Origin of the sequence: Microcoleus sp. B7-D4 (assembly GCF_036705125.1) — a bacterium.
Classification (GTDB): domain Bacteria; phylum Cyanobacteriota; class Cyanobacteriia; order Cyanobacteriales; family Microcoleaceae; genus Microcoleus.
The window spans coordinates 1-50,752 of record NZ_JAUBTT010000066.1 but is presented as its reverse complement, the minus strand read 5'-3'; the positions used below and the strand labels follow the sequence as shown (position 1 = coordinate 50,752).

Here is a 50,752-nt window from a genome sequence, read left to right as displayed (position 1 = left end):
CGAGTCGTTGAATAGCGATTCTTGGTGGTACATATTTGGACATATCTGGGTTTGGTTAGGTGAATTATTCCAGCCTACACCAATTGTCTAATTTATAACGGAAATGTCTAAGAAAAGCCCGTCCTAGGGATTACTCTTTTTCGCGAACTTGGCGAATCTCTTGGCGCGAGGCGAGGGTTCGCTGCATTCTCGACGACAGACTGAACAGCCACGCTAGTGTTGCCCCTAATCCGGTCGCTACAATTAGTTATACGCACAGCGGAGCTTTAACTTGGACGCCTTCGATAACTTGAATCGCGACTGGCTGTGTATTTTCGATGCTGAATAATACTAGAGCCAAGCAAATCAGAAAGATGAAGAAGAAATTTAGCGATCGCATTTTCTCTGTTCCTAATTCTCAATTCAGCTTAAGCAAATCATTTACTATTTGTCAACTGTTTTTTGACAGATATTCTCAGTTTTTTTGATAAAATCAAATCGGGTCAATTAACCATAATATCCGGGGAGGGGCGGGTTTATTGCAGCTCTGAGAGTTCATTTAAGAGATTGATTAAGCCGCCCCTCTAGGACATATCCTGGGAGCATCTCACCTTTGCAGCCCTCCGCTAGAAATTGGAGTTTTGAGGCAGGAGGCAGGAGGCAGGAGGAAGAAGGAAAGAGGAAGAAGGAAAGAGGAAGAAGGAAAGAGGAAGAAGGAAGGAGCCAGAAGAAGGAAGGAGCCAGAAGAAGTATTTTTACAAATATGAGATGCTCCCCATATCCTCTTTAGGTTTGACCGATGTTTTGGGGTTTCTTGCCGATTCCAAGTGCTGGCAATATTTGATATTTCAAAGCAATGCCCGCCGCCACAAATAAGGCAATAATCAGCGCCCCAATTCCTACGGGACTGGGAATCCAGAATATCGCCTCCAAATAGTTAACTTCTCCGGGTTTGAGCTTCCAAACTAACTGTTTTCCTTGCTGAGAGCTTTCGGGAACCAGGGCACCGGCGACAGTTTCAATACTTTCGGCGCCCCAAGGCGTGTTCAAGCTAAAGTCTAGCTCCAAAAGTCCCCCCGGACTCAGCAGCAGACTGCCATTAGAAGAAAGCAGTGAAAGAGAGCGCAAATCCAATTCCAAACTCAACCGATTTCGCAGCACCAATAATAAATTATTCTGCTTGACACTAAGGTGAGATTCAAACTTCGGCAAATCTGTTTCTAGCGGACTTGAAACCCGATATTGTGTGGTTGGTGCGACGGGATTGTAAAATTGGTTGAACTTGTCTTGCAACTCTGATCCATTATTGAAAGGAATCCTCACTAAAACTTCTGTGGGCGAAAGCCGTTTAGTTTTTCCGTCCAGCAACCTCACCCGGCGTTCTACGCTTTTCAACCATTCTGCAACAGTTTCGCTACTGAAGCTCGTCAACCTTTCCCCCAGTTTAATGTGCTGCACGATTTCGCCACGAGTTTGACTCTCAAAGTTAACCCCGACATCGTACTGAACGCATCCAGTCACTAGAGTTAAAAGGCAAAAAACCAAAGGTAAAAGAAAGAAAAAGTGCTTTTTCTTCTTCCCAGTTCCATCCTTGACATTTGGCTCTTTCATTATAAATTTTTCCCTGTTTTTACCTATTTGCATGAATTAGCAAAGCGTTGAATTGCCGACACTGTTTCTATGTTTGTTTAACTGGTTTTAACTGGTTAACTGGTTCCTAGGCTCTGCCTGGGAACCCATGTCCAGAGGCTTTGCCTCGCAAGCTTTCATCCAAATTCGAGGCAGAGCCTCATGATATGTATTACCAGGCAGAGCCTGGTAACGAGTAAAACCGCACTGAACTTATTGCCTCGAAGCTACACCCAACTGTTGAAACAGCATACTCGGCAAATAGGCTGCACCGCCTACCCATTCGGCTTCGCTACTCAAATCTGCCAAATTTTTAAAGGCTTCAAAAATGCTGCCTGCCACCATTGTATTCTTGACGCGACCCACAATTTTGCCTTTTTCTACTTTATAGCCTAAGTCCAAATTGACCGAAAATTCGCCAGCTAACTGATTGGACTGACCGGCACCTAAAACCTGCTCTACTATGAGACCTTCGTCCATGCTAGCAATCAAGTCTTGAGTGGCGGTATTTCCTGGGGAAATGCAAAAGTTAGTCAAATCAGGGCCTGGGCGAGACAATCCGCCACGAAAACCGTTGCCGGTTGATTGTACACCGGCGCGAGCGGCCCACCTGCGATCCCAATAAAATCCGGTGACAGTACCTTTGTCTATCAAGACTTTGCGGGTGGTGGGTGTACCTTCGTCGTCAAAGGGACAAGCAGAAGGGCCTAAAGTGGGGTCTTCAAAAAAGGTAAAGCGTTCGTCAAATAAGGTTTCGCCGATTTTGTCGGCTAGGGGAGAGGCTTTTTGAACTACTGCTTGACCTGAAAGGATGGTATCAAAGAGGCCACCGAGGGTGCTAGCGGCTGCTCTGGGGGTAAATAATACTGGGTAGGAACCGCTGGTGATGGTGGCTGAATGTTCTGCGAGGCGGTATTTTTCGAGGAGTGATTCGAGGATGCTGTTGGTGTCTAGGGGACGATCGCGCGCTACGTCGTAACTGTATGCTTGCATAAAATCTTCTCCCTTTACCAAATTTCCGGCAATAGTGCCGCTGACTATTTGGCTGCTTCTTTCGGCATACAAATCTTGCGTGGTGGCAATTTTCACTCTACCGCTGCGGACGTGAAAGCCAACATCTACCATAATATCGGGATTGTAGGCGTGAACTTGCTCGATGAGGTTTTTGCCGTTTTCGACTAATTCTTGAGTTGTGGGCGGAGTGTAGGTGGTTTCCGGGCCTTTTAGGTGGAAGTTGGAGGCGAGTTCAAATTCTGCGGGGTCGCCGATTTCGGCTGTTTGAATCGCTGCATCTACTAAATCGTCTATCCGCGTTAAGTCTGTGGAACTGGCAAAACCGATTTTGCCGTTGTAAATCAGCCGGAGTGCGACGCCTTGCAGTGCTTTGGTTTGCAGGGATTTGAGGCGATTGTTTTCAAATTCGATCGGCGTGTCTTGGCTGGATAGATAATATACTTCAGCGGCATCAGCACGCTGGCGGGCTAATTGCAAAATCCGGTCTACGGTGGAATCGCTCACAATAATCGCCTTTTTGGTTTGGTCTTTTTTTTATTTTAGCGATTTAGGGTGTGGCCAGAAACCGGGTTTTTTCCCAGAATATCGATACACCACCGAAAAGCTGCGAAAAACCCGGTTTCTTTAGTCGAAGTGCATCCATCAATCCCCAGCCATCTGCTGAACCATAGCAATAATTTCTCTCACTGTCTGCGCGTCGGGCGATCGCAAATGCTGTAAAATCTCCAAAGATTGCTGTAAATAATTCAAAGCTTTCTCAAAATCTCCCTGCGATGCTAACAATTGTCCTAAGATTGCGAAACTAGCAGCTTTCCCTCGAACATTGCCAATCTTTTCCTCAAGTTCCAGAGATGCTTCATAAAGTGCGATCGCCTTTGCTACTTCCCCTTGATGGGCATAAATTCCTGCTAGTTCGTGCAAAGTAGCAGCCTTCCCTTGAAGATTGCCAATCTTTTCCTCAAGTTCCAGAGATTGTTCATAAAATGCGATCGCCTTTGCTACTTCGCCTTGATGGGCATAAATTCCTGCTAGTTGGTGCAAAGTAGCAGGTTTCCCTTGAAGATTGCCAATCTTTTCCTTAAGTTCGAGAGATTCTTCATAAAATGCGATCGCCTTGGCTACTTCCCCTTGAGCCGCATAAATTCCTGCTAGATTGTGCAAAGTAGCAGCTTTCCCTTGAACATTACCAATCTTTTCCTGAAGTTCGAGAGATTGTTCAGAAAATGCGATCGCCTGTTCTACTTCCCCAAGATTTGCATAGATTATTGCTAGACAGTGCAAAGTAGCAGCTTTCCCTTGAACATCGCCAATCTTTTCCTCAAGTTCCAGAGATGCTTCATAAAGTGCGATCGCCTTTGCTACTTCCCCTTGAGTCGCATAAATTATTGCTAGATTGTGCAAAGTAGCAGCTTTCCCTTGAACATCGCCAATCTTTCCCGTAAGTTCGAGAGATTCTTCATAAAATGCGATCGCCTTTGCTACTTCCCCAAGATTTGCATAAATTATTGCTAGATTGTGCAAAGTAGCAGCTTTCCCTCGAATATCGCCAATCTTTTCCTCAAGTTCCAGAGATTGTTCATAAAATGCGATGGCCTTTGCTACTTCCCCTTGATTGGCATAAATTCCTGCTAGACAGTCCAAAGTAGCAGCTTTCCCTTGAACATCGCCAATCTTTTCCTTAAGTTCGAGAGATTGTTCAGAAAATGCTATCGCCTTTGCTACTTCCCCTTGATTGGCATAAATTCCTGCTAGTTGGTGTAAAGTATTTGCTTTTAAAGATATGAACTCTTCATCATCTTTCGCCAAATCTAACGCTTGTTCCAGATAGTATTTTGCAGTTTTATATTCACTACGACTGCGATAGGCAACTCCCAACTCATTCAAAACCCTGATGCGAGTTTTCAAATCCCCTGGAGTTTCCTCGCGCCCATTCGAGGGAGTATATTCAATCAATAACCGTTTTAATAAATCGATCCGTTCCTGCTTTTCGGGCAACTCACAATTGCTAATCCTTTTGCTAGCATCCAGAGTTTGAGAAATAGCATCATCTCTAGTATTTACAGGAGTTTTGAACACAAAAGTTCCCGAATTCCAGGCCCAGAAATCCGGCGCATAATTAGCGACTCGCGTAATCGCATAATCCGGCAAACAAAAAATCATTGGATGCGGCACTTTAACCGGATAAGCATCTCGCACCCAATTAAAATCTACCAGCATCGGCGGATATTCCCCCGTCATCCCGATCGCATTTTCCAATCCCCGCACAATGAAAATCAACTTTTTGTCTGGTTGAACTTTGACTGTTGGCAAAACCTTCAGAATTTCATCCATCAAAAAGCGCATCTCAGGATCGGGAAAATCCCAAACCTCAAACTGCATCTCTTGACAATCGGGATGACTAATTAAAGCCTGAATAATCGCATCTCTATCCCTGGCAAAATTACAGTCGATAAATCCCAAATCAAAGGCATCGTCGGGAACAATATCGACAAACGTCAGCAATTGATCGAAAGACTCTTGATTGAGTTCAACAATCCTTTGCTGGTATATTTCAGGGATTTCCTTGAATTGATGCCAGGGCTTGTTGGAAAGCATAACTTTGTTTTACGAGTGGGTTGACATAATTCCACCGACTATTGCCGTTGTATTCCAAAACGGAAATATTGAATAATAAAGTTTGTCCGATTTCATCTTTATCAATATCTTTTTTGAGGCAAACTTGCGCTAATATGGTGTAATATTCTGCTGTAGGAGTAGACCTTTCAAAATCAAATTGCTGTTGCTTCAAAGCGTAAGTGACATCTTCTGCCAAAACTTTACTGTGTTTGCGAGTAATGGCTGTGCGAAAAGCCGATCTAGTCGTCTGCATCAATTGTCGCACATGACCGCCACTAGCTTTTGCCAAATCTAGCAACTGTTGTCGATCGTCAAATACGGCACTAACATCAACCCGTTTTTCGATCAAACTGGCAACTCCCTCTAATCTTTGCTGATTGTAATTTAAATCGCACTCACTGCGATTAAATTCATAAATATTCACCATTGGCACGATGTTGGGATTACCAAACAAATTGCTGACATTTTTATAGGAATAAATTACCGAAATCGGCACTGTATAAATAATTGTACAGTCTAGTTCTTGGAGTTGAGGAGCGTAATCAAAAAACAAATGATTGGCAACATTGGGAGGAATCCGGTCTAAGTTGTCAACAATCACCAAAAATCCTTTTTGATAGCGGTCGGGATATTTTCGTCTCAGCTTCTCAAAAGCATCTTTCAACAACAAATTAATATCTGTTTGCAAGCGGGACAAATTACGCTGAAGAGTTTCCCGAATCACCTGTTTTTGTTGACTAGAACCTTTGATTTGACCTAGCAATTTGGCTGTCAACTTATAAATAAAGGGAATTTCTGCTCCTACACTTGCTTCAGTTTCGACGCTAACGGAAGATTGAACAGTTTCTTCTGTTTCTTTAGTGACTTCTTTAAACCACGATTCAAAACGCTCTAAAAGTTTGGGGTCAAACTTCAATCGTAATTTAGTTAAATCATCAGCTACTTTGTTGATAAACAGCAAATATAAATCGGTATATTCTGCATCAAGAACATCTAGTTCCTGATCGAATTCTATGTAAATCACCCGATAGTCATTTTCCCACCGCGACTGAATGCGTTTTAACTCTGTACTTTTGCCGCATCCCCGATGCCCGGTAAACAAAATTGTGTTAAATTCTCCCGGTTCTTGAAGATCCAAATCCGTGCTAACATCCTCGATCGCCACTGTGTTGCGTACTGCGGACAAATCCACATAATATCGGGCAATATCATCGCCCGTTAGAGGCTTGACATCGCAAGCGCGGTAAGCTTCTTTGAGTGTTTTGGCGCGGTTGGGTGGGAGTGAAGTCATCGGATTGTATATTGTAGATTGTAGATGGAACCCACAGCTTATCTCGATCGCGGACGATCGGGATGTGGAGCTTTTTAACTCCTATGTTAACTCACATCTCGCACTATACTCAAGAACTAGCGATCGCTACCAACCGACCACAGAAACCGGGTTTTTTCGCGAATCCACTTCCAAAAATGATTAATAACTAAGAAATAAGCCGCCTAAAATTAGCCCGATCGCAATTAACGCCACCCAGATAAACCTATTATCTTTCGTATTAACCTGACTCAAATCTACAGGCTCTGGTACGACTGGCTTGGGTTTAGCGTACTTGATATCAGCGTTCGGATTGGATTGAAAACTGATTGATTGATTTTCATCTAAAGCTGCCAAATCAGGGATTTTCACCATCCATTCAGGAGGGATAGTGAGTTTGGGAGCTTCGAGAATGAACAGCAAGCGCTTTGCTTGCTGGCGGGTTTCTTGGCGGGGATGGCGGGTGAGCTTGCGGCAAAGCTCGATCGCCTTTTCTGTATTGCCAGAGGCTTCGTAGGCTGTCACTAGCCACATCTGCACCTCACCGCCCAACCGGGAATTTCGATCGACTAAACCGGTAGCTGTTTCTAAACTCTGCACAGCTTGAGCATACCGGCCACTCTCAAAAGCTACTTGCCCAGCTTGGTACTCAGTTTGAACAATTTCTAACTTTTCTGAAGTCACGAGCACCCACCCAATTCACAAATATTACTTCCCAAATTCCCCAAACGCTAGAATTCGCTGTTGTGTTGCGACCTATTCGATTCTGCATCCCGTTTAGAATCCAATAGCTCAAATCGGTCTACTTTAATGACAGGGGACGATCGGTTGGTTCCAGTGTTGCGATCTTGCCAGCGGTCGAACTTCAACGAACCCTTGACACCAATCAACCGACCCTTGCGAATATAGTCAGCAGCTATTTGTGCCTCCTTGCCCCAGAGTTCCAGATTGAACCAGTCTGGCTGATCGCTGCTCTTGGATGTGCGGTTGACTGCCAGCGTCAATCTGCACTTAACTGTACCCGACTCAAAATACTTTACGTCCGGGTCGCCGCCGACGCGGCCTACTAAATGCACAACATTAAGACTCATAAACTTTTTTTGGAATGTGGTCGATCGGTGATGTAGTTAAACAGTCCACACGGGCATTAGCCTCCAAACTGAACTTGGAACAGCGCTTGTGAGGCTTCATCCTGATTGTACACCCAGTTAGCAGAACATATTGATAGTGGATGATTGGCGAGTCTGCGCTCAACCTGAGCTCGACAATGTACATTTCTGACTAGACTCAGGATGAAAAACGTAATAGAATCCACCTCGGTTACACTTTTGTAACAACATTATTGCACACAATAGTATTTTAGTTTTTGGGGGGGGTACGAATCAGTGGGTCTTCTCAATCGATTTTCGTTATCTAGAGATATGGGTATCGACCTCGGTACTGCTAACACGCTCGTTTATGTATCGGGCAAAGGTATTGTTCTGCAGGAACCTTCTGTAGTGGCGATCGACCAAGATTTAAAAATACCGCTGGCTGTTGGAGAAGAAGCAAAAAAAATGCTCGGCCGCACGCCAGGGAACGTCATAGCACTGCGCCCGCTTCGCGACGGGGTAATTGCAGACTTCGATACGGCGGAACTGATGCTCAAGACTTTTATCCGCAGGGTTCACGAAGGCCGAAGCTTAGTTTCGCCGCGGATCATTATTGGCATCCCCAGCGGTGTCACCGGAGTCGAGAGGCGTGCTGTCATTGAGGCGGCGACTCAGGCCGGTGCTAGAGAAGTACGGTTAATTGATGAACCCATCGCTGCGGCGATCGGGGCTGGACTGCCTGTTGCTGAGGCGACTGGCAATATGATTATAGATATAGGCGGAGGTACGACGGAAGTTGCGGTTTTGAGTTTGCAAGGTACGGTGATCAGTGAGTCTGTGCGGGTAGCCGGCGACGAACTCAATGAGGCGATCGTCCAATACATGAAAAAAGTTCACAATTTGGTCATCGGCGAACGCACTGCTGAAGAAATTAAGATTCAGGTTGGTTCTGCATATCCAACTCCAGAGGATGACGATGTAATGATGGAAGTGCGGGGCTTGCACTTACTGTCGGGTTTGCCGCGAACTGTTACTATCAAAGGCCCAGAAATTCGCGAAAGTATGTCGGAACCGCTTTCAGTAATTGTGGAAGCTGTCAAGCGTACTTTGGAACGCACCCCGCCGGAATTAGCAGCAGATATTATTGACAGGGGAATTATGCTGGCTGGTGGTGGCGCGCTGATGAAAGGTTTAGATACTCTGATCAGTCACGAAACAGGAATTGTCACTCACGTGGCAGCCGATCCGCTCTGCTGCGTGGTTTTGGGAACTGGTAGGGTATTGGAAAACAAACAGTTGGAACGGGTTTTCAGCGGGCAGTCGTCGCGTAATATGTAGTTAACAAATTTGGGATTGTGGATTTAGAAATACGGCTGCAATCTCAAATCTAAAATCCTGACTTAACAATTTTAGATTAGTGAAATTATGCTAAAAAATACATTCCGAAAGTGGTGGGATCTGCGGCTGCCAATAGCTCTTTTAGGTTTAGCTGTAACTGCCGCTTGGGGAGTTCGGCAAACACAAGGTGGGGCAGTATTTGAAGTTTACAATTGGGTGACTCGTCCGTTTCACGCCAACGGCTCTGGGCAAGAGGAACTAATCTCCGCGCGCACTCAAGAATTGCAAGCGCAACTATTAGAATTAGAAACTCAAAATCAGAAGCTAAAAGAGCTTTTAGGTTACGTTTCGGCTAAGAAACCAGCAGGGATTGTGGCTCCTATTGTCGGCCGCAGTGCGGGCCACTGGTGGCAGCAAGTAACCTTGGGGCGCGGCAGTAACGATGGCATCAAAACAGATTTTACTGTGATGGGCCCCGGCGGTTTGGTAGGCAGAGTTGTCAGCGTTACTCCTAATACTAGCTTGGTGCTGTTAGTCAGCGACGCTACGAGTCAATTGGGTGTGGGAATTACCCGCAGTCGCCAGATGGGTTTTATGCGCGGGAAAGGCGGTAATCAGGCTGTGATGGAGTTTTTTGATAATGTTCCCAATGTCAAGCCTGGGGATGTGGTTTCAACTTCTTCTTACAGTCAGTTGTTCCCTCCTGGTTTGCCTGTGGGAAAAGTGGTTTCGGTGGATATGAATAAAACTCCGGCTCCAGAAGCTGTGGTTGAGTTCTCTGCACCGATGAATGCTCTGGAGTGGGCGGTGGTTTACCCGCACTCTAAGCAAGCCGAACCAAACGATTCGCCTAGTCAATCTTCAGCAGCATCTGAGGGAGCACAGCAACAATGAAAGCTTTATCTCGGATGTCTTCGCGATCGCGCCAATTTCTCAACTTCGCAGTTACATTTCTATCTGTGATGCTGTGCATACTGATATTGCCTACTCGGCTGCCGGGAATGGAATTGCTGGGAATTGGGCCTAACTGGCTGTTAATTTGGTTGGTAGCTTGGAGTATTAAGCGGAAACGTACAGTTTGGGGAGCTGCTAGCATGGGCTTGGTTTTGGGGTTTCTTCAAGATGCGATGACGGCTCCTCATCCCAGCCACGCTGTGAGTCTAGTTGTTGTAGGAGTCCTAACAGTTGTTTTGCAGAAAACCTGGTCGATTCCGGTAGATATTGTTGAGAGAGATCCGATCCCGATCGCGTTAATTGTGTTTGGGATGGCGGTGGTAGCGGAAACGGTGATGGGGCTGCAATTTTTTTCTATGGGCGATCGGGCTTTACTGGAAATTTGGAGCTATCACCAGCGAGTGGCTTTGTGTTCTGCTATTCTTAGCAGTCTTTGGGCTCCGGTGATTTATTTTCCGCTCAATCGCTTGTGGGAAATGACCAGGAATTTAGAAAAATCTTAGTCATTAGTCATTAGTCATTAGTCATTAGTCATTAGACCTCTCCAACAAATAAACTATCATGCGATCGCTTGTGCTGTGATTTCTCCACTCTTGCCATCGGGATGGAAGCGATATATCAGTACACGGTCGGCTTCCAGAGTATTTAGAATCTCTTCTACGGAGGTGCTAAAGATGTCTTTTGAGTTGAGAGATTGACGAATGCGAGAAGTAAAGTTGGCGTTGCTGAATAGCGGTATGAATTATTGAGGAACCGGAACATCCCAGAATTTCAGATAATGTAGTAACAATCTAATTGAGTGTCTCAGTAGTTATTCTGATTTGGAATAGCACAGTGTCTGGCGATGCAGTCGAGCAAGGTAGTGTCTAAGCCCTGGGGGGGTGACAACCCGCCTGAAACCAAGAGTGGATAAAGGGTGGGCTGATTTGTGGTAAAAAAAGATAGGCAGCCTGTGTTGTTACACGCTAGCCTATCTCAAAAAATATGTTACCAACATTTTATCAGACCCACTTACAAAAACAACTGACCCAGACCCAATTTATTCTACTCACAATCTTGCTCTCTTTGATACAATCCGAGAAACAAGTGAGATTAGAACGGCTCGCACTCCTTATTTCCCTATCCAATTACAACTGAAAGTCGGCGTCGCAAATTGCAGAGATTTTTGGAAATACCTCAATTAACGATCGTACGCTCTTTGGTTTCCCTTAATCACTTATTGGTTAACAACTTATTGCTCTGTGGGACAAACCCTATCAGTTTCGATAGAGCGGACTCAATGGGGCTGTATCAATCTTTTGACGATCGCCCTCATCTGGCAGAAAAGAGCCATCTCCTTATACTGGTGTTTGTTACCCAAATAGTACCAGGAACTTCGTTATATTTTCAAGGAGTGAGGGTCAGAAAACTAGGCTAGTAGCAGGATTTGAGATTGCTTGTAAATGGAAACGAAAATATAGCAATCCCAAACCAAATGTGAGAAACTAGAGAGGTAATAAATCTTAGTCAGATGCTGTATGAAACCACCCTGCATATCATAGGGAGTTAGGATGGGTAACTTTCTGGCTTAGGCATTCATCGATATCTTGTGAAAAGTCAAGTTGATCCGAGAAAGGATTTATATCCGGTAACTCATCTTCCAGCAGACGCAGACGGGGATAAAAGTAGGCAATGAAGGTGACAAAGATGCTAAATATACCCATGATGACATACATCAAACCAATACCGCGACCATGCCCAACACCAATAATTTGCCCAATGCTAGCTGCTCCCAACCCATCAGCAGCCATCAACGGTTCAAAAACTTGGTCGGCTAGTGGCCCTGATATCAGATAAGAAAGCGGCAGAAAACCCTGAGTCATCGTGGTACGGAATGCAAAGACCCTTCCCTGTACCTCTGGAGCAACTTTCTTTTGGAAGATGACTTGGATTGCACCATTAACGATTGGGAGTATAAAAAATATAAAGAAATTAGAGATAGTAAACAGAATCGGACTAGGACGCAAGCCAGCTAACACATAGAATAAACCAAAAAAAAGCATCGAGATAAATATGATATTTATCTGGCGCTGTAGTCCTCCCCACAAACTCATAATAAAACTACCGACTAACATCCCAGAGCTAGCAATAGAAGAGATTGTCCCCAGACTTTGAACGGAAGTGAACGAAAGTACCAGAGGTGTAGTTAGAGCTTCATCGAAACCGATGAGGAAGTTACTGATAGCAATAAATATGACTAACCCAATCAGTCCAGGTCGCTCAATTAAATAATTCCATCCAAAAGACACTTCTTTCCAGAATGAAGAGAATAACCCTACTTCTTCATTAGCTTCTTTGGTCTGAACTTCAGGGAACTTAACCAGTAGCAAACAAACCAGGGCAAAGCACAAAGTTGTCAGATCAATGATAATAACTCCCGGAATTTGGACAGTTGCCAGCAGTGCAGTTGCCAGCACTGGCGAGAGAATTTCCGCAATAGCCAACCTAATCTGCGTCATCGAACTAGCACGACCAAGTTGTTCTTTAGACACCAGTAATGTAGTGGCTGAAGAATAGGCGAGGGACTGAAAGGCACTGAAGCCGGAGCTAATAGCACTAATTAGGCACAGACTCCAGGCTTCTAGGTTGCCATTCATAAATAACCAGGCAATGGTTAAGGTACACAGACCAGCGCAGAAGTCACTAATAATCATGATCCAGCGACGACTCCAGCGATCGACAAACACTCCAGCAATGGGGGAGATAATAATCGCAGGTAAGGTCGTTGATAGAATCAGGAGAGTGAACTGGGTGTTTGAGTTAGTATGCTGATAAATCCAAATACTCAGAGCAAAACTGGTCATGCGAGAGCCAACCAGAGATAGCACCTGACCAATCCAGATCAAGATAAAAACACTCATGCTTTGAATCATAGATACCGGAGGATAAAAGAAAGGTTTGCCCTCAAATTATGCAAATTCAGAAACCGGGCTGGTTGGATGTTGGACAAGCTTCTCTAGAATTTCCTGGTAATTGCTAAACAGAAACTCAATGGTTTCATTTGTAAATAGCTCTGTGCTGTACAAGACTTTAATTTCAATGGTTGGGTTATTTACAGAAGGTGAAGAAACATAAATTTCTAGAGCATTTTCCTGAGACCACAAGCGGTGATCGCGCTTAATTGATACAAAGTCTACATCTAACATCCAGTCATGCCAATTTTGTGCGGGTAGCATGGTCACGGCTGCTGAGAGGTTAAGTGGTTGTTTGCTAGTGATAGCATTAATGACTTTTCGATCAGAAATTTCTCTATTGTTGATTGCTTCTGTGAAAGTTTCTTTCACCTGCTCAAAAAGAGCAAGTCCCGTTTGCTCAGATGAGATATGCGATCGCAAAATTACGTCGTTGATAAAGCAACCGAGCATTTTTTCGGTTTCTACTGTGCTACGATTACCAACTGTTGCCATGACTAAAATGTCATTTTTACCAGTGTACTTGAACAAAAGTATCTTCAGAGCAGTCAGAATGATGACAAAGATGGTGACTCCTTGAGAACGGCTGAGGGTTTCGATTGATGCCACAAGACTGGCTGGCAGAACTACAGAATAAATAGATGCGCTTCTACTGTTACAAAGCTGTGGTTGATTGCTTGACACCACATCAGATGCTAGTGAAGGATTAGTCAGTTTTTGCAGCCAATAAACAAGTTGCTGTTCTATTACCTTTTCATTAAAGTATTTCCTGTGCCAGAGGGTAAAATCTGCGTACTGAACAGGTAATTCGGGTAGGGGTGAAGGTAAACCGTTGGCAAAAGCTTTATAGAGTATTCCTAACTCCTCCAACAAGAGTCCAAATGACCACCCATCAGTGATGATATGGTGCATATTTAGTGTCAACCAATGCTCCTGTTGAGCTAATCGCAGCAAGGTTGTTTTGATCAGAGGACCCGCAGCTAGATTAAAATGGTGCTGATATTCCAGAGCAGCAAGTTTTTCGGCTTCAGATGTTCGCTCTCTGTGAGGTAGGTTTTGTAAGTCTACGATCTTCAACGGTATGGTTAGGGACGGGGTAATGATTTGTACGGGTTGACCTTCTACCACAGTAAAGGTAGTACGTAATATTTCATGACGGCGAATAATCTCATTGAAGCTAGACTCCAACACGCTTGCAGAGAGGGAGCCAGTGAAACGTAAAACAAAAAAGCTGTTGTAGGCGAAACTTTCAGGAGCTAATTGTTGTAAATACAATATAGGCTCTTGTGCAAAAGATAGTGGTATATATGTATCTCGTACTTGAGGGAGAAGAGGTGGTAAGGTGTTCGATGTCATACCACTTGCACTCTGCTCCTGTACCTCAAGCTGATGAGCAGTTATCACTTGACTAAGTGCAGCTATAGTAGGTGCTTCAAATAGAGAGCGCAGAGGAAGTTCGATCGCAAAACTTTCTCGAATGCGAGATATTACAGATGTTATCAGGAGAGAGTGTCCCCCCAATTCAAAGAAGTTATCATGGATGCCTACCTGCTGACGATGTAACACTGTACACCAGATTTCGGCTAATTGTTCTTCAAGCCAATTACGAGGTGCGACAAAAGCGGCTTCTAGTTCTGAATTTGTTGTCTCTGGCTTTGGCAGAGTTTGCCGATCCACTTTACCATTAGGAGTCAGGGGTAAGGCTTTGAGCGTCACAAAAGCCGCTGGTATCATATATTCAGGCAGGTGTTCTTTCAGAAACTGACGCAATTTACTACTGGTCAATGTTTCTGTTTCACTCACAATATAAGCCATTAAATATTTATTTCCTGGATCGTCTTCCCGGACAATTACCACCGCTTGCTGAACTTGGGGATGTTGGCTCAGTGCCGTTTCAATTTCTCCTGGTTCAATGCGAAACCCGCGAATTTTAACTTGGTGATCAATGCGTCCCAGAAATTCAACATTTCCATCTGGTAAAAAGCGTGCCAAGTCTCCAGTTTTATAAAGTCGCTCATCTTCCACAAAAGGGTTAGCAATAAATCGCTCAGATGTTAAGTCTGGACGATTGAAATACCCTCTGGCTAAACCTGCACCACCAAGGTAAAGTTCTCCTGATACACCAATAGGTACAGGTTGCAAATAGCGATCGAGAATATAGCTTTGGGTATTGGCGATCGCTCGACCAATAGGAACTGTTTCTGCTTTTGGTTCTATGTGCTGGATATGATACCAGGTGGAAAAAGTTGTATTCTCGGTAGGACCGTAAACGTGTAACAACTTTTGGGGCGCACCTGCTGCTAACAACTGTCGCACCCGCCGGGTGTCAACAGCTTCACCACCAAATAATAAGTAGCGTAGGGATGCAAATGCTAACGGCACTTCTTGAATCATTTGGTTAAACAGTGCCGTAGTGATAAATAGGGTTGTAACTCCCTGAGTTTGTAAGCTGCTGGCAAAATCTCGCGGTGAGAGGACTGTTTCTCTTTCCAACATCGCTACTTTTGCACCATTGAGTAATGCTCCCCAAATTTCAAAGGTAGCAGCGTCAAAGGAGGTATTAGAAGCTTGGGCGATGACATCTTTTGGTTGTAAATCTATATAGTCCGTATTTCGTATTAATCGCACCACCCCGCGATGAGGAACCATCACACCTTTAGGTTGACCTGTTGACCCTGATGTGTATATGACATAAGCCAAATTATCGGCGGTGGTATTACACTTTAAGTTCTGCTGGCTCTCTTGGCAAATTACAGACCAGTCGCTATCTATACAAATCTGCTCAACAGTGGTCAGTTGTCCCCATAGCTGCTGTTCTGTCAACAGTAAAAAGGCTTGTGCATCTTGGAGCATAAACGCCAAGCGCTCGCTGGGATAGGTGGGATCTAGAGGTAAATAAGCACCACCAGCTTTGAGAATCCCTAGCATGGCTACGATTGTATTAGGCGATCGCTCTAAACAAATTCCCACCAAAGTTTCTTCACCCACACCCAGCTTTTGCAAATAATGTGCCAGTTGATTGGCTCGATGATTTAACTCCCGATAGGTGAGTTGTTGATTTTTGAATCCTACCGCTACCGCATTAGGCGTTTTTTCTACTTGCTCCTCAAATAATTGATGGATACATTGATGAGGATAATTAGTTTGGGTCTGATTCCATTCAATTAGTAATTCATGCTGTTCTGCTGCTGTTAGTAATGGTAATTGCCCCACGCACTCGTCTGGATTGGTAGCGATCGCCTCTACCAAGGTTTGAAAATGCTCTGCCATCCGTGCAATGGTGCCAGCATCAAACAAGTTGGCATTATATTCAAATGCCCCCCTGAGTTCTGAGTCTATTTCCTGCATCGACAGGGTTAAATCAAAAGTCGCACCTGCGGTCGGTCTGTCTAATTCGATCTGCGTTACACTCAAACCGGGCAATTCCAGTTTTTCCACTGGGGAGTTTTGCAATACGAACATCACCTGGAATAGCGGACTGTGGCTGAGGAGACGTTGTGGTTGCAGAAATTCAACCAGTCGATCGAAAGGTACATCTTGGTGAGAGTAAGCATTGAGCGCAACCTGTCGCACCTGAGCTAGAAGTTCTCTAAATGTGGGGTTGTTCTCTAAGCCGGTGCGTAAAACCAGAGTGTTGACAAAAAAACCAATTAATGACTCAAGGGCTGGACGGTTGCGGTTAGTAATAGGAGAGCCGATGACAATATCTTCCTGACCAGTGTAGCGATAAAGCAACGTCGCAAAAGCCGCTTGGAGAGTCATAAATAGCGAAGCACCTGACTTCTGACTTAGGGTTTTCAGCTTGCTAGTCAGGTCATAACCCAACTTAAACCTCTCGATGCTGCTACGAAATGTCTGGATAGCAGAACGCGGTCGGTCTGTTGGTAGTTTTATTACAGGTGGAGCATCTGCTAATTGTTGTTTCCAGTAGTTTAGCTGGGTGGTGATAATATCATTTTGCTGCCACTGACGTTGCCAGTAAGCGTAATCTGCATATTGAATCGGCAAATCTGGTAAGGGAGAAGCGGTATAAAAATTAGACAATTCTTTAAAGAAAATTCCCACTGACCAAGCATCAGAGATAATATGGTGCATTGTCACCAGCAACACATGGGACTCTGACTCTATGCAAATGAGTTTGACTCTTAATAAAGGTGCAGTGCTTAAATCAAAAGGTTTTGTATATTCTGCGGTAATTAATCTTTGTAATTCAGTCAGTCGCTCAACTTCTGGTAATTCTTGTAAGTCCACTAATGGTAAAGTAAATGGTAGAGTTGCAGCAATAAATTGCACTGGTTTTTCATCTACCATGCCAAAGGAAGTACGCAGGGTTTCATGGCGTTGAATAATTGACTCTATACCTTGTTGGAGTGCTGTTAAATTCAGCCGACCAACTAAACGCAACGCTCTGGCAATATTATAGGCAGCATTTGCCCCTTCCATTTGGTCGAGAAACCAAAATCGCTGCTGAATCAAAGATAAAGGTAATTCAACAGAACGGTCAAGTGACTCTAATATTGGTAAGGTTTGATTTTGCTGGTTGTGATAATAGGAAGCTTCAATATGTTCGCTTAAACTGGCTACAGTAAGCGATTCAAATAAAACGCTGACCGATAATTCCACAGATAAGGCTTCGCGCAATCTAGATATAACTAAACTGGCAAGCAGGGAATGTCCTCCCAATTCCAAAAAATTATCATAAATACCTACTTTTTGCAGTCGTAAAACTTCCGCCCAAATGTTAGCTATAACTTGTTCTTTTGGGGTACGGGGTGCAACAAAGTTACGAATCTCAGCAGATATATTTGGTGCAGGTAAACTGTTGCGGTCTAATTTGCCGTTGGGTAATACTGACAGTTTCTCCATCAGCACAAAGGCATTAGGAACCATATAATCTGGTAGTTTTTGCTCTAAAAAACTGCGGATTTCTCCCCAATTAAAGGCTTGATTGTTAGCTACAATATAGGCTACTAGGCGCTGGTCTCCTGGGATATCTTCTCTTACAGTGACTATACCTTCCCGGATATTAGGATGAAATTTCAATACTGATTCGATTTCTTCCAGTTCAACTCGCATCCCCCGGATATTTACCTGCAGGTCGATACGACCAAGAATTTCTAAAGTACCGTCGCTTGAGTAGCGAGCTACATCACCAGTTTTAAAAAGTCGCTGTTGTGGATTAAAGGGATTAGAGATAAAATTTTCTGCATTGGCTTGAGTCCGGTGAAGATAGCCACGAGCTAAGGTAGAACCTGCAACATATACTTCACCAGATTCATTAGTTTTTACTGGTTCAAGATGGGAATTGAGTACATAAACCTGCTGAATGTTTTCCAGAGGATGACCGACTGGGACATATCCCTCTTCCAGGTTGCAGTCCTCTGGAATGGGATAAAAACCATGTCCAATAGTTTCTGTTTGACCTAAAACATTAAAAAAGCGGGGTGGTGTTTTAAAGAGGTTGCGTAACTTTTTAATTAATTGATAGGGTAGTAATTCGCCACCAAATACTATTAATCTTAATTTTGATTCGCTTAATGCTTCAGTATATTTTATATCTAAGCTTTCTAAAGCCATCAGTCCATAACGCCACACGGAAGGTACACCATCAGAGATAGTGACACCCTGTGTTTGGATTAATTCAAATAGGCTCAGGGGAGTTCTAGTTTGTTCACGGGTGGCAATGATACTTGTAGCACCTTGGGATAAAGGCAAGAATAATTGTCTGACTGAGGCAGTAAAAGAGAAAGAAGCTGTGTGGAGATAAACATCATTGCTATTAACTGGTAATATTTTAGCGATCGCTTGCAAATAATATCCAACACTGGCGTGGGGCATTTGTACTCCTTTTGGCTTGCCAGTAGAGCCAGAAGTATATATTAAGTAAGCGAGATTTTCTGGTGTCACATCACACACTGGATTCTCTTGGCTTTGTTGCTCAATTTTCTGCCAGTCTGCATCAAGACAAATCACTGAAGCGGTAATAACAGGTAGTATCTCTATCCACTCTGTCTTAGTTAAAACCACTTTTAAGTTAGTATCCTCTAACATAAATGCCAGACGTTCTTGGGGATAAGCAGGGTCTAAAGGAACGTAAGCTCCACCCGCTTTAAGGATACCGAGAATTCCTATAATTACTTCAATAGAGCGCTCTACGCATAGACCCACCAATACCTCTGATCTTACCCCCATCACTTGCAAGTGATGTGCCAATTGATTAGCTTTTGCATTCAATTCTCTGTAGGTCAATTGCTGGTTTTTAAATACGACTGCTACTGCATTAGGTGTTTTTTCTACCTGGTCTGCAAATACCTGATGAATACACTTGTTTTGAGAATATTTCATTTCTGTTGTTAGATGTGAATCTTGATTAAAGACAGTGGTCTGATGGCGTGAATCTAAGGGTTCTTTGTTCATATTAACTGCTATAAAATGACGGCAATAACTATTTTTTAGTAGCGCGAATCCATTACTATTATACTTAACCACCTATAGCTGTTCTCAATTAAGTAAATGCCAGATGGGAAAATATCAACAGTGAGTTAAAAGGCATTTACATCAGACTGACTTTTTGCTGATTCCCTGCCTAATTGCTCTCAAAGGCTGTAAAAATATATTGGTGACACTATTAAACAAATTTGATTCTCCATTGGCTAAACCAAAGCTCAATTTTTCATAGTTGCTTGGCACGTATAAACTGCAAAACATCAAGTCCCAAAATGCGAAAATATAACTAAAGTTTTTATCATAATGTTTGGGGTCTACACTATGATGAATTTGGTGTTGTGCTGGACTGATGAAAATATGACTGAGCCACTGAGGATAAGCTAACCAGATATGAGAATGACGCAAGTTATATCCTGCTAAATAAAAGATAAAAATCTCAAAGCTGACTCCATAAACTAATAGCTCTTTCATCGCGTTCCCAAATAAGTACATCCAGATGCCCGCTCCGAAATTAGTGATTGTAACAATCGTTATTGTACCTAAAAACAGCTCGAATGGATGAATGCGATATACCGTCAATGGTGTGATGACTTCGGCTGAATGATGTACTTTATGGAATTCCCACAAAATAGGAATTTTATGAGCCAGATAATGGTAGAAAAAATTAGCAAAGTCACCTAATAATGCTAAAAAAATGCTGAATATGATATGCTGCCATAATTGGGGAATCGTGACGACAAAAGGTGTGGTGATGCCCGTAATTTGGATCAAAATTTGGCAAGTTATATCGGCAACATTTGCTACAAATAGTGTTGTTGGCACTACGAAAAATATCTCGAACAAGGAAATACAAAAAAAATATTTGTATTGAGTAATAGATGAGGGATGTAAATAAACTTCTTTAGGTAAAAGGTATTCTAGTAAATTTTTCTGTTTGTCCCGATTTGCTGAACCAAATATATATAGTATTGTCGCCAGTAAAACACTTGAAAGCACATACAACCAATAAATTCGAGATGATGCCAGAAATGGTATTTGAAATGGATACAAAAGACTGTTGAATATTTCCTTCATTTTTGCTGTGTTGCCAAAATTTGACTTAGAGACAATGTATGTACTTACTTAAAAAGTGGGCGTTGCTTAATACAGGTATGAATTGAAGAGTTCGGAATTGCCACAAGCCAAGTAGGGTGGGTTTTGTAACTTTAAGCAAAAAGTTGGTTCATACCGTTAATCAGCAACGCCGGACGGTCTTATTGGTCTATGACGTTCCGCTACGCCCTCGTCCCAAGGGGACACAGGCAAGGGACGCTATCGAGGTTTCTCGTCTCAAAAATATCAATTTTGCACCCTGAAAAGCTTACTACATATTGCATCTACACACCTCAACGGAATTATGGGGTTTTCAAGGTTTGGGCTAGGTGTGTAGATGAGCATCAACACATTTGAGAGAATCATATATTACTTTACCTGTAACTGTCAAGATTTTGTCAAAACCTTTAATTGTTGTGAGCGGGAATATTGTCATTCTACTATTACTTGTTGGCCCGAACCTAATAAGTGATGAACGGCAATAATCAAGTCGCTGAGAATGAAATTAGGCTGGTGCTTTTGCAGTTGATAGCGGCTGCGAATTCCGCAGGTAACGGCAATTGTAGGTATTCCCAATGCTTTGCCCGCGAGGATGTCTGCTTCTGTATCTCCGATCATCCAAGCCGAACCCAGCGATGACTCAAATTCTTCTGCAACTTCAGCCAACAATTCAGTTTTTAAGGCTGTATAGTTGTGATAGGCGGCATCCGCCATCTGACTGCCGCGAATGCTGGTAAACAGTCTGGCTAAACCGTAATTTTGTAACAGTTGAACGGCTTGATTTCTCGGCCGCAGGGTGACTAAAATCAGCCGCACGCCGCGGGAGTGCAGAAGTCCGATCGCCCATTGCACTCCCGGCTGGATGCGATCTAAGTGCAACAAGTCTGGCTGATTGACAATCCGACTCACGCATCCTAGAAAAGCGTTAATTTCTTCTCCCGACAAGCCGGAACTTTTGGCTATTTCAGCATCGGGCACGCGGTTTTGCTTCATCTGCCAAAACTGCTGTTTGCTGAGGATTTGAAGGTTGAGGTTGATTCCCCGATCGAGATAAGCTGCTTGAGTATCGGCCAATCCCTGTTGATATGTGGCATAGTAGCGATCGGACACATCGACTATGGGCCCGTCTAAATCGCAAAATACCGTCATCCGGGGGGACGACTCAGCCTCTGATGGTAGCTTGTACTGAAGGTTTTCGGAGTCTTGCGCGACAGCAGTTAACATAAAACGTTAAGTAAATCTAGGGAGTTATACATTTCTTGACTCTAGCAAAAAATGTATAAGTTATAATACATAAATTATAATGCTTTTATTAAAAAAACCTATGATTTTTTTGAGGATGGGGTTCGATAAAGGCGATCGAGCCTGCGCGTGGATAAATTCAAGGGAAAAAGTGATTTTTGTGGCTGTTGATATATGCTTTAGCCATTAAAGTTTAGAATTAAGTTTTTAGTCTTCTGTAATTTACCCATGCTCAAACAAAGCGATTTTGTTAGGAATTCGGACACTAATCGAGTAGAGGTGCTGTCCGAAGCACTGCCTTACATTCAACACTTTGCCGGTCGCACCATTGTGGTCAAATATGGCGGTGCGGCGATGAAAGATAGCAATCTCAAAGACAAGGTGGTTCGGGATATTGTGCTGCTAGCTTGCGTGGGGATGCGTCCGGTTGTGGTTCACGGTGGCGGCCCGGAAATTAATATTTGGCTCGAAAAATTGGGAATTGAGCCGCAATTTAAGGATGGTTTGCGGGTGACTGATGCGGCGACAATGGAAGTTGTAGAAATGGTTTTGGTGGGTAAAGTAAATAAGGAAATTGTTTCGTTAATCAACCAAGCTGGCGGCAAAGCAGTGGGATTGTGCGGCAAGGATGCCAATCTGATTCAAGCTCGTCCAGATGGCCGGGAAGGAATTGGATTTGTTGGTGAAGTCAGCGGCGTGAAAATCCAGATTTTGGAGTCTTTGGTGAACAGCGGCTATATTCCGGTGGTGTCGAGCGTGGCAGCGGATGAAAAAGGTCAATCTTACAACATTAATGCTGACACAGTGGCTGGGGAAATTGCGGCTGGTTTGGGAGCAGAAAAGTTGATTTTGATGACTGATACGGCGGGAATTTTGGAGGATTATCACAAGCCGGATAGTCTGATTGCTAAGTTAGATATTCAGGAAGCTAGACAGTTGGTTGAGTCGGGAGTCGTGTCTGGGGGGATGATTCCGAAAGTTAATTGTTGTGTGCGGAGTTTGGCTCAGGGTGTGAAGGGTGCTCACATTATTGACGGTCGAATTCCTCACGCTTTGCTGCAAGAAATATTTACGGATGCGGGGATTGGGTCGATGATTGTGGCTTCTGAGTTTAGCAGCGCGAACTTAAGGCCTAAGTAAGGCCTATATCCTAGCGTGGGGCGGGTGCGTGAAATGGGTAAACTCGCTGCGATTGCGTATATCCTAACTAAACCTGCCCCTAAAAACCTTGAGAAGGTACTTCTGGGGAATTACTTCAACTAATTCTAACCGTTGTTGGATTTCAGCTTTTGTTAAACTATGATCAAACACTTTAGAGTTTTGGATTCTGTTGCGATTCTCAAGCCGATTTCAAATACGCGATTAGCGCTAGTGGAACCCGAATACGCATCTATTTCTAGTTTGCCAGTTGGACTTGTGGGAACTATTATTGAAGTGTATGATACGGAAAAGGAATGTCAGTATTTAGTGGAGTTTGCTGATAGTCAAGGAAGTGAATATGCTATGGCTATGTTGAAAGCTGATGAAATTTTAGTTCTGCAATATGAACTTGCAGTTGCTTAGTAATGTGAGGAGAAGAGAAGTTAGATAAGGGCGATTCCCTACGGGATAGCTTCGCACGCGCGTACTTTAGGAAAATAAGGGCGATCGCCTTTTAGTTTGGTACTTAAATCGCGCCCTCATTTAACGCAATACGGTTCAGTTAAGCTCGATCCCCCCTAGCCTAGGGCGGGCACGGGGAGTAGGGGTAGCACCGCCCCTACGAAGGGGAGTAGGGGGTGGGACAAGAACTTATTCAAAGTCAACCCCTACTCCCCAACAATCAGGGGGATTTAGGGGGATCTCCGAGGAATAAATAGTTTTAACTGAACCTTATTGTCATTTAACGTGCAGTTTCAGCTTGAATTTCTCGAATAATAGTTGATATTTCTTCGGCTGACTCAAGGTGTCTAGCCAAAACCTGAGCAGTTTTGTCCAGCAAGCGTTCTGAAAAGACTTTAGCTAAGTCTTCCCGTAAACCTTGCCCTATATAAAACTTAAGCAATGCTTCTACAGACATATCTCGATTTGCCGCTATTTTCTCAAGTGATGCTAAAGTATCTATTGGAATGTTTAGCGAGACTCTTTCCGCTGTACGAGGTCGCAATTGCAATTTTATTTCTTCTTCAGAATTGTTCATATAATTTCCTTTCAGTGCGGGTAGCAGGACGGGAAGAAATGATGCGTATTCGCAAGCTGCGTTCTACATAAACAACCAGTAATAGGCGTTGAGTGCGGGAGTAACCCAGGATAAAGTTACGCTGTTCGTCATTAGCCGTTGCATCTCCCTCCTGATAGAATGGATCGAAGAAAACTTCTGCGGCTTCTTCAAAGCTAACGCCATGCTTTTCTAGGTTAATCTGGAATTTGTTTGTGTCCCATTCAAACTCAACGCCTTACAGTCTGTACACACTATCCATGCTTTGATATTAACATTATTTAAATAAGAGCGATCGCACTTTTTCAAAATCTGACAAATCGCGAGCATAATCAAGACAAGCATCTATCTGTTCTTTGAGTAGATCGGGAAACTCGTCGATAATTTGTTCGACAGTATTATTTGATGCTAAATAACCTAAAATCAGAGTAACGGGAATTCTAGTGGCTTTGATTCTTGGTTTACCTCGCAGTACGTCGGGGGTACTAACGATATGTTCTCTCCAGTTTACGGGCATAACTTGTCCTTTCTGAATCTGATAAGTTATATTTTAACTTAGGGATGGCGATCGCCATTGGAGATTGGGGATAAGAGAGGGGCGATCGCAGAACCGATCGATGAGAAAGAGGAAAAGGCGAGCGCGCTGAATTTGTTGGTGTTAATATGAAAGAGGTTAAACATTACTGATTAAGAGCCTTTAACTAAGATGTCTAAGGAATCAGTCATCACAGAACATATCGAAATTACACCTGGCGTACTTGGTGGTAAGCCACGCATTGCGGGCCATCGAATTGCTGTAGCACACATCGCCGAAATGTATCTGAAAATGGGAATTTCTGTAGAAGAAATCGCCGGCAAGTATGACTTACCACTTGCCTCAGTTCATGCTGCAATGACCTACTATTACGATCATCGAGAAGAAATTGATCGTCGCACGGCTGAAAGTCGAGCTATTGTCGAAGAATTAAAGCGCAATAGTCCACCATCTCCGTTACAAGAAAAATTGAGGGCAATTAGAGGTGAGTGAGCAAATTCGTTTTCATTTAGACGAACATATTGACTCTAACATTGCGCGCGGTTTGCGTCGTTACGGGATAGATGTTACAACAACAGTTGATGCAGGATTGCGTACTAAAAGCGATGAGTCACACCTGGCATTTATTCGGGAACAGCAGCGCGTGATAGTAACTCACGATGACGATTTTTTAATTATGGCAAGCGATACCACAGATTATCCGGGGATTGTCTATTGTCCTCCTAATTCTCGTTCTGTGGGCGAGATTATCCGTAGTTTGATTTTAATTTATGAAGTGTAGGCGCATGAAGAAATGATCGGGAGGATTGAATATATTTGACATCATTGTAAGCCGATCGCACTTTCGGGCAAAAAGGACGATCGTACTTTAAAAAAGCAACAATTGCGCTACGCCCAAGACATTATTAGACTGCTTTGAGGTATTGCGTTACAGGCTTCAAATCGATGTCATCGTTGTCAGTCAGTATTTTAAATAAATGACGTAGGATGCCGGCTGCAATCAAAACTTCCAAATCGCGATCGAGCTTTGACGAGTCCTCATAAAGACTTGCCTGACTTACGCAAGCTAAACAGGCTTTTCATTCTCCCGCGAACTCAATGCAGAAAGCGATCGCTCATTGATAGAGTTTCAGTGCTACACTAAAATTACAGCATTGTTCGGTGGCAATTACGTGATACCCTACTTGCACGAGGAAAATACATGGTAACTACGCTCGAAATTGACAAAACTCTTCTTCAAGAAGCCCTTGATTTGAGTAACCATCAAACACCTACTACATTAATCGAAGCAGCTTTACGCGAGTACATCCAACGTCGCAAACAATTAAAAATATTAGAATTGTTTGGTACTATTGAATACGAGGAAGATTATAACTACAAGCAACAGCGACAAACAACATGAATGTTCTTGTTGATAGTTCGGTTTGGTCGCTGGCTTTGCGGCGTAACACAACAAATGATGCGATCGCGATCGTTAAAGTCCTACGCGATTTGATTGCAGATGGACGAGTTGTTTTACTGGGGGCTATTCGTCAGGAGGTGCTTTCTGGGGTGCGCTACAAGGAACAATTTATTCGATTACAAGAGTATCTTCGTACTTTTCCTGATTTAGAGCTAACAACTGAAGATTATGAGTTAGCCGCAGAGTTTTTCAATACCTGTCGCAGTAATGGCATTCAGGGTTCAAATACTGATTTTCTGTTATGTGCCGTTGCTCATCGTCGTGGTTACAGCATTTTCACTACTGATAAAGATTTTGAGAATTTCCGATCGCACATTCCTGTTGTATTGCTATGAGGGTAATTTCTCAGTTTATATCTTAACTTAGAGATGCCGATCGCACTTTGGGATTTGAGATGTCCGAGGGGCGATCGCACTTTCGGAAAAAGAAACAATTGCGCTACGCCCAAAACATTATCAGACAGGACTGATGCACTCCGACTAAAGAAACCGGGTTTTTTACCGAATCTGCAGCCTACAACGAAGTATTTTGATAAAAAACCCGGTTTCTGGGCCTCATGGGTAAGTCCTATTAAATAGATGACAAGGGATGCCGGCCACAATCAAAGCTTCGAGAGGCCGATCGAGCTTTGAGAAGTCTTCATAGATACCCACAAACTGACTTACGCAAGCTAAAGATGAATCTTTCGGGTCATTGACTCCCGTGTATTTGTACTGAATATCAAAACCTGCTTTTTCGCCAATTTCTTCGATATCCCAGTCTACAAGATTAATATCTATCGCTTCAACGGCTAGGGCAATATGACCAGGCGGTATGGGGGGCTGTTTCATTCTCACCAAAAACGAGGTTTTTGTAGGGGTAGTGCCCCCGTGCCTACCCCCGCCACCAATCATCGAATGGGGGTTTCAGGCCAAAAGGGCCGGCACGGGGGCACGGCCCCTACCAAGAATGAAACAGCCCTGGGGCGGTATGGGGTCAAGAGGCTCGCAGCACCAACCCTCAGAATGGTTCCAGACACTCTTACCTTGAGATTCTCGAATTTTCATGTATTTTCCCTCACTGAAAGTAGCAGCGAAACCAGGGTTTGCGGCCGGGGCGAAGGCATTTTTTACAGGTCACTGAAGAGTCTGTACATCAGGATATGCCAGAATTTTTGCATCAGCAGTTAGTAAGGGACACCCGCAAATCCTCGCAGTTGCCACAATGATTTGATCTGCTGGATCGCGGTGAAAACCTGTGAGTTTAGTTGACTCGACAATGATGGGAATGGTGAGTTCGAGTAGCTGCACTCCGGGATAAGCCAAAGCTTGTTTTAACCACTCATCAACTGTAACGGACAAAGTAAGTCTTCCCATTTCTACTAATTTAGCAACCTCCCAACAAGAAATGATGCTGATTCCTAAACCTTGAGATTGATATTGTTGTATCCAGTCCCGATGTTTCTGAGTCAGTCGTGTGTTATCGTCAACCCACCAAATTCATATATGAGTATCTAGTACAATCATTGTAGCACTTCCCAATCTTCCAAGGAAACCGCAGGTTCAAACGGCTCATCATAGCCAATGACAGTGCCTCGCAAAGGATATAGAAAAGTATTTTTCATTGTTTCATTTACCAAATTTAGATAGCTAATGAATTCTCGATATCCATCCAATTCTGTTTGTTCTTCGGGAGTGAGATTTGATGCTTGTTGTTGAGCTGTTAAAGTTTGAATTCGTTCCTGGGTTTGAATAGAAGCGCTAAATATTAAGAGTCCGTTGACAAACTCAATGCGGACAGAACCTTCGCTGGGCAAGCTGTTGGGTAAGTGAGGCAGCTTGATGGGAAAATTAGCAATCATGGCATTAATTGACTGTATTTGATGTTGATTTTTTAATTATACCGATCGCTCTGTTGAATTTTACAGTGGTTGCCATGCTGAAATTATAGGCCGATCGCACTTTAGGAAAAAAGGGCGATCGAGCTTTGAGTAGTCTTCATAAATGCCGACAAACTGACTTACGCAAGTTAAAGTAAAATAAGATTAATTAAGCTTGACAATTTGCAAGTGAAACTTAGGTTATGTTAAAATGTTCTCAACAAGACCGCTTCTCCACCATACCGCACAGGAATCAGTGCCATGTCCATTTCTCAACCTGAAAAGCCACAGTATTTAAAACCGATTAATCCCCCGGATCTTCAAATGCGGGCGATCGCCTACAGTTTAGATACTTTAATTCCAGGGCTTTACATTTGGCTGGGTGCGCTCAAAATTCGGATTGGGGGTAGCGAGCCCGAAGAAAGCTATCCGGGGACTATTCACAGTCCCATTGGCATTGCTTTAGTATTCCCTGGCTACCGTATCTATAGCACTTACCAAGGTAGCTATGACCCTTGATAAGCATAAGCTTGACGGCATCATTCAAATTACTGCCAAAACTTTGCCTTCTACAGAATTTGAGTTACTTCTATTGACAGCAGGCTACGGTAAAATTGGTACAGCTCCGGCTCAAGGAAATCGCCTGAAAGTGTGGTGGACTCATTCTACTTTTAGACGCATCGAAGCCATTTACAGTGCTGATGGAATAGTTGCTATTACTGCTTATCACGTTTAGAGTTGTAGTTCCAACTCAGAAGTTTTTATTGATTGATGAAAGAGCGATCGCACTTGGGGAAGGAAAGGGCGATCGAGCTTTGACGAGTCCTCATAGATGCCGACTTGCCTGACTTACGCAAGCTAAAGTAGCAGCCAAGGATGGATTTGGGACAAGAGACGGACGATCACACTTTGGGAAGGAAAGGGCGATCGCCCTTTTGGTTATTTGGGGAAAAGGGCGATCACTTGAGAAAAAAGGGGCTAGTGGAATGAAAATATTCCAGGTAGCTATCAATAATCTAGATCATAATTCATAGTAAAATTGATTTGGCTTTCTCCAGTTCCTAAAGGAGTACGCACAGAATAGGGAAATAGGAACTCGAAACTAGACACTCCATTGCCAAAATCGATGTAATTACCACCTGTTCGACCCATCATAAGCACAGCCTCTTGCCAATCGCCACCGTTTACCCTGTACCGAAGCGGCATAGGGCCCGTGTAGCTAGCCGTCTGCTCTGCATTGACATAAAAACCACCAATCTGTTTAGCGCCTGATACTGTTTTATAGGGGCCAAACTTGCATTCAAAGCTACGTTCTGCTCTGGGAATGAAACAAGACCCTCTTCTTTCTGGACCAGCCCAGTTGTTGGCTAAAGCTACAAGGGGAAATGACATTAGAGCTGCTAGTATGGAAAATGTAGCTCCTAAAATCGTAATTTTCGCAGTGTTTTGGGGCATTTTCAGACTCTCATTAGATGTAGGTTTACGTGGATTGGGATGGATTTGTACGGGAGAGCAAGGGGAGCGATCGCAGATGAATAGGGCGATCGCCCCTCTAAGTCAGACATCAATAAAAGTGTCTAAGCATAGTAAGCGAAGTAGCTGACATTTTTTCCTGGTCCAAACCCAACGCTAACTGTGGTTTTAACCCAGTTTCTAGCACCTGCTTGAGCAATTTGAGGGTTATCAGGAGTAGGTCCTGCTTCCGGGCGTACTACAGCAATATGTCCAATTCCCCCAACATTTTTCCAGCTTGCTACAGTAGGAATGCCTTGAGATGCTGCTTTTGTTGCATCTTGTGGAGTAAGTTTTTTCCATCCATTGGCGGAATTATTTAACCAGTCATTCATTCCGTTAGCATCTAGCTCTCGCCCAGTATTTGTCCAGTGAGGTAGAGGGGCCCGTAAAGCCCGCATGACATCTGTAGCAAAGATGTTACAAAAAGTCTTCCATCCATTAGGCTTGTAACGCAAGTTTTGTTGATCTTCAACATTAAAATAGTCAATAACTTGACGAATTTGGTCTGCTGAACGATATCGAGTATTAGCTACAACAGGCATCTCTAGATCCTGAATGTAACGTGCTTGTTGTCCAGCATCTCCTGACCAGCGCTCTGGAGCTGTGTTTGATATGTTAGCGAAGGGGTTAGAATAGGGAAAGACAGTTCCTGGCAAATTGCGATCGTTTCCTGATAAATTACCAAATTTTACAAGGCTCGCACTACCTCCATTTAGCTGCACTTGAGCCCTACCATTATTCAGCCATTCGAGGGTTCCCTTCTCAAAACTTTGTCGCCAATTACCGTTGCCAATATGCGATTCTTCACTGGTAGGCAAGCCTAGCTGACTATTTTGACCTCCTAAATTATTCAAGTAATAATTTCCCAGGCTGCCACGAGCCATATAGCTACCGGCACCTGAGTGGAAAATTGCCCCACCTTGAAAGTTTTGTCGCCATCCATTAGGAACTTGAAATTCATTGCTGGTAGGTAAACCTAGCTGACTTTTTTCACCTCCCAAATTATTCAAGTAATAATTTCCCAGGCTGCCACGAGCCATATAGCTACCGGCACCTGAGTGGAAAATTGCCCCACCTTGAAAGTTTTGTCGCCATCCATTAGGAACTTGAAATTCTTCACTGGTAGGCAAGCCTAACTGACTATTTTGACCTCCTAAACTCAGGTAATAACTGCCCAGACTACCGCGAACAGAGCGAGTACCCTGGGCTGAGTGAAATATTGCACCGTTTTGGAAGTTTTGTCGCCATTTACCAGGTGAAAATTGAAATTCAGCACCCGTATCTCTACCCAAAGCCTGAGCTATAGCTGGATTTCTGTTGTAAAAAGAACCAATGCTACCTGCTGGGTTTAACTGTTTCTCCACTAGATATTTGTGTCCGTCGATCGCAACAGTTGCAGTATCGTCCTCACTTTTCAACCCCTGAAGCTCACCCTCACTCAACTCCTTCCCCTGAACGATCGCCCCAAAAATCGCCCCCTCATCTCCCGGTGAATCCGTAACATTCAACCGCGCATCAACAGAGTGCCCGATTTCTTCCAGCAACACATCCGCCACCGCCGCCGGATTCGCCACATTCTGAGTCAAAAATTCCTTCGATAAATAAATCGTATCCGTCGCTGCTGCAAAAGCCCCATTCGCCCCGCCAATCTCAGCAGACGAGACAACCTTCACCGACGGGATATCGCTAAAATCTCCCTGAAACCATCCTTCAGCTAAGGCTTTCGCAGCCGCAGCATCCCAGTTTTCCCCAAAAGCCACATTCAGCTTAGCTGCGAAATCTGGATCGGCTGCAAACTTACTCAAATCCCCATAGACTTCTGACATCGCCTGACCTGTTAGCAAATCGACAGAGCTATCCGGTAAACTGCTGTTGGAGTCCGTGCTCACTGCACTAGCCATCCGGGTTAGCAAATCCTCAGGCAAGATGATATTTTCATAGGCTTCTGGCGTTAAAGTCGGGAGATTAACTTCCTCACCAACACCCCCGGTTAGGACGCGGTTAGCATCTAGCTGCGGGATAATTGCCTTAGTCGGTTCTAGGCTGGCATTCCAAGGTGCGATCGCACTTTCGTTATTAAATTCAGGCGTGAAAAAATTAGACACGTTATTCCCTCGTGTTGATTAGAGACAAGTACATAGACTTGCCCTGTGTTTGCTTGGATTAAATAAACTGTTTGTTGTAAAAGCCGATCGGCCGATCGCCCTCATGAACCCTTAGCCCCGATGAACCGCAACAGTAGCGGTACTTCTAAAGCTCTATTTATCTATCAGGCTGAGTCCGCAAGTTTTATGCAAAATACTGCTTTTTTGTTACAAAACTTTACTTAGCGCCCTCTGACTTTTGCAAATACTAGCTTTGACGTTAGTTGAAGCGATCGCGCCTCCCGTTGATCTAAGTATTTACACTTATATCTTTAGTCTTAGTATAATACTACACTAGCTACCGATACCAAGCAACTAACAAACGCTAGCAATTTCCGTTATGCTATCGTTAGCCACATCTCAACACACCCGACAATGGTACCAAAGGAAGACTTATTTGCCGAAGCCGCCAAACACTGGGATTTAGAAAGGCTGTACCAAGCTTTTGCAGAAGCTAAACGGCAAATCTCACCCCGATCGCGCAGGGGACTAACAGAAACAGAAAAACTTTACCTCCGAGGATTGCTTTCCGGTTGCAGTCCCGCCGAAATCGCCCGCCAACTGTTTCAGAGTTCCAAAAGTGCAGAGGTTTATTTATGTAAAACTTTATACCAATATGTTAAAAAACTCGCAGATGTACCTAACGAACCTGTAGGAAATTGGCGCAATATTTGCGATCGGCTACAGGAAGCCGGATATAAAACTCTGTCTTCTCCTGAATTTAAAATAAATAATTCTGTACCTACAGAAGCATTAGTAAAAATAGTTGGTATAGGTGTGATTGAGAAAAATACAATATCAATTGATATTAACATTCGACTAGAATTCCCCTCAACTTCAGAAACTGCAAAAACAGAAGACTTGGATAAAAAAGATTAGATGTGCGATCGCCCCTATAGTAACTAATCTAACTGAAGGGATCTCGCCCCTCAACCACCAATCTTACTGAAAAGCTTTGCGATCTAATCATACCCTCAACCAAAGAGCATAAATGCTATAATCCAATACGCTTGGGCCCGTGGAAAATTGTAGGGAAAATGTTGGGTTTCGTTCCTCAACCCAACCTACCCACGATCGGTTTTTTTAGCACTAACTGAACCGTATTGTGCTATAATGTTAATCGAGAACGATTCCTTCACAGGCGACGTTTCACAAATGAGATTTATCAATCCCAAAACAGATTTTGCCTTTAAAAAAATCTTCGGCGACGAACAAAACAAAGAAATCCTCATCAGTTTTCTCAACGCCATCCTCTACCAAGGTAATTCTGCGATCGAATCTTTAGAAATCCTCAATCCCTATCAACCCCCCAAAATTAGAGGAGTTAAAGATACTTACTTAGATATCCGAGCCAAGCTGAATAACGAGCAAACAGTCATTATCGAAATGCAGGTATTGAATGTAGAAGGCTTTGAAAAGCGGATATTGTACAATGCTGCTAAAGCTTATTCGATTCAACTAGACACAGGAGTAGATTACACGCTACTAAATCCGGTAATTGCCTTAACTATTACTGACTTTGAAATGTTTCCCAATCTCGACAAAGTAATTTCCCGCTTTGTCCTCAAAGAAAGAGATTATCTGGTTGACTATCTAATTTACGATATCGAGTTAGTGTTTGTTGAATTACCCAAATTCGGCAAAAAATTAGAAGAATTAGAAACTCTAACCGATAAGTGGATATATTTTCTGAAAAATGCCAAAAGTTTAGAAGTTGTACCGGAACAAATGGGAGAAGTCCAGGCAATTCAGAAAGCTTTTGAAGTTGCGAATCGCGCCGATTTAACGCGCGAAGAGTTGGAAGATTTAGAACATCAGGAAATTTACATACAAGACCAGCGGAATGCTACTATTAAAGCTGTGAAGCAGGCTGTGAAAGCAAAAGCGATCGAAATTGCCAAAGGACTTCTGGATGTATTAGATGAAGCAACGATCGCTCAAACAACAGGATTGAGTATGGAGGAAATTCAAAAGTTGAAACAAGCAAGGTAAAAAGCGATCGACTATCAAGAATCCTTCGACACTTCCTCAAACTCTTCAGCATCCCCCGGCAAACCAGAACCCTCGCTACTCCTCAACCTGGGCGATTCCCCATTACTCGCACCGTAAACCCCAGAATACCTGTCCTCCAAACCCGAATCCCTCACCGAAAGCGCACTTCTTTGACTCGGCGACAATCTATCTGTCGATCGGCGATTTGTCCCAGAAATCGGTGGCTTGCGAGTTAAAGTTTTCCAAGCAGCCTTAACCCCAGTCACCAGGCTGCGAGTAGTTACCTGCACATTTTGCGCCTGCTTTTTGGCGCTACCAATACTTCGATCGACCTGTTTGACAACCTCGCCCGCACTTTGTACTCCCTCGCTGACATCATCCGTCAACTCACTAATTTCCAGCCCCGTCAAGCGAATCGCCTCCAAAGTGGGCGGAAATTCGCGAGAAAGCGTATCAGCGAGCTTTTCCACGCTGCGGGCCGCCCGGGCCAGCGCTTGCACTGCAGGTATTAAAGTCACTAAAACAGCAGTCAGGCTAACTGCCACTAGCAAAATCGAAAGTCCTAGCCAAAATATGGGATCACTCACTTGAATCTGGGATTGAGGGTGGAGAATTTCATGCCATTTAGCGGATGGGAGGGCGCGACGGGGGACTCACTTCAGCTTCAGTTTCCGACAGGGTTTGGCGTTCCCGCTGAGTCGCTTCCAAACCTGCCGCGATCGCCTCTTTGAGTCTAATCAAAGTTTCGTCCCAATTTCGGATTGCAGTTTCAGAAAGTCGATCGGCCTGCAACTGCACGCTAGTCGATAAATCCTCCGCCAACTCCGGCAAAGCATCGGCCGATTTTTTCAATATCTGCCGCGTCTCCTTGCCCGGTCGCGGTGCCATCAGCAAGCCAGTCACGGCCCCGATCGCAGAACCCACAAGCAAACCGCCAATAAATAATCCTGAACGTTTAGTTGACATTTTTATAACTTCTCTCCATACACCAATTTTAGGGGCGTTTGCCCGATCGCAGCCCTTTACAAAGGTAGAAATATTGTTGAAAACCCTAGGGAGTCAGCACGGGCGGCAGTTTTAGGATAGCTTACCTCAAACGTCGATCGCGCCTGGACCAAAGCATCCGTCCCAAACCCAGCAATCCCAAAAGTTGCTGAACCTGTTGCAGTTGCAATTCCAGTTGTTGATAACGCCGTCGTAGTTGGCGGGTACCTTGCTGCCTTTTACCAAGGAAATCCGGCGACATACTGAGGACATTGCTGCTACAGCGTTCGATTGCTGCGATCCGAAGTTCCAAACGTGCGATCGTCCGCCTGATTTTCCACACTTTCGCAGCTATATAAAAACAGACCAGAGATATCATTAAATTGATAATTACCACACCAGCCAGCATTATTTTACCTGCTTTCAACTAATCCCTTTTACCATCTCAATAACCTTTCAGTCGTCTTCAGACGACTTAAGCTTTGAGGCAGGGGTTTAAACCCCTGCCGGACTGCCGGACTATTGCAACAGCCCCAAAAAACTACCCCTTGTAAAAGTTTTAAGCCTGAGACATAGCAGGCAAACAAACCTTAGTACCGCCCAAACCGCAATAACCGTTCGGGTTTTTAGCAAGATACTGCTGGTGATAGCTTTCTGCGTAATAAAACTCAGGAGCCTCAATAATTTCAGTAGTAATCTTGCCGTAACCGGCCGGAGTCAAAGCCTGCTGGTAGGCATCGCGCGAAGCTTCAGCTAGCTGCTTTTGGCTGGCTGAATATGTGTAAATGCCCGATCGATACTGAGTACCAGAATCATTGCCCTGACGCATTCCTTGAGTAGGATTGTGACTTTCCCAAAAAACTTTGAGCAGCGTTTCGTAACTAATTACTTTCGGATCGAACACAACCAGAACTACTTCATTATGTCCCGTCATCCCGCTGCAAACTTCGTTGTAAGTAGGATTCGGAGTAATCCCCGCCGCGTAGCCAACAGCCGTCGAAAAAACTCCATTTTGCTGCCAAAATTTGCGTTCCGCTCCCCAAAAACAGCCCAGGCCAAACAACGCAGTCTCCATGCCGTTTGGAAAGGGAGGTTTGAGCGGATTGCCGTTAACAAAGTGAGTTGTCGGTACCGACATCGACTCTGCCCGCCCCGGCAAGGCTTCTTGGGGAGAGGGCAGGCTCGACTTTTTGCCAAATCCAAATAGCACCATAAGTTTGTGAGGGGATCTCTGATAAACGTCTTTACCTTACTTAATAATATCAGATGTATACTGAAAATAGTGGTCTTCTTAAAGGTAGAAGGTAAAAACCAGAAGGCAGATTTTTTTTACAGAAGGTTTTTGGTGATACAGCTCACTGCCAACGCAGTTTTAAATCACATTAGGCAGTGTTCTAGGTCACCAAAACATACCTAAAATATCACCTATTGTTCAGGTATAAATCACGCGGATTTTAGGCAAAATATCCGATTATTAAAGGTATGGTGTTGTAGTAGTTATTCAATACCATTTATTGGGAGTGTGTAGAAATGGGCGCTAAACCTTGCAGTCAACCTTTAAAATCTAATCCGTTTATTACTTACCGCGACCCACTTACAGGCAAGTGGATTGTCGTAAGTCAAAATTTGCCCCAAGCCGCAGAACAAGCACAGCTAGCAGCAGCTTGACTTTTCCTATTAATTTTATACCTGAAAAATCAACTATAATTTCAGATTGCGTAGGGGCGGGTTTTACCAACCATCTATGTCGGAAACGAATAATCTGACAAACCCGCCCTCCCAAGACGAACAATCCAAATGTACATTTTTTCGATGCGAACACAGACAGGGTTGATGTAGATTATTCGTTGTGTGGGGGCGGGTTTATCTAGATTGTTTGCGCTTCTTAAATATTATTTGTAAAACCCGCCCCTACGGGTATTTAGGGTTATTTAATCGGAGTTGAGTTCATCTCTTTTTGGAGTTCCAAATACCGATAGAGATATTCCGAAACTATCCCGTGCAAAAACAAGTCGCGTGCCGCATTAAACGGACTGTTTGGTGCTAGCGGATGGCGATTGACAATTACATGATTCCAGTCGCAATTTCCGGTAATCTCGCTGACGTACAGTCCGAAGTTTTCATCTAACTGAAGCGACATCACTGCTCGCGCAAATTCGTCGCTAGTCAAACACAGAGAATAAAAGACTTTAAACAATTCGATCGCCGATTCTAAATCCAGAATATTTAGCCATCTGCGTTTTTCAAAATCTATGACCACTTCTACTGGTTGAATACTATCATAATTTATTCCCCGTTTTTTGACGACTTGCAACCAGTTAGGATTTGTCAGCATTGCTTGGTTGTAATCCCAGACAAAGTTATAGAGAATTAAGTCGTGTTCGAGAAACGCATTCTCAGCTAAATCGCTAACAGTACGCGGATAAAGCTTTGACTTTTCTATCTGGGTGTCGGGGCCGTTGTCAATCAAGAAGTTGATAATGTTGGAGCCGATGCAGATGTGTCGGACAATTAAATAACAAGCTTCGGGCGAGACAAAGTTATTTAGGAAAAATGCAGCCGATTTGTGCATTAAAGTGTAAGCGCGGAATTGAAATGGCAACAGGCGCTTTGTTGTCATAATTACCGCCAGCAACAAGTTAGCAATTACTTTGATCGGAATCAGCAAATAACTGCGAGTCCAGTTTTGCAAATCCCGGATCATGTAGGCTTTTGCCACTAAATCGACGGGAATAGATCGATCGCAAAATAGCACATCCCAAACATTCGGATCTCGGCGGTTGTAGGGTTTGGTAGCGTAAGGGATTTTTCGCTCATCTGGGAGATTTTCGGTATCTTGTTTTTGCAGCTTTTGCATTAGCGAATTTCCTCCAATTGCAGCAAATATAAACGAGCAGTTACGCGAGCGGTTTTGACAATGCGGCGGGCAATATCATCTGTCATCCATTCGGCATTAATCAAATTTTCCAGTTTGGCTAAATGCGACTCGTCATTCGATCCGTGATAAGCTAAAAACGATACTTGTTCGGATTGCAAACCGAGAGTTTCTTGAATTTGTTTTGCCCACTTTCCCGCCAACCGATTGCCCAAACCTTCGATAATAAACATACTGCCAATTAAATCAACCGGATTGTCCCGCGATGCTTGGTGAAAGATAAAAGCTGATAGTGCTTCGCTGCCAATATTCTTATCATATTCCACAATTTTTGCCAATTCACCGCCCACAGAAACATAATTTTGTTCTAGCATTTGATAGTCGCGGTGTTCGTCTTGAGCATGGCCGATAAAAGTCGATCGCAGGCGAAAGTCACTCATGTTAGAAGCAGCGCGAGCAATCCAGCGAGCTCCCTCTACAACTTGCGGCCGGAGATTGCACAGCAAAGCTTGATAATCTTCTATTGTAAACTCTCCTCGGTACAATTTGCGGACAATGGGAACAGAACGAATTTCGCGATCGAACTTCAGCCAAATCCATGCTAACTCCCGCAACAAATAAGCTTGCGGAGAGTTGGGGTGTGCAGGTTTAACGCTTTCGAGAGGCGAAGTTTCCGGAACCTCGTGAAAGTTAGAAAATTGAGAACTCATAGGCTTATGGGTATTTTCCACAGCAGTTAACATCATATATGCCGTGGTAAAGCGCCCGCTTTCCGGGACAAAACAAAAGATTTTCTGTCCAGGCTGCAACTTGCCAGAATTGAACAATTCCTCTAACATTAAATAAATCGAGGCGCAGCCTGTATTTCCCCTTGTGTATAAGTTGGTAAACCATTTTTCTTCAGGAATCATGCAGCCTGCTTGTTCCAGAAGTTCCACAATTTGCCCCCGGAAAAAGTGAGACGAATAGTGGCACAGCAGCCAGTCGATTTCCTGCGGACAAACTCTCCCGGCTTTAATCAACCGCAGCCAACCTTCAACGCCTAATTTCATTACATTTTCCAGCAAGCGAATATTCTGCCGCAAGTCAAAAGCTCCTGCTGTGGCTGCATCGAGGTAGGAAGAATAATCCAGCCAGCTTTTAGTGGATGTTTCGTTGGCTAATCCTGAATACATACAAACAGGATAAGCATTGGCGTGAGAAACGAGTTCAATCCATTCTATTTTTAAACTAATTCCTGTTGCGCTGGGATGGTTTTGGAGCAACAATGCTCCGGCACCGTCGGAGAGCATCCAGCGGAGAAATTCTGTATCGAAAGGCAGGGTTTTTCCCGCTTGCAGAGAAGTCTCTGTTTCAAATTTGGTGTTTTTGAAGAGGCGCGAGGGAAATTCGGAAGCGACGGCTATGGCGGTTTGTTTTTTGCCGAGTTCGATTTGAGAGGCGGCGTAATTTAAAGCACTAACTCCGGCACAGCAAACTCCTTGAGTTGACACTATTTCTAGGGGAGATAATTCGGAAAGTTCCCCATGTACTGTGCTGGCAAATCCCGGTACTAATAAATCTGGTAAAGTAGTAGCGCAGGCCAATAAGTCGATCGCCCCTGGTTCCAAATTTGCCTGGGCGATCGCGTCACGGACGGCAAACGCGGCCATTTGGCTGTTAGAATATAGTGTTTGCTGCTGTTTGTCGATCGCGTAGTAGCGCTGTTGAATCCCGTTGCTGTTGAGAATTCGCTGCCTGACTCTCGAAGGGCGCGAGGCAATTTTGCCAAGATATTCTTCCATCTCATCATTATTAATCGGTTCTCCCGGCAAAAATTTTCCAATCCGATTGATATAAGCACTGTACATGGCGTAAACCTCCAAAGTTGCTAATTTAGTCGGGTGCGTTGGTTTCTTAAATCAAGCCAGAAAACATCTAAAATTGATTGTGCTGTGTGAAGCAGTGAACTTGCAAGGAGCAAGCAGCTATCTTGTAGAGTCGCCGGAAATCAGGCAAGTTGAGCAACAGAGGCAACAAGTAACCTGAAGCGGGGTGAAGTTTATGGTAATTGAGCCAATATGTAACTAGAGTTCCTTCGCAGCTTCCCGACTGAAATGGATATTGCAAAACTAGATACTTGGTATTCTCCTTCTCAACGCCGCACGGCTGTTTCGCTGTTGATGAAACGACTAGGCGTAACTCGCACTAGGGCTGAATGCTTTATCAGGCTTTGGGTTTACTTATCGGTGAAACAGCTTCAGGAAAGCCAGCCCCGTATCAAACCACCGCTGGCGAAACTGGAAGTGCCAGCAACAGAAGTGCAGTGCACTCACCGGGAAGCCGCCGAACTATTTTACTCCGATTCCGATCGCGGGAGCGATCGCGCCGCCGGAATGATGTTAGATAAATTAGCAGCACTCGGATTAATCGCAAAACACTTTGACGGTAACACTACGGCAATTCAAATTCAACCAGTTTCAGAAATTTTCGAGGGCGCCGAACCTCAAAATCCTGTACAACTCCAATTAGATGATTTCAACCCTCGGTGCGACGCAATTATCGTTGCCAATTTATTAGCTACCAATTACAACTGGATGAACCGCAACACTAACGCCGTTCCCCACAAAATTGCTAAAATACTCCGGCTTTTTGCCAGTCAATACTCAAAGGGAATGCGAGTTTTGCGGCGCTCAGATAACCTCAATCCAGTCGGGTTTTACTTACTTTATCCCACAGTTAGCGAATCTGAAGTCAATTTTTTTAACGCTCCTAGCAAAAGCCTTCATTTAAGTTCTATTTCCGATATCGATCCTTTCAATATGGCGCTACCAGGAGATATAAATTGCCAGTCAGTATTTATCCGCAGTTGGATGATCGATCCGCAGTATTTGTCAGAATACCGCATTGCTTTTCTCGAAGACGCCCAAAAAGTTTTAGGCGAAATGCAAACAGATTTTCCAAATCTTTGCGACTTGTACACCCTGATGATTCACCCCATGTACGAAAAACAGTCCCTGGCTTTGGGATTTCAGAAGACTAGCAGCGATAGTCAGTTATCTCTTTATTGGATGTATCTAGCATTGGATAGATTTTTGGCGATCGATATCAAGGAAGCATTAGTTAAACTATAAATTACCACGTCGATGATTCAGCGGTTGAAACCGCTACTACACAAACAAAGATGATTCGGCGGACTAAGAAATAAGGAGGATATTTATGCCTGATTTGGTATAATTAGAGCCACTTCAAAAAACAGAAGATCCAGAACCCCGACTTCTTGAAGAAGTCGGGGTTCTAACAGTGTTACTTCTTAGTCTCGCGTTGCGCGGACTTCGTTTGTATAGTCGCGATTTCAATCGCCGAGTGACTTATAAAACTTCCCGTCCCAAATAGGGTTGTAAGGCTTCCGGCACTTTTATAGTTCCGTCGGGCTGCTGGTAATTCTCCAAAATTGCCGCCATTGTCCGGCCCACAGCTAAACCGGAACCGTTGAGGGCGTGAACGAATTGAGTGCCTTTTTTACCCGCTTCTTTAAAGCGAATATTTGCCCGCCGCGCCTGAAAATCTGCGACGTTGGAACAACTGGAAATCTCGCGGTATTTGCCCGCAGATGGCAGCCACACCTCTAAATCGTAGGTTTTGGCAGCAGCGAAACCCAAGTCGCCGGTACACAGTACGATCGCCCGATAAGGCAATTTCAGCGCCTGCAAAACTCCCTCCGCATCCTGCACTAACTTTTCGTGTTCTGCCTCGGAGGTACTCGGATGCACGAGTTTCACCAATTCAACTTTATTAAATTGATGCAACCGAATTAATCCCCGCGTATCTTTGCCGTAACTGCCAGCTTCGCGGCGAAAACAAGGAGTATAAGAACAGTGATAAATTGGCAACTGTTCTGCTGTCAAAATTTCACCTCTGTACAAATTGACAACCGGAACTTCGGAAGTAGGAATTAGCCACAAATCATCTTGGTCGCACTTGAAACTTTCTTCAGCAAATTTGGGTAATTGACCCGTAGCGGTGAGGGATTCAGTGTTAACTAAAAATGGGGGAATGACTTCTACATAACCTGCTTTTGTGTGGCGATCCAGCATGAATTGAATAATCGCTCTTTCCAGGGCTGCACCAGCCCCCATTAAGCTTACAAAGCGGGGCTGAGCGATTTTAACTGCCCGTTCAAAGTTGATAATTCCTAATTTTTCGCCGATTTCCCAGTGCGGTAAAATACCGGAATTTTGGGGAATGTATTCGTCTCCCCAGCGCCGGATTTCGACGTTTTCCTCTTCATTTTTGCCGATCGGCGTTGACGAACCCGGCAAGTTTGGCAGCGGTAGCAATAAAGCTTCTATTTGAGCTTTTAGCTCTTTTTCCTGTGCTTGCAATTCGTTCGACTCGGTGCCGACTGCGTTGCCTTCTGCCTGCAGTTCCTGAATTTCGGGAGATTCGAGGGGTAAACCCGATTTTCTTTTTTGACCGATGAGTTTGGCAATTTCGTTGCTGCGGGCTTGTAGTTGCGATCGCTTGCCTTCCAACTCCCGCTGCTGTTTGTCTAATTGCAAAATCGGCTCGATTTCATAGTTACCTCCCCGCAGGTTGAGGCTTTCTTGCACGGCTTGCGGGTTTTCTCGGATTAATTTGAGGTCTAGCACAGATTTATTCTAAATCTTAAATTTTAGATCGGCTGGGACAGAACGAGATGATATAGAAGCTTTGTTAATCATTGGCATATTAAATCATAATTTATTCTGACCTAAATTCCTCGTTGGGTGTCACCCCTGAAGGGTGACACCCCACAAATGTATGTTATAGTTGCAAATATTAGTAGATGCACCCTGATAATTTTCTACCCCAGCCAGCGATGGTAGGGGTTTTTTGTTGTGTGGCATCGAATTGAGATCAATTCCGGTTGCACCGTCAGGTGATTGTTGACTGTTGACTGTTGACTGTTGACGGGCGGGTCGAAAAACTGAATGGTTGAGTGTTAACTGTTGACTCGATTTTATTATTCCGATGCCACCGCAAACGATATGAAGCCCTGGATGCACTATCAGTCTAAAAAACCCGGTTTCTCGCGATTATCGTCTCAAATGAGGCAATTACGTTAAGAAACTGGGTTTTTGCGTCCTGGACTAGGTTAGTAAAATATCTTTCCGGTTAAAAGTTAAAGCCAGTGCGAAGCAACCAAACCCATTGAGTTTCGTTGCGGCTGTCATTCTCAGGATTAACAACGACCCAAGCAGCAGGGGTGATGGAAATGTTGTCGTTGACCTGAAAGCGATAGAACGCTTCAATGTGATAGGAAGTATCTCGCTCGCGGCGGACATTACTGCTCGTCACGCGACCTGGTAAACCCACTAAAATCCCCGGTAGGTTGCCTTCACCTCCGACATCTGGGAAACTTATCCCGATCGCTGCATAGACAATATCGGCGCGATCGTCACCGTCAACATTTAGCAAAACCACGCCACCTCTACCATCAGAAACGCTGCTAACACCAGAATTTTCTGCATTGGCGCGAGTATAAACGCCCCAACCGTGAACTTGCAACCGGGGAGCAAGGCGGTAGAATCCTTGTACGCCTACAGAATCGCTGGATGTAGCAATATTGTCCCCAAACGGTCGCGCAGCCAGAAAACTGCCCGTACCGCCTGTGAGATCGGCTTTACCGCTTGGTGCAAAGGTACGAGAATAGGCTACGCCAATCTTACTTTTCCCGTTAAGTATGATTTTTAGCCTTGAGCCAACCTTGGCAAAGATCATGTAAATTGGACCAGCCTCGCCAGAGGACTTGAATCCCAATCGGAGATTTACGACGATGCTCAAGATAGCCCCCAAGATAAGCAACCGATTCAATTGCCCAAGCAACTGTTAAAATAGCCGTTCGCTTTGGGAATCTAGCTGATAAGACCTGAATTTGAACAGGGCTAAGTATTTAAATCGCAGGAGTATCAGGTTGATAAAGATGATTGTTGAGGCGATCGCATTGACCTTGTAATAAAAGCTGCGGTTATGTTACATTAAAATAGGAATTAAACCTCAGTTGCGTGATAATACATAGCTATACTGCTTGTTCTGTCGGTGGAGGTGCAGCCGAAAGCTTATCTGTCATTATCCAGAGTTTACCTACTTTGGAGTTATCGATAGAGCAGCAGTCGGACAAGCCACCAATTTAAAGTTATCTTCAGTTTTCCATTACTATGCAAACTATTCAAGTTGAAAAATCAGGTCAAATTCAAGTTAATAAAGGCAAAAATCCTAGAGAACTTTACGCCCATCAAAAGGAGGCAATTAAGGCACTGGCTCAGAAAAACAAGTCTCCTTTTGAGGGTTTGTTGGTTTTGCCTACGGGTGGTGGAAAAACGTTAACAGCCGTTCATTGGTTACTACGCAATTTTATCGATAAGCGAAAAAAAGTTTTGTGGATTGCTCATCGACATGAGCTACTTAATCAAGCGTTTGAAACTTTAAAGTTTAGTGCCTACCCATCATTACTGAGTGATACTGAAAGATTCAGATATCGCGTGATTTCTGGTGATACCAACAATCACGATCGCCCTGTTAACATCCAACCGACTGATGATATTATCATTGCCAGCAAAGATAGTTTAAACAGTGGGCTGAATTACCTCACAGATAATTGGGTTAATCATTCTAATGAGATACTTTTAGTAGTGGATGAAGCCCATCATGCAACAGCAAAGACTTATCGAAAATTAATTGACAGCATTAAGCAAAACTTTAAAGATAGAGGAAAAGCAGATGGTTTCAGAATGTTAGGGTTGACAGCAACTCCATTCAGAACAGATAAAAGTGAGCAAGGTTTGGTTAAAAAAGTTTTTCCCGATGACATTATATTTTCAGAACACTTGAGGACGCTCATTACAAGAGGAATTCTTGCAGAACCAGTTTTCGAGAACTTAGAGACAGAGCTAGATTTCTATAAAGAATTAACAGACAGAGATATTAGATCAATTGAGGACTTCGACAAATTACCTAAGAAGGTTGCCGAAAAAATTGCGATGTCGAGTATCCGCAATAAACGGATTGTCGATCACTATGTTGAGAACCGAGAAAAGTATAAGCCCCTTCTGGTTTTCGCAGTTGACATCCAACACGCGATCGCATTAAACGGATTATTTAAAAAACGAGGAATAAAATCTGACTTCGTGGCATCAAAAATCATAGACGAAGGCACTGGATCTACAATTTGTGTAAAAGAAAATTCAGAAAAAATCAAGCGCTTCAGGGCAGGAAAACTCGAAGTTCTCATAAACGTAGAAATGTTGACCGAAGGAACTGATTTGCCTAATGTTCAAACAGTTTTTCTGACACGCCCAACTACTTCTACACTTTTAATGACCCAAATGATTGGTAGGGCTTTGCGCGGACAGAAAGCAGGAGGTACAGAAAAAGCCTATGTTGTAAGCTTCATCGATAATTGGGAAGATAAGATTAACTGGGTTAATCCTGAAAAATTGACTGATATTGATGGCGCTGAGTTTGTTGATAGAGATATCGAGACAATGAAGAGAATTGCTCGACTTATCTCAATTGAAAAGATAGAAGAGTTTGCCCGTATGATGGATGATTCCATCGACACTACTGCTTTAGAAAAACTAGATTTTCTGAGGCGGGTTCCTGTTGGAATTTATCGCTTTTCTATTCTTGAATCTTCTGAGTCTGCTGAACCAGTGTCTAGAAACGCTGAACCAGTGTCTAGAAACTATGATGTACTTTTATATAACGGCACTGAGGAAGCCTATGATAGTTTTGTTAATGACCTAGATGCTGTATTTAAGAGTGTAAATATCCAAAATAGAGAAGTCTTGACTGACGAGGAGCTGGAATATTTACTGCAACTAACGAAGAACCTCTACTTCCCAGACTATCCTTTCCTGCTTGGATACAGAGATGATGATGTTAAAAATATTTTACGCTTCTATGCTCAAAAGGAGATGGAGCCAGAGTTCATCGCTTTTAGTGAGCGTAGAAAGTGTGATTTGTCAATTGTGGCAAGACATATCTACGAGAATGATTTAACACTTAGGCAGGTGACTGAATATCTTACATCGCTATGGAATGACAGTAAATCCTTTTGGCAGGTTTTATTTGGATATAATTACCTTTATTTCAAGAAACAGGTAGATATCGAAATCAATAAGCTACTTGGAGTTTACCCCGATCTAACAGTTACCCCGACCATTGTAATTCCTGATACAGTTCCATTAGAAAGCCTTTCACTTGTGGAAATCCGAGAGCGTGATCCAGCAGAGTATCGGGATATTAAGGATGCTGTCTTTGCCAAGTATACTGACGGGAAAGGATTCATCGTCTGTGCCTCTAGTGGGTTTAAGAGCCAGATGCGAAGAGATTTTCAAATTGACCACATTATACCAATGTCAGAAGGTGGCTTAACTAGATTGGAAAATCTCCAAGTGTTGTCGCCCAAAGCACACGCAGAAAAAACTCGGTTGGAGAATCTAAAAAGGTAGTGAGTCGCAAAGCTTGAACGAATCCGCAGTATAACAATTCGCTTGGAGCAGACTGCTGAAAGATATTGGTACTGAGTTCAAGGTTACTTGCAGGCGCTCAAACGAACCGTTATGGCGAATCGATAAGTCCATTAAGATTATCTATTTCAGTTCGAGATTAGGCAAGCGAATATAGTAGACTTCGTTGTTGAGTTCGGAGAGATTATTGGCGATCGCCCTCTAAAACACATCAAATCATTTGAGAATATTTGCTGATGAGTGAAATAGCGATCGTCTATAGCAAACTTTAACGGTCAAGTCATCGACATTTCCTGCTTGCCAAAGTTGTTCGTAGATCGCATTTTCACGATCTATGATGGCTTGCTGATAGTTGCGCTTCTAGGCGTTGCTTAATCAGGGTATGAAAAAAAATCTCTTTAAAATCCAAAAGCTTTGTGGATACTGGTTTATAGGAGGGTTCTATTTAGCTTTTCATACCGTAAATCAGCAACGCCAAAAGACTGAGTGCGATCGTTACTCGTTTCACCTCAAACTCCAATGAAGGATCGTTTGGAGAGAGTTGCTCGTAAATATGACGTTGCCAACCTAACATTAGCTTTGGTCAGGTTTAAGCTCGAATACCTAATTTTTTAGGTGACAGGCTTTTCCTCGTACATGATTGTACAAAACCTTGTTTGTTTTCTTCTCGTAAAACTTTCTGGCTCGGCTCGTTAGACTGCTTGTGCGAACAGACAATATACGAATATCCAGGCTCTGTGTTCCCTGCGAAAAAATCAACGAGGCTTGATTTTTTTAAAGGCTTTATGAGCATTAATTTGAGCAGTATCTGAGAAAATTTTAGGAGAATATTTTCGACAAAATTTTTCAGAAATTGTGTTTAAAACCTGGCAGAGTCATATTAAATTTAACTCTCTATATTTGCTGATGATAACAGTTCAATACTGGCTCGATATCTATCTTTGGATAGACAAAACTTTTAGCACAAACTAAAGATGCGAGAGCCTATATCGCCACCGATCTGCTAATCTGCAGTCGGGTCGGACGCGCTGCGCCAACTTAATAAATCTTAAATTTTGCTTGGGTAGGATATTGTAAAAAATCATTAAGTTTACAGTCAATTACGGTAGATTATAGTAAACTGCAAACAAAGTCTCGCACTCACCGATGCAGCCCGTTAAAAAGCCCTAGTAAAAAAGCAGATAGTCGCTCAAAACCAACGGTGAGAGTAGGCGAGTCAAATATTTGCCTGTAAAACCTACAACTACAGTCATATTGACATGGTTTAAAAGCTCTGGATCATGGCGATCGCCCGGATTGGCAAAATCACTACTATACTGCAATAATTGTCTGCGCTGTCAATGCCTAAATCTGAGATGCGATCGACAAATCACCTATTCTGTTTCCTAGAAATATTTGCCAGCGAAGGCGGCATACAATCCTACGTTAAAGACATTTTCAAAGCTTACCTGTCCATAACCGCAAACACGACCTCGCCGCCACAAGCTGAAGTTTTGCTGTTGCGAGATTCCGAAGAATGCAACAATCCTTACGAGTCAAGAAATCTGAAATTTTATTATCTCAAAACCGAGAATCTCTGGTTTGGTCGTCTTAATTTTGCTACAGTATTACTAACTCGCTTGCTGCAAAAACGACCGCAGCGGGTTTTTTGCGGTCACATCAAACTCGCACCGCTAATTCAAATTCTGTGCCAACCCTTGGGAATTCCCTACACAATTTTAACTTACGGCAAGGAAGTGTGGGAACCGCTTGGGCCCAAATATCAAACAGCAATGAGTAAAGCTGACAGTATTTGGACTATTAGCAGGTACACGCGCGACCGCACTTGCAAAATTAACCAATTAAATCCTGAAAAGTTCCAAATAGTGCCTTGTACGGTAGATGTAAATATATTTACGACTCGGCACAAGCCACAGGATTTATTAGAGCAGTACAATTTGGTTGGTGCTAAAATATTGATGACTGTAGCCAGATTGCGATCGAGCGATATTTACAAAGGCGTCGATGTCACAATTCAAGCTTTGCCGCAAATAGCCGAAACTTTTCCGAATGTGAAATACTTAGTTATTGGCAGAGGAGACGATCGATCTAGATTAGCCAAACTCGCTGATGACTTGGGAGTTACCGAAAGAGTAATATTTGCGGGTTTTGTACCGACAGAAAATTTAGCAGCACATTACCAGTTGGCCGATGCTTATGTAATGCCCTCCCAGGAAGGGTTCGGTATAGTTTATTTGGAAGCGCTGGCTTGCGGAGTACCCGTACTCGCGGGGGACGCAGACGGGTCAGCCGATCCGCTGCAAGATGGTAAACTGGGATGGCGAGTTCCCCACCGAGATTCAGCAGCAGTAGCGGTTGCTTGTGTGGAAATGCTGCGAGGGGAGGATAAAAGGTGCGATCGCCACTGGTTGAGGGAACAAACCCTCGCAAGATTTAGTGTTGAATCCCTTTGTCAATCATTACTAGGAATTTTTCAACCCTCTGACTCAGATAAGCTTATGCCGTAGAGAGCGGTTTCTGGGTGTACAATGGGAAAATTAACTCGATCGACAGCCTGAATTTGTGAGTAGGATAGAGGTGATACTAAACGGCAGTTTCGTATACTTTTGGTGACATTAAAGACATATTGGACAAAAAAACACCGTTTTCTTGTCTTTTGTGGGCTGCGACTGGTAAAATTAGTATCCGAAGAAGGCAGTCCTGACTCTCTCCCCAGCCTATGTACGCCCTAAAGCTAGAACTCAAACTCAACAATTCAGAACGTACAAGGATGGCGCGACACGCCGGTTACGCTCGGTTTTGCTATAACTTGGCTCGTACCCTTTACTTGGGCGTGATGGATATCAAAGTTAGCCGTACTCGAAAAATTGCCCTCATCAAAAAAACCTTCACAAACTTCATCAAAAAACAACCAGAATATCAATGGACTAACACTTTATCATCTCGCGTTTATCAAAATGCTTTCCGGGCCTTCAATAGCGCCCTAGAACGCTTTTTTAACGGGGTCAGTGGCTTTCCTAATTTCAAACGCAAGAAAGGCGGGGACTCCTTTACCGTAGACAGCAGCAATGGGCCAATATTTCTGAGAGCTGGAAATCGGATAAAAATTCCCACATTGGGAACGTTTCGCCTGAAAGAATCTATCGGGTACAACTGTTGCTCTCAAACATTTACCATCAGCCGTAGGGCCGAAAAATGGTATGTCAGTTTTACAATAAAAGCTGACAGAATCCCCCCTTTGTATCATGAAGTATGCGAACCGACAGGCATAGATTTAGGAGTTTCCACCTTTGCCACCTTGAGTGACGGTACGGTATACCAACTGCCAAATTCCCTAAAAAAAGCGAAAATCAAGCTAGGGAAACTACAGTACCGCAATCGAAACAAGCAATTAGGCAATAGAAAACTTGGGATTGAAGCCTCGAAAAACGCTCAGAAATTTTATCGCAATCAGGCTAAACAACACGCCGATATTGCTCAGGGGCGACGAGATTTCTTGCAGAAAACAACGACAGAAATCAGTCAGAAGTATGCTCACATCCGCATCGAAGATTTAAATGTTTCTGGGATGGTGGCCAATCACAAACTGGCTTCTTCAGTAGTAGACTCAGGATTTTATGAATTTCGACGCTTTCTCACTTATAAATCTCCCATTTACGGCACTGTTGTCGAACTGGTAGATAGATGGTATCCCTCATCTAAAACTTGCTCAAGCTGCAGCCACGTTCAACCGATGCCACTTCAAGCGCGAATGTTTGTTTGTGAGTCTTGCGGTAACAATTGTCATCGAGACTTGAATGCTGCGATTAATTTAGCATCAGTCCCAAAAGATCGAGTAAGGATGGCTAGTCCTGAATTAACGCCTGTTGAGTAGAAGGAGCCGACTCCCTACGCAGACACAGGAAATAAGTTTTAAGTGTCCGAGATGTCAGTCTTGTCCGCTTTATGTCAATCTTATGTAGCAGTTATGCCTACCTGCAAAGACACCCAAGGAGACCACCGTGAACCAAGGCAGCCCCAAAATATCTTTCAAGCTACCCCGTATTAGTAATTGGCTGATACTGCTGGGCATCGCGTGTTTGTTGGTGTCAATTGGTTTGGGTTGGGTAGTTAAATCAGTGTTGATTGTAGTAGCTTTTTTGTTGCTGACACCTGTGGTCGCATTTTTCGCGCTTCAGTGGTGGCTGAAACGCAATTTAATTGAAGATAAGTGTCCAGTTTGTCAATACGAATTTACAGCTTTAAATCAAACTCAGTTTCAGTGTGCCAACTGCGGCGAACCTCTGCAAATAGAGGAAGGTCATTTTAGTCGCTTGACACCGCCCGGTACGATCGATGTTACCGCAGTAGAAGTATCATCGGTTCAACAGTTAGAAGATTAACCATTGGGAATTGGGAATTGGGAATTGGGCATGGGGCATGGGGCATAGGGCATAGGGCATAAGTTATTTGTTGGTTGTTATTTGCTATTTGCTATTTGCTATTTGTTACCTGTTATTTGGTATTTGTTACTTGTTGGTTCTAATAACCAATTCTCCATGCCCGATGCCCGATTCCCGATGCCCGATTCCCGATGCCCGATTCCCGATGCCCGATTCCCGATGCCCGATGCCCGATGCCAGATGCCCAATGCGCGATGCCCAAAATTACTTTTCCAAGCGCACTGCATACCACTGCAAAAATTTTCCATACCCGACATCTAATTCACAATAAGTATCAATTAAATACTTGGCTTGAGCTTCCACGCCAGATATTTTATCCACCTCCTGCGGCAAATCTTCGTGTTCCTCGGCTAACACGGCTTTCAGCTTTTCTAACAGTTCCGCCGCAGTCAAAAACTGCTCTGGCTGGTTTGTTTCTAACACCACAAAGGTGTCTTCGTCATACAGTGACATAGTTTCAAAGGTTGAGGTTAATTATTTCTAAAGTTTCGTACACTTAAGCGAACCAAAGTATAAACTGCTACACAAATACTAGACAAGTCTCGACATTTGCTTCTTACTTCATCGGGAGCATGGGAGCGGTTATCCCTCAGT

The 50,752-nt window shown here is 43.7% G+C and carries 47 protein-coding genes and 2 pseudogenes; 20 read left to right on the top strand and 29 right to left on the bottom strand.

The features are described 5' to 3' along the window. Positions 1-620: 620 nt before the first annotated feature. The gene (locus tag QUB12_RS24705) at positions 621-746 is read left to right on the top strand and encodes a hypothetical protein (protein ID WP_333308822.1); all 126 of its coding nucleotides are present in this window, start codon (positions 621-623) and stop codon (positions 744-746) included. 19 nt (positions 747-765) lie between these two features. Here the strand turns inward: QUB12_RS24705 and QUB12_RS24700 are convergent, their stop codons facing one another. From QUB12_RS24700 to QUB12_RS24675, 6 genes are all read right to left on the bottom strand, one after another. After that, the gene (locus tag QUB12_RS24700) at positions 766-1,590 is read right to left on the bottom strand and encodes a DUF3153 domain-containing protein (RefSeq protein ID WP_333147014.1); all 825 of its coding nucleotides are present in this window, start codon (positions 1,588-1,590) and stop codon (positions 766-768) included. A 231-nt stretch (positions 1,591-1,821) separates the two neighbouring features. Further along, positions 1,822-3,126 (bottom strand): metallopeptidase TldD-related protein, encoded by a 1,305-nt coding sequence (locus tag QUB12_RS24695; protein ID WP_333147016.1) that lies wholly within the window; start codon positions 3,124-3,126, stop codon positions 1,822-1,824. A gap of 138 nt (positions 3,127-3,264) precedes the next feature. After that, on the bottom strand, positions 3,265-5,217 hold the full coding sequence (locus QUB12_RS24690) for a tetratricopeptide repeat protein (protein WP_333308820.1): 1,953 nt from the start codon (positions 5,215-5,217) through the stop codon (positions 3,265-3,267). Further along, positions 5,174-6,529, bottom strand: coding sequence for a P-loop NTPase fold protein (locus QUB12_RS24685; RefSeq protein WP_333144393.1), 1,356 nt, complete (start codon positions 6,527-6,529; stop codon positions 5,174-5,176). The genes QUB12_RS24690 and QUB12_RS24685 overlap by 44 nt, the downstream gene beginning before the upstream one ends. A gap of 180 nt (positions 6,530-6,709) precedes the next feature. Then, the gene (locus QUB12_RS24680; protein WP_333053443.1) at positions 6,710-7,231 is read right to left on the bottom strand and encodes a tetratricopeptide repeat protein; all 522 of its coding nucleotides are present in this window, start codon (positions 7,229-7,231) and stop codon (positions 6,710-6,712) included. Positions 7,232-7,278: 47 nt separating this feature from the next. Then, positions 7,279-7,638, bottom strand: coding sequence for a single-stranded DNA-binding protein (locus tag QUB12_RS24675; RefSeq protein WP_333144394.1), 360 nt, complete (start codon positions 7,636-7,638; stop codon positions 7,279-7,281). A gap of 330 nt (positions 7,639-7,968) precedes the next feature. Between QUB12_RS24675 and QUB12_RS24670 the strand changes: the two genes are divergently transcribed. The 3 genes from QUB12_RS24670 to mreD all read left to right on the top strand — a co-directional run bounded on the left by QUB12_RS24670 (position 7,969) and on the right by mreD (position 10,433). Beyond that, entirely contained in the window at positions 7,969-8,976 is a 1,008-nt protein-coding gene (locus tag QUB12_RS24670) for a rod shape-determining protein (RefSeq protein WP_006632285.1), read from the top strand. A gap of 87 nt (positions 8,977-9,063) precedes the next feature. Next, complete coding sequence (gene mreC, locus QUB12_RS24665) at positions 9,064-9,870, top strand: rod shape-determining protein MreC (protein WP_333308818.1); 807 nt, start codon at positions 9,064-9,066, stop codon at positions 9,868-9,870. Next, entirely contained in the window at positions 9,867-10,433 is a 567-nt protein-coding gene (gene mreD, locus QUB12_RS24660) for a rod shape-determining protein MreD (RefSeq protein ID WP_333106271.1), read from the top strand. The genes mreC and mreD overlap by 4 nt, the downstream gene beginning before the upstream one ends. A 239-nt stretch (positions 10,434-10,672) precedes the next feature. Here the strand turns inward: mreD and QUB12_RS24655 are convergent. From QUB12_RS24655 to QUB12_RS24635, 5 genes and pseudogenes are all read right to left on the bottom strand, one after another. Further along, positions 10,673-10,801 (bottom strand): annotated as a pseudogene (locus QUB12_RS24655) (IS1 family transposase); the annotation flags it as partial. A 664-nt stretch (positions 10,802-11,465) separates the two neighbouring features. After that, positions 11,466-12,842, bottom strand: a complete 1,377-nt coding sequence (locus tag QUB12_RS24650; protein ID WP_333144397.1) for an MFS transporter — start codon at positions 12,840-12,842, stop codon at positions 11,466-11,468. 36 nt (positions 12,843-12,878) lie between these two features. After that, entirely contained in the window at positions 12,879-19,226 is a 6,348-nt protein-coding gene (locus QUB12_RS24645; protein ID WP_333144398.1) for an amino acid adenylation domain-containing protein, read from the bottom strand. Positions 19,227-19,439: 213 nt separating this feature from the next. Beyond that, positions 19,440-20,402 carry a sterol desaturase family protein gene (locus QUB12_RS24640; RefSeq protein WP_333144399.1) on the bottom strand — a complete coding sequence of 321 codons (963 nt, stop codon included), beginning with the start codon at positions 20,400-20,402 and terminating at the stop codon, positions 19,440-19,442. A 450-nt stretch (positions 20,403-20,852) separates the two neighbouring features. Then, a complete protein-coding gene (locus tag QUB12_RS24635; RefSeq protein ID WP_333282081.1) occupies positions 20,853-21,644 on the bottom strand; it encodes an HAD family hydrolase in 792 nt (263 codons plus the stop codon). A gap of 246 nt (positions 21,645-21,890) precedes the next feature. On the opposite strand from QUB12_RS24635, the gene argB reads away from it, so the two are divergent. Both argB and QUB12_RS24625 read left to right on the top strand, forming a co-directional pair. Beyond that, the gene (gene argB / locus QUB12_RS24630; protein ID WP_333144401.1) at positions 21,891-22,802 is read left to right on the top strand and encodes an acetylglutamate kinase; all 912 of its coding nucleotides are present in this window, start codon (positions 21,891-21,893) and stop codon (positions 22,800-22,802) included. A gap of 159 nt (positions 22,803-22,961) precedes the next feature. Next, a complete protein-coding gene (locus tag QUB12_RS24625; protein ID WP_333158127.1) occupies positions 22,962-23,225 on the top strand; it encodes a DUF4926 domain-containing protein in 264 nt (87 codons plus the stop codon). A gap of 319 nt (positions 23,226-23,544) precedes the next feature. On the opposite strand, the gene QUB12_RS24620 is transcribed toward QUB12_RS24625, so the two are convergent. The 3 genes and pseudogenes from QUB12_RS24620 to QUB12_RS24610 form a co-directional block, all read right to left on the bottom strand. Continuing rightward, on the bottom strand, positions 23,545-23,841 hold the full coding sequence (locus QUB12_RS24620) for a hypothetical protein (protein ID WP_333308816.1): 297 nt from the start codon (positions 23,839-23,841) through the stop codon (positions 23,545-23,547). Next, a pseudogene (locus QUB12_RS24615) lies at positions 23,828-24,070 on the bottom strand (BrnT family toxin); the annotation flags it as partial. The pseudogene QUB12_RS24615 and the gene QUB12_RS24620, both read right to left, overlap by 14 nt. 66 nt (positions 24,071-24,136) lie before the next feature. Beyond that, the gene (locus QUB12_RS24610; RefSeq protein ID WP_333106277.1) at positions 24,137-24,376 is read right to left on the bottom strand and encodes a DUF433 domain-containing protein; all 240 of its coding nucleotides are present in this window, start codon (positions 24,374-24,376) and stop codon (positions 24,137-24,139) included. Positions 24,377-24,565: 189 nt separating this feature from the next. Between QUB12_RS24610 and QUB12_RS24605 the strand changes: the two genes are divergently transcribed. The 4 genes from QUB12_RS24605 (at position 24,566) to vapC (ending at position 26,191) form a co-directional block, all read left to right on the top strand. After that, the gene (locus QUB12_RS24605; protein WP_333106278.1) at positions 24,566-24,886 is read left to right on the top strand and encodes a DUF433 domain-containing protein; all 321 of its coding nucleotides are present in this window, start codon (positions 24,566-24,568) and stop codon (positions 24,884-24,886) included. Then, complete coding sequence (locus QUB12_RS24600; protein WP_333308815.1) at positions 24,879-25,175, top strand: DUF5615 family PIN-like protein; 297 nt, start codon at positions 24,879-24,881, stop codon at positions 25,173-25,175. The genes QUB12_RS24605 and QUB12_RS24600 overlap by 8 nt, the downstream gene beginning before the upstream one ends. A 420-nt stretch (positions 25,176-25,595) precedes the next feature. Then, positions 25,596-25,796: a type II toxin-antitoxin system VapB family antitoxin gene (locus QUB12_RS24595; RefSeq protein WP_333144406.1), complete on the top strand. Its 201-nt coding sequence runs from the start codon at positions 25,596-25,598 to the stop codon at positions 25,794-25,796. Beyond that, complete coding sequence (gene vapC / locus QUB12_RS24590; protein ID WP_333308813.1) at positions 25,793-26,191, top strand: type II toxin-antitoxin system VapC family toxin; 399 nt, start codon at positions 25,793-25,795, stop codon at positions 26,189-26,191. The genes QUB12_RS24595 and vapC overlap by 4 nt, the downstream gene beginning before the upstream one ends. Before the next feature lie 219 nt (positions 26,192-26,410). Here the strand turns inward: vapC and QUB12_RS24585 are convergent, their stop codons facing one another. The 3 genes from QUB12_RS24585 to QUB12_RS24575 all read right to left on the bottom strand — a co-directional run bounded on the left by QUB12_RS24585 (position 26,411) and on the right by QUB12_RS24575 (position 27,696). Further along, positions 26,411-26,686 carry a hypothetical protein gene (locus QUB12_RS24585; RefSeq protein WP_333144408.1) on the bottom strand — a complete coding sequence of 92 codons (276 nt, stop codon included), beginning with the start codon at positions 26,684-26,686 and terminating at the stop codon, positions 26,411-26,413. 285 nt (positions 26,687-26,971) lie between these two features. Then, a complete protein-coding gene (locus QUB12_RS24580; protein ID WP_333308826.1) occupies positions 26,972-27,334 on the bottom strand; it encodes a type II toxin-antitoxin system VapC family toxin in 363 nt (120 codons plus the stop codon). A 23-nt stretch (positions 27,335-27,357) separates the two neighbouring features. Then, complete coding sequence (locus QUB12_RS24575) at positions 27,358-27,696, bottom strand: hypothetical protein (protein ID WP_333308811.1); 339 nt, start codon at positions 27,694-27,696, stop codon at positions 27,358-27,360. Positions 27,697-27,975: 279 nt separating this feature from the next. Here QUB12_RS24575 and QUB12_RS24570 point away from each other — a divergent pair, with 279 nt between their 5' ends. After that, the gene (locus tag QUB12_RS24570; protein WP_333144410.1) at positions 27,976-28,233 is read left to right on the top strand and encodes a hypothetical protein; all 258 of its coding nucleotides are present in this window, start codon (positions 27,976-27,978) and stop codon (positions 28,231-28,233) included. Beyond that, positions 28,223-28,450 (top strand): hypothetical protein, encoded by a 228-nt coding sequence (locus tag QUB12_RS24565; protein WP_333144411.1) that lies wholly within the window; start codon positions 28,223-28,225, stop codon positions 28,448-28,450. Before QUB12_RS24570 ends, QUB12_RS24565 begins: the two co-directional genes overlap by 11 nt. 272 nt (positions 28,451-28,722) lie before the next feature. On the opposite strand, the gene QUB12_RS24560 is transcribed toward QUB12_RS24565, so the two are convergent. Together QUB12_RS24560 and QUB12_RS24555 are read right to left on the bottom strand one after the other, a co-directional pair. Beyond that, positions 28,723-29,169 (bottom strand): hypothetical protein, encoded by a 447-nt coding sequence (locus QUB12_RS24560; protein WP_333308810.1) that lies wholly within the window; start codon positions 29,167-29,169, stop codon positions 28,723-28,725. 122 nt (positions 29,170-29,291) lie between these two features. Further along, entirely contained in the window at positions 29,292-31,334 is a 2,043-nt protein-coding gene (locus QUB12_RS24555) for a hypothetical protein (RefSeq protein ID WP_333308808.1), read from the bottom strand. 414 nt (positions 31,335-31,748) lie between these two features. Between QUB12_RS24555 and QUB12_RS24550 the strand changes: the two genes are divergently transcribed. Further along, positions 31,749-32,252: a DNA-binding response regulator gene (locus tag QUB12_RS24550; protein WP_333144415.1), complete on the top strand. Its 504-nt coding sequence runs from the start codon at positions 31,749-31,751 to the stop codon at positions 32,250-32,252. A 276-nt stretch (positions 32,253-32,528) separates the two neighbouring features. Next, on the top strand, positions 32,529-33,365 hold the full coding sequence (locus QUB12_RS24545; RefSeq protein WP_333300870.1) for an Rpn family recombination-promoting nuclease/putative transposase: 837 nt from the start codon (positions 32,529-32,531) through the stop codon (positions 33,363-33,365). Between the two features lie 14 nt (positions 33,366-33,379). Here QUB12_RS24545 and QUB12_RS24540 read toward each other — a convergent pair whose 3' ends face one another. The 4 genes from QUB12_RS24540 to msrA form a co-directional block, all read right to left on the bottom strand. Next, positions 33,380-33,952, bottom strand: a complete 573-nt coding sequence (locus QUB12_RS24540) for a DUF948 domain-containing protein (protein ID WP_333144417.1) — start codon at positions 33,950-33,952, stop codon at positions 33,380-33,382. A gap of 37 nt (positions 33,953-33,989) precedes the next feature. Next, positions 33,990-34,331, bottom strand: coding sequence for a YtxH domain-containing protein (locus QUB12_RS24535; protein WP_333105898.1), 342 nt, complete (start codon positions 34,329-34,331; stop codon positions 33,990-33,992). 121 nt (positions 34,332-34,452) lie between these two features. Continuing rightward, positions 34,453-34,776, bottom strand: a complete 324-nt coding sequence (locus tag QUB12_RS24530; protein ID WP_333144418.1) for a hypothetical protein — start codon at positions 34,774-34,776, stop codon at positions 34,453-34,455. Between the two features lie 132 nt (positions 34,777-34,908). Beyond that, a complete protein-coding gene (msrA, locus tag QUB12_RS24525; protein ID WP_333144419.1) occupies positions 34,909-35,562 on the bottom strand; it encodes a peptide-methionine (S)-S-oxide reductase MsrA in 654 nt (217 codons plus the stop codon). A gap of 317 nt (positions 35,563-35,879) precedes the next feature. Here msrA and QUB12_RS24520 point away from each other — a divergent pair, with 317 nt between their 5' ends. Continuing rightward, entirely contained in the window at positions 35,880-36,017 is a 138-nt protein-coding gene (locus QUB12_RS24520; RefSeq protein WP_333144420.1) for a hypothetical protein, read from the top strand. A 259-nt stretch (positions 36,018-36,276) separates the two neighbouring features. Here the strand turns inward: QUB12_RS24520 and QUB12_RS24515 are convergent, their stop codons facing one another. Together QUB12_RS24515 and QUB12_RS24510 are read right to left on the bottom strand one after the other, a co-directional pair. Then, entirely contained in the window at positions 36,277-37,206 is a 930-nt protein-coding gene (locus QUB12_RS24515) for a DUF6999 family protein (protein ID WP_333144421.1), read from the bottom strand. Further along, entirely contained in the window at positions 37,206-39,074 is a 1,869-nt protein-coding gene (locus QUB12_RS24510; RefSeq protein WP_333308806.1) for a 3-oxoacyl-[acyl-carrier-protein] synthase III C-terminal domain-containing protein, read from the bottom strand. Before QUB12_RS24510 ends, QUB12_RS24515 begins: the two co-directional genes overlap by 1 nt. A 246-nt stretch (positions 39,075-39,320) precedes the next feature. Between QUB12_RS24510 and QUB12_RS24505 the strand changes: the two genes are divergently transcribed. After that, entirely contained in the window at positions 39,321-40,337 is a 1,017-nt protein-coding gene (locus QUB12_RS24505; RefSeq protein ID WP_333105905.1) for a hypothetical protein, read from the top strand. 237 nt (positions 40,338-40,574) lie between these two features. Here QUB12_RS24505 and serS read toward each other — a convergent pair whose 3' ends face one another. Together serS and QUB12_RS24495 are read right to left on the bottom strand one after the other, a co-directional pair. Continuing rightward, positions 40,575-41,855 (bottom strand): serine--tRNA ligase, encoded by a 1,281-nt coding sequence (gene serS / locus QUB12_RS24500; protein WP_333105906.1) that lies wholly within the window; start codon positions 41,853-41,855, stop codon positions 40,575-40,577. Positions 41,856-42,360: 505 nt separating this feature from the next. Further along, entirely contained in the window at positions 42,361-43,005 is a 645-nt protein-coding gene (locus tag QUB12_RS24495; RefSeq protein ID WP_333308824.1) for an iron uptake porin, read from the bottom strand. A 398-nt stretch (positions 43,006-43,403) separates the two neighbouring features. Between QUB12_RS24495 and QUB12_RS24490 the strand changes: the two genes are divergently transcribed. Continuing rightward, positions 43,404-45,698 carry a DEAD/DEAH box helicase family protein gene (locus QUB12_RS24490; protein ID WP_333308804.1) on the top strand — a complete coding sequence of 765 codons (2,295 nt, stop codon included), beginning with the start codon at positions 43,404-43,406 and terminating at the stop codon, positions 45,696-45,698. A gap of 463 nt (positions 45,699-46,161) precedes the next feature. Here QUB12_RS24490 and QUB12_RS24485 read toward each other — a convergent pair whose 3' ends face one another. After that, complete coding sequence (locus tag QUB12_RS24485) at positions 46,162-46,290, bottom strand: hypothetical protein (protein WP_333308802.1); 129 nt, start codon at positions 46,288-46,290, stop codon at positions 46,162-46,164. 766 nt (positions 46,291-47,056) lie between these two features. On the opposite strand from QUB12_RS24485, the gene QUB12_RS24480 reads away from it, so the two are divergent. From QUB12_RS24480 to QUB12_RS24470, 3 genes are all read left to right on the top strand, one after another. Then, positions 47,057-48,223 carry a glycosyltransferase family 4 protein gene (locus QUB12_RS24480; RefSeq protein WP_333144428.1) on the top strand — a complete coding sequence of 389 codons (1,167 nt, stop codon included), beginning with the start codon at positions 47,057-47,059 and terminating at the stop codon, positions 48,221-48,223. 212 nt (positions 48,224-48,435) lie between these two features. Beyond that, positions 48,436-49,590, top strand: a complete 1,155-nt coding sequence (locus tag QUB12_RS24475) for a transposase (RefSeq protein WP_333144429.1) — start codon at positions 48,436-48,438, stop codon at positions 49,588-49,590. Between the two features lie 127 nt (positions 49,591-49,717). After that, positions 49,718-50,098 (top strand): hypothetical protein, encoded by a 381-nt coding sequence (locus QUB12_RS24470; protein WP_333105913.1) that lies wholly within the window; start codon positions 49,718-49,720, stop codon positions 50,096-50,098. Between the two features lie 264 nt (positions 50,099-50,362). Here QUB12_RS24470 and QUB12_RS24465 read toward each other — a convergent pair whose 3' ends face one another. Then, positions 50,363-50,611: a chlororespiratory reduction protein 7 gene (locus tag QUB12_RS24465; RefSeq protein ID WP_333144430.1), complete on the bottom strand. Its 249-nt coding sequence runs from the start codon at positions 50,609-50,611 to the stop codon at positions 50,363-50,365. Between the last annotated feature and the right edge of the window lie 141 nt (positions 50,612-50,752).

What these genes read in the sequence shown, in the direction of transcription:
- QUB12_RS24700 (WP_333147014.1), bottom strand. Translation starts at nt 1,590, where the DNA reads ATGAAAGAGCCAAATGTCAAGGATGGAACTGGGAAGAAGAAAAAGCAC.
- QUB12_RS24690 (WP_333308820.1), bottom strand. Translation starts at nt 5,217, where the DNA reads ATGCTTTCCAACAAGCCCTGGCATCAATTCAAGGAAATCCCTGAAATA.
- QUB12_RS24685 (WP_333144393.1), bottom strand. Translation starts at nt 6,529, where the DNA reads ATGACTTCACTCCCACCCAACCGCGCCAAAACACTCAAAGAAGCTTAC.
- QUB12_RS24675 (WP_333144394.1), bottom strand. Translation starts at nt 7,638, where the DNA reads ATGAGTCTTAATGTTGTGCATTTAGTAGGCCGCGTCGGCGGCGACCCG.
- QUB12_RS24670 (WP_006632285.1), top strand. Translation starts at nt 7,969, where the DNA reads ATGGGTATCGACCTCGGTACTGCTAACACGCTCGTTTATGTATCGGGC.
- mreC (WP_333308818.1), top strand. Translation starts at nt 9,064, where the DNA reads ATGCTAAAAAATACATTCCGAAAGTGGTGGGATCTGCGGCTGCCAATA.
- mreD (WP_333106271.1), top strand. Translation starts at nt 9,867, where the DNA reads ATGAAAGCTTTATCTCGGATGTCTTCGCGATCGCGCCAATTTCTCAAC.
- QUB12_RS24650 (WP_333144397.1), bottom strand. Translation starts at nt 12,842, where the DNA reads ATGATTCAAAGCATGAGTGTTTTTATCTTGATCTGGATTGGTCAGGTG.
- QUB12_RS24645 (WP_333144398.1), bottom strand. Translation starts at nt 19,226, where the DNA reads ATGAAATATTCTCAAAACAAGTGTATTCATCAGGTATTTGCAGACCAG.
- QUB12_RS24640 (WP_333144399.1), bottom strand. Translation starts at nt 20,402, where the DNA reads ATGAAGGAAATATTCAACAGTCTTTTGTATCCATTTCAAATACCATTT.
- QUB12_RS24635 (WP_333282081.1), bottom strand. Translation starts at nt 21,644, where the DNA reads ATGTTAACTGCTGTCGCGCAAGACTCCGAAAACCTTCAGTACAAGCTA.
- argB (WP_333144401.1), top strand. Translation starts at nt 21,891, where the DNA reads ATGCTCAAACAAAGCGATTTTGTTAGGAATTCGGACACTAATCGAGTA.
- QUB12_RS24625 (WP_333158127.1), top strand. Translation starts at nt 22,962, where the DNA reads ATGATCAAACACTTTAGAGTTTTGGATTCTGTTGCGATTCTCAAGCCG.
- QUB12_RS24620 (WP_333308816.1), bottom strand. Translation starts at nt 23,841, where the DNA reads ATGAACAATTCTGAAGAAGAAATAAAATTGCAATTGCGACCTCGTACA.
- QUB12_RS24610 (WP_333106277.1), bottom strand. Translation starts at nt 24,376, where the DNA reads ATGCCCGTAAACTGGAGAGAACATATCGTTAGTACCCCCGACGTACTG.
- QUB12_RS24605 (WP_333106278.1), top strand. Translation starts at nt 24,566, where the DNA reads ATGTCTAAGGAATCAGTCATCACAGAACATATCGAAATTACACCTGGC.
- QUB12_RS24595 (WP_333144406.1), top strand. Translation starts at nt 25,596, where the DNA reads ATGGTAACTACGCTCGAAATTGACAAAACTCTTCTTCAAGAAGCCCTT.
- vapC (WP_333308813.1), top strand. Translation starts at nt 25,793, where the DNA reads ATGAATGTTCTTGTTGATAGTTCGGTTTGGTCGCTGGCTTTGCGGCGT.
- QUB12_RS24585 (WP_333144408.1), bottom strand. Translation starts at nt 26,686, where the DNA reads ATGAAACAGCCCCCCATACCGCCTGGTCATATTGCCCTAGCCGTTGAA.
- QUB12_RS24575 (WP_333308811.1), bottom strand. Translation starts at nt 27,696, where the DNA reads ATGATTGCTAATTTTCCCATCAAGCTGCCTCACTTACCCAACAGCTTG.
- QUB12_RS24570 (WP_333144410.1), top strand. Translation starts at nt 27,976, where the DNA reads ATGTCCATTTCTCAACCTGAAAAGCCACAGTATTTAAAACCGATTAAT.
- QUB12_RS24565 (WP_333144411.1), top strand. Translation starts at nt 28,223, where the DNA reads ATGACCCTTGATAAGCATAAGCTTGACGGCATCATTCAAATTACTGCC.
- QUB12_RS24560 (WP_333308810.1), bottom strand. Translation starts at nt 29,169, where the DNA reads ATGCCCCAAAACACTGCGAAAATTACGATTTTAGGAGCTACATTTTCC.
- QUB12_RS24550 (WP_333144415.1), top strand. Translation starts at nt 31,749, where the DNA reads ATGGTACCAAAGGAAGACTTATTTGCCGAAGCCGCCAAACACTGGGAT.
- QUB12_RS24545 (WP_333300870.1), top strand. Translation starts at nt 32,529, where the DNA reads ATGAGATTTATCAATCCCAAAACAGATTTTGCCTTTAAAAAAATCTTC.
- QUB12_RS24535 (WP_333105898.1), bottom strand. Translation starts at nt 34,331, where the DNA reads ATGTCAACTAAACGTTCAGGATTATTTATTGGCGGTTTGCTTGTGGGT.
- msrA (WP_333144419.1), bottom strand. Translation starts at nt 35,562, where the DNA reads ATGGTGCTATTTGGATTTGGCAAAAAGTCGAGCCTGCCCTCTCCCCAA.
- QUB12_RS24520 (WP_333144420.1), top strand. Translation starts at nt 35,880, where the DNA reads ATGGGCGCTAAACCTTGCAGTCAACCTTTAAAATCTAATCCGTTTATT.
- QUB12_RS24515 (WP_333144421.1), bottom strand. Translation starts at nt 37,206, where the DNA reads ATGCAAAAGCTGCAAAAACAAGATACCGAAAATCTCCCAGATGAGCGA.
- QUB12_RS24510 (WP_333308806.1), bottom strand. Translation starts at nt 39,074, where the DNA reads ATGTACAGTGCTTATATCAATCGGATTGGAAAATTTTTGCCGGGAGAA.
- QUB12_RS24505 (WP_333105905.1), top strand. Translation starts at nt 39,321, where the DNA reads ATGGATATTGCAAAACTAGATACTTGGTATTCTCCTTCTCAACGCCGC.
- QUB12_RS24490 (WP_333308804.1), top strand. Translation starts at nt 43,404, where the DNA reads ATGCAAACTATTCAAGTTGAAAAATCAGGTCAAATTCAAGTTAATAAA.
- QUB12_RS24485 (WP_333308802.1), bottom strand. Translation starts at nt 46,290, where the DNA reads ATGTTAGGTTGGCAACGTCATATTTACGAGCAACTCTCTCCAAACGAT.
- QUB12_RS24480 (WP_333144428.1), top strand. Translation starts at nt 47,057, where the DNA reads ATGCCTAAATCTGAGATGCGATCGACAAATCACCTATTCTGTTTCCTA.
- QUB12_RS24475 (WP_333144429.1), top strand. Translation starts at nt 48,436, where the DNA reads ATGTACGCCCTAAAGCTAGAACTCAAACTCAACAATTCAGAACGTACA.
- QUB12_RS24465 (WP_333144430.1), bottom strand. Translation starts at nt 50,611, where the DNA reads ATGTCACTGTATGACGAAGACACCTTTGTGGTGTTAGAAACAAACCAG.